The 49,140-nt window shown below is 36.5% G+C and carries 42 protein-coding genes, 14 tRNA genes, 1 rRNA gene and 1 pseudogene (1 of these 58 only partly in view); 41 read left to right on the top strand and 17 right to left on the bottom strand.

Annotation, left to right across the window (positions count from 1 at the left end; genetic code table 11):
- Nucleotides 1–9: 9 nt before the first annotated feature.
- From rrf to CBF30_RS05950, 13 genes are all read left to right on the top strand, one after another.
- A 5S ribosomal RNA gene (gene rrf, locus CBF30_RS06010) occupies nt 10–125 on the top strand.
- 10 nt (nt 126–135) lie between these two features.
- Nucleotides 136–209, top strand: a tRNA-Asn gene (locus CBF30_RS06005).
- A 44-nt stretch (nt 210–253) separates the two neighbouring features.
- A tRNA-Ser gene (locus CBF30_RS06000) sits at nt 254–341 on the top strand.
- 26 nt (nt 342–367) lie between these two features.
- A tRNA-Glu gene (locus tag CBF30_RS05995) sits at nt 368–439 on the top strand.
- Between the two features lie 19 nt (nt 440–458).
- Nucleotides 459–531 (top strand) — tRNA-Val (locus CBF30_RS05990).
- A gap of 11 nt (nt 532–542) precedes the next feature.
- A tRNA-Asp gene (locus tag CBF30_RS05985) sits at nt 543–618 on the top strand.
- 28 nt (nt 619–646) lie between these two features.
- Nucleotides 647–722: transfer RNA gene (locus tag CBF30_RS05980), tRNA-Phe, on the top strand.
- Nucleotides 723–728: 6 nt separating this feature from the next.
- Nucleotides 729–809, top strand: a tRNA-Tyr gene (locus tag CBF30_RS05975).
- 3 nt (nt 810–812) lie between these two features.
- Nucleotides 813–886: transfer RNA gene (locus tag CBF30_RS05970), tRNA-Trp, on the top strand.
- 12 nt (nt 887–898) lie between these two features.
- Nucleotides 899–971: transfer RNA gene (locus CBF30_RS05965), tRNA-His, on the top strand.
- A 17-nt stretch (nt 972–988) separates the two neighbouring features.
- Nucleotides 989–1,060: transfer RNA gene (locus CBF30_RS05960), tRNA-Gln, on the top strand.
- 17 nt (nt 1,061–1,077) lie between these two features.
- Nucleotides 1,078–1,148: transfer RNA gene (locus CBF30_RS05955), tRNA-Cys, on the top strand.
- A gap of 30 nt (nt 1,149–1,178) precedes the next feature.
- A tRNA-Leu gene (locus CBF30_RS05950) sits at nt 1,179–1,262 on the top strand.
- 418 nt (nt 1,263–1,680) lie between these two features.
- Here the strand turns inward: CBF30_RS05950 and CBF30_RS05945 are convergent.
- Nucleotides 1,681–2,127, bottom strand: coding sequence for a GyrI-like domain-containing protein (locus tag CBF30_RS05945; RefSeq protein ID WP_126823688.1), 447 nt, complete (start codon nt 2,125–2,127; stop codon nt 1,681–1,683).
- A 108-nt stretch (nt 2,128–2,235) separates the two neighbouring features.
- Between CBF30_RS05945 and CBF30_RS05940 the strand changes: the two genes are divergently transcribed.
- The 11 genes from CBF30_RS05940 (at nt 2,236) to CBF30_RS05890 (ending at nt 9,384) form a co-directional block, all read left to right on the top strand.
- Nucleotides 2,236–3,678 (top strand): MucBP domain-containing protein, encoded by a 1,443-nt coding sequence (locus tag CBF30_RS05940; RefSeq protein ID WP_126823686.1) that lies wholly within the window; start codon nt 2,236–2,238, stop codon nt 3,676–3,678.
- A gap of 301 nt (nt 3,679–3,979) precedes the next feature.
- A complete protein-coding gene (locus CBF30_RS05935) occupies nt 3,980–4,264 on the top strand; it encodes a DUF1049 domain-containing protein (RefSeq protein ID WP_245975018.1) in 285 nt (94 codons plus the stop codon).
- A gap of 721 nt (nt 4,265–4,985) precedes the next feature.
- A complete protein-coding gene (locus CBF30_RS05930; protein ID WP_126823682.1) occupies nt 4,986–5,495 on the top strand; it encodes a P-loop NTPase family protein in 510 nt (169 codons plus the stop codon).
- Complete coding sequence (locus CBF30_RS05925; RefSeq protein WP_126823680.1) at nt 5,495–5,881, top strand: hypothetical protein; 387 nt, start codon at nt 5,495–5,497, stop codon at nt 5,879–5,881. Before CBF30_RS05930 ends, CBF30_RS05925 begins: the two co-directional genes overlap by 1 nt.
- 219 nt (nt 5,882–6,100) lie before the next feature.
- Nucleotides 6,101–6,592, top strand: a complete 492-nt coding sequence (locus CBF30_RS05920; protein ID WP_126823678.1) for an NUDIX hydrolase — start codon at nt 6,101–6,103, stop codon at nt 6,590–6,592.
- A gap of 266 nt (nt 6,593–6,858) precedes the next feature.
- Complete coding sequence (locus CBF30_RS05915; protein ID WP_126823676.1) at nt 6,859–7,323, top strand: LytTR family DNA-binding domain-containing protein; 465 nt, start codon at nt 6,859–6,861, stop codon at nt 7,321–7,323.
- An 86-nt stretch (nt 7,324–7,409) separates the two neighbouring features.
- Nucleotides 7,410–7,919, top strand: a complete 510-nt coding sequence (locus CBF30_RS05910) for a DUF6622 family protein (RefSeq protein WP_126823674.1) — start codon at nt 7,410–7,412, stop codon at nt 7,917–7,919.
- A 22-nt stretch (nt 7,920–7,941) separates the two neighbouring features.
- Nucleotides 7,942–8,328, top strand: a complete 387-nt coding sequence (locus CBF30_RS05905) for a DUF3021 family protein (protein WP_126823672.1) — start codon at nt 7,942–7,944, stop codon at nt 8,326–8,328.
- Between the two features lie 163 nt (nt 8,329–8,491).
- Entirely contained in the window at nt 8,492–8,950 is a 459-nt protein-coding gene (locus tag CBF30_RS05900; RefSeq protein WP_126823670.1) for an HIT family protein, read from the top strand.
- A 267-nt stretch (nt 8,951–9,217) separates the two neighbouring features.
- Nucleotides 9,218–9,290: transfer RNA gene (locus CBF30_RS05895), tRNA-His, on the top strand.
- Between the two features lie 22 nt (nt 9,291–9,312).
- Nucleotides 9,313–9,384: transfer RNA gene (locus tag CBF30_RS05890), tRNA-Gln, on the top strand.
- Between the two features lie 166 nt (nt 9,385–9,550).
- Here CBF30_RS05890 and CBF30_RS05885 read toward each other — a convergent pair.
- Nucleotides 9,551–9,835: a hypothetical protein gene (locus CBF30_RS05885; RefSeq protein WP_126823668.1), complete on the bottom strand. Its 285-nt coding sequence runs from the start codon at nt 9,833–9,835 to the stop codon at nt 9,551–9,553.
- 121 nt (nt 9,836–9,956) lie between these two features.
- On the opposite strand from CBF30_RS05885, the gene CBF30_RS05880 reads away from it, so the two are divergent.
- Both CBF30_RS05880 and nagE read left to right on the top strand, forming a co-directional pair.
- Nucleotides 9,957–11,006 (top strand): YdcF family protein, encoded by a 1,050-nt coding sequence (locus CBF30_RS05880; protein WP_211340473.1) that lies wholly within the window; start codon nt 9,957–9,959, stop codon nt 11,004–11,006.
- A gap of 122 nt (nt 11,007–11,128) precedes the next feature.
- Nucleotides 11,129–12,556 (top strand): annotated as a pseudogene (nagE, locus tag CBF30_RS05875) (N-acetylglucosamine-specific PTS transporter subunit IIBC); the annotation flags it as partial.
- A gap of 182 nt (nt 12,557–12,738) precedes the next feature.
- Here the strand turns inward: nagE and CBF30_RS05870 are convergent.
- A complete protein-coding gene (locus CBF30_RS05870; RefSeq protein WP_126823664.1) occupies nt 12,739–14,037 on the bottom strand; it encodes a PTS sugar transporter subunit IIC in 1,299 nt (432 codons plus the stop codon).
- Nucleotides 14,038–14,538: 501 nt separating this feature from the next.
- Between CBF30_RS05870 and CBF30_RS05865 the strand changes: the two genes are divergently transcribed.
- The 4 genes from CBF30_RS05865 (at nt 14,539) to CBF30_RS05850 (ending at nt 23,253) form a co-directional block, all read left to right on the top strand.
- Complete coding sequence (locus CBF30_RS05865) at nt 14,539–15,420, top strand: helix-turn-helix domain-containing protein (RefSeq protein ID WP_126823662.1); 882 nt, start codon at nt 14,539–14,541, stop codon at nt 15,418–15,420.
- A gap of 263 nt (nt 15,421–15,683) precedes the next feature.
- Nucleotides 15,684–21,143, top strand: a complete 5,460-nt coding sequence (locus CBF30_RS05860) for a S8 family serine peptidase (RefSeq protein WP_126823659.1) — start codon at nt 15,684–15,686, stop codon at nt 21,141–21,143.
- Nucleotides 21,144–21,265: 122 nt separating this feature from the next.
- Nucleotides 21,266–22,453, top strand: a complete 1,188-nt coding sequence (locus tag CBF30_RS05855) for a MalY/PatB family protein (protein ID WP_126823657.1) — start codon at nt 21,266–21,268, stop codon at nt 22,451–22,453.
- A gap of 284 nt (nt 22,454–22,737) precedes the next feature.
- The gene (locus tag CBF30_RS05850) at nt 22,738–23,253 is read left to right on the top strand and encodes a hypothetical protein (protein ID WP_126823655.1); all 516 of its coding nucleotides are present in this window, start codon (nt 22,738–22,740) and stop codon (nt 23,251–23,253) included.
- A gap of 263 nt (nt 23,254–23,516) precedes the next feature.
- Here CBF30_RS05850 and fni read toward each other — a convergent pair whose 3' ends face one another.
- The 6 genes from fni to CBF30_RS05820 all read right to left on the bottom strand — a co-directional run bounded on the left by fni (nt 23,517) and on the right by CBF30_RS05820 (nt 29,968).
- Nucleotides 23,517–24,572 carry a type 2 isopentenyl-diphosphate Delta-isomerase gene (gene fni / locus CBF30_RS05845; protein WP_126823653.1) on the bottom strand — a complete coding sequence of 352 codons (1,056 nt, stop codon included), beginning with the start codon at nt 24,570–24,572 and terminating at the stop codon, nt 23,517–23,519.
- Between the two features lie 26 nt (nt 24,573–24,598).
- Complete coding sequence (locus tag CBF30_RS05840; RefSeq protein WP_126823651.1) at nt 24,599–25,669, bottom strand: phosphomevalonate kinase; 1,071 nt, start codon at nt 25,667–25,669, stop codon at nt 24,599–24,601.
- Entirely contained in the window at nt 25,666–26,682 is a 1,017-nt protein-coding gene (gene mvaD / locus CBF30_RS05835) for a diphosphomevalonate decarboxylase (RefSeq protein ID WP_126823649.1), read from the bottom strand. Before mvaD ends, CBF30_RS05840 begins: the two co-directional genes overlap by 4 nt.
- Nucleotides 26,679–27,623, bottom strand: coding sequence for a mevalonate kinase (gene mvk, locus CBF30_RS05830; protein ID WP_245975017.1), 945 nt, complete (start codon nt 27,621–27,623; stop codon nt 26,679–26,681). The genes mvaD and mvk overlap by 4 nt, the downstream gene beginning before the upstream one ends.
- Before the next feature lie 169 nt (nt 27,624–27,792).
- On the bottom strand, nt 27,793–28,530 hold the full coding sequence (locus CBF30_RS05825; RefSeq protein WP_126823645.1) for an amino acid ABC transporter ATP-binding protein: 738 nt from the start codon (nt 28,528–28,530) through the stop codon (nt 27,793–27,795).
- Complete coding sequence (locus CBF30_RS05820; protein ID WP_126823643.1) at nt 28,523–29,968, bottom strand: amino acid ABC transporter substrate-binding protein/permease; 1,446 nt, start codon at nt 29,966–29,968, stop codon at nt 28,523–28,525. The genes CBF30_RS05825 and CBF30_RS05820 overlap by 8 nt, the downstream gene beginning before the upstream one ends.
- Before the next feature lie 251 nt (nt 29,969–30,219).
- Between CBF30_RS05820 and uvrB the strand changes: the two genes are divergently transcribed.
- The 6 genes from uvrB to CBF30_RS05790 all read left to right on the top strand — a co-directional run bounded on the left by uvrB (nt 30,220) and on the right by CBF30_RS05790 (nt 38,984).
- The gene (uvrB, locus tag CBF30_RS05815) at nt 30,220–32,214 is read left to right on the top strand and encodes an excinuclease ABC subunit UvrB (protein WP_126823641.1); all 1,995 of its coding nucleotides are present in this window, start codon (nt 30,220–30,222) and stop codon (nt 32,212–32,214) included.
- Nucleotides 32,215–32,234: 20 nt separating this feature from the next.
- On the top strand, nt 32,235–35,060 hold the full coding sequence (gene uvrA / locus CBF30_RS05810; protein WP_126823639.1) for an excinuclease ABC subunit UvrA: 2,826 nt from the start codon (nt 32,235–32,237) through the stop codon (nt 35,058–35,060).
- A 135-nt stretch (nt 35,061–35,195) separates the two neighbouring features.
- Entirely contained in the window at nt 35,196–36,083 is an 888-nt protein-coding gene (gene rapZ / locus CBF30_RS05805) for an RNase adapter RapZ (RefSeq protein WP_126823637.1), read from the top strand.
- Nucleotides 36,080–37,072 carry a gluconeogenesis factor YvcK family protein gene (locus CBF30_RS05800; RefSeq protein WP_126823635.1) on the top strand — a complete coding sequence of 331 codons (993 nt, stop codon included), beginning with the start codon at nt 36,080–36,082 and terminating at the stop codon, nt 37,070–37,072. The genes rapZ and CBF30_RS05800 overlap by 4 nt, the downstream gene beginning before the upstream one ends.
- Before the next feature lie 21 nt (nt 37,073–37,093).
- Complete coding sequence (gene whiA, locus CBF30_RS05795; RefSeq protein ID WP_126823633.1) at nt 37,094–38,026, top strand: DNA-binding protein WhiA; 933 nt, start codon at nt 37,094–37,096, stop codon at nt 38,024–38,026.
- Nucleotides 38,027–38,234: 208 nt separating this feature from the next.
- Nucleotides 38,235–38,984 (top strand): MurR/RpiR family transcriptional regulator, encoded by a 750-nt coding sequence (locus CBF30_RS05790; protein ID WP_281273581.1) that lies wholly within the window; start codon nt 38,235–38,237, stop codon nt 38,982–38,984.
- A gap of 68 nt (nt 38,985–39,052) precedes the next feature.
- On the opposite strand, the gene CBF30_RS05785 is transcribed toward CBF30_RS05790, so the two are convergent.
- Complete coding sequence (locus CBF30_RS05785) at nt 39,053–39,571, bottom strand: thioredoxin domain-containing protein (protein WP_126823629.1); 519 nt, start codon at nt 39,569–39,571, stop codon at nt 39,053–39,055.
- 18 nt (nt 39,572–39,589) lie between these two features.
- Complete coding sequence (clpP, locus tag CBF30_RS05780; protein ID WP_126823627.1) at nt 39,590–40,186, bottom strand: ATP-dependent Clp endopeptidase proteolytic subunit ClpP; 597 nt, start codon at nt 40,184–40,186, stop codon at nt 39,590–39,592.
- A 167-nt stretch (nt 40,187–40,353) separates the two neighbouring features.
- Here clpP and CBF30_RS05775 point away from each other — a divergent pair, with 167 nt between their 5' ends.
- Nucleotides 40,354–40,857, top strand: coding sequence for a hypothetical protein (locus CBF30_RS05775; protein WP_126823625.1), 504 nt, complete (start codon nt 40,354–40,356; stop codon nt 40,855–40,857).
- 30 nt (nt 40,858–40,887) lie between these two features.
- Here the strand turns inward: CBF30_RS05775 and CBF30_RS05770 are convergent, their stop codons facing one another.
- Nucleotides 40,888–42,219 (bottom strand): hemolysin family protein, encoded by a 1,332-nt coding sequence (locus CBF30_RS05770; RefSeq protein ID WP_211340484.1) that lies wholly within the window; start codon nt 42,217–42,219, stop codon nt 40,888–40,890.
- Between the two features lie 154 nt (nt 42,220–42,373).
- Complete coding sequence (locus CBF30_RS05765) at nt 42,374–42,994, bottom strand: YczE/YyaS/YitT family protein (protein ID WP_126823621.1); 621 nt, start codon at nt 42,992–42,994, stop codon at nt 42,374–42,376.
- A 194-nt stretch (nt 42,995–43,188) separates the two neighbouring features.
- On the opposite strand from CBF30_RS05765, the gene CBF30_RS05760 reads away from it, so the two are divergent.
- Nucleotides 43,189–43,866 (top strand): VIT1/CCC1 transporter family protein, encoded by a 678-nt coding sequence (locus tag CBF30_RS05760; RefSeq protein WP_126823619.1) that lies wholly within the window; start codon nt 43,189–43,191, stop codon nt 43,864–43,866.
- Nucleotides 43,867–43,969: 103 nt separating this feature from the next.
- On the opposite strand, the gene CBF30_RS05755 is transcribed toward CBF30_RS05760, so the two are convergent.
- Nucleotides 43,970–44,749 (bottom strand): Cof-type HAD-IIB family hydrolase, encoded by a 780-nt coding sequence (locus CBF30_RS05755; protein ID WP_126823616.1) that lies wholly within the window; start codon nt 44,747–44,749, stop codon nt 43,970–43,972.
- Between the two features lie 138 nt (nt 44,750–44,887).
- Between CBF30_RS05755 and CBF30_RS05750 the strand changes: the two genes are divergently transcribed.
- The 3 genes from CBF30_RS05750 to CBF30_RS05740 are packed head-to-tail and all read left to right on the top strand — an operon-like array spanning nt 44,888 to nt 47,444.
- Nucleotides 44,888–45,262 carry an SdpI family protein gene (locus CBF30_RS05750; protein ID WP_126823614.1) on the top strand — a complete coding sequence of 125 codons (375 nt, stop codon included), beginning with the start codon at nt 44,888–44,890 and terminating at the stop codon, nt 45,260–45,262.
- Nucleotides 45,259–45,984 (top strand): response regulator transcription factor, encoded by a 726-nt coding sequence (locus CBF30_RS05745; RefSeq protein WP_126823612.1) that lies wholly within the window; start codon nt 45,259–45,261, stop codon nt 45,982–45,984. The genes CBF30_RS05750 and CBF30_RS05745 overlap by 4 nt, the downstream gene beginning before the upstream one ends.
- Nucleotides 45,981–47,444 (top strand): sensor histidine kinase, encoded by a 1,464-nt coding sequence (locus CBF30_RS05740; protein WP_126823610.1) that lies wholly within the window; start codon nt 45,981–45,983, stop codon nt 47,442–47,444. The genes CBF30_RS05745 and CBF30_RS05740 overlap by 4 nt, the downstream gene beginning before the upstream one ends.
- 64 nt (nt 47,445–47,508) lie before the next feature.
- On the opposite strand, the gene CBF30_RS05735 is transcribed toward CBF30_RS05740, so the two are convergent.
- The 3 genes from CBF30_RS05735 to CBF30_RS05725 form a co-directional block, all read right to left on the bottom strand.
- Nucleotides 47,509–48,072 (bottom strand): hypothetical protein, encoded by a 564-nt coding sequence (locus CBF30_RS05735; protein ID WP_126823608.1) that lies wholly within the window; start codon nt 48,070–48,072, stop codon nt 47,509–47,511.
- A 13-nt stretch (nt 48,073–48,085) separates the two neighbouring features.
- Nucleotides 48,086–48,832, bottom strand: a complete 747-nt coding sequence (locus CBF30_RS05730; RefSeq protein WP_170168954.1) for an FtsX-like permease family protein — start codon at nt 48,830–48,832, stop codon at nt 48,086–48,088.
- 143 nt (nt 48,833–48,975) lie between these two features.
- Nucleotides 48,976–49,140 carry the 3' portion of an LTA synthase family protein gene (locus tag CBF30_RS05725; protein ID WP_390221006.1) on the bottom strand. 1,956 nt of this gene lie beyond the right edge of the window, so 165 of the gene's 2,121 nt are visible here — the last part of the coding sequence; the start codon falls outside the window, past its right edge; it ends in the stop codon at nt 48,976–48,978.

Below are 49,140 nucleotides of genomic sequence, written 5' to 3'. Positions count from 1 at the left end.
GACACGAAGTGTGGTGGCGATGGCGAGAAGGATACACCTGTTCCCATGTCGAACACAGAAGTTAAGCTTCTTAGCGCCGATGGTAGTGAAGGGTTTCCCTTTGTGAGAGTAGGACGTTGCCACGCTTTGAAACATTCCGCCATAGCTCAGTTGGTAGTAGCGCATGACTGTTAATCATGATGTCGTAGGTTCGAGTCCTACTGGCGGAGTTATTGATAAAAGTTAAAGAGTTTCATGATTGGTTTCGTACTCTGGAGAGTTGTCCGAGTGGCCGAAGGAGCATGATTGGAAATCATGTAGGCGGTATTACTGTCTCAAGGGTTCGAATCCCTTACTCTCCGTTTTATCTTATTTTGTTTTATAATTTGGCCCGTTGGTCAAGCGGTTAAGACACCGCCCTTTCACGGCGGTATCACGGGTTCGATTCCCGTACGGGTCATATAATTAAATTTTATTATGGAGGTTTAGCTCAGCTGGGAGAGCACCTGCCTTACAAGCAGGGGGTCAGCGGTTCGATCCCGTTAACCTCCATAACTATGAGTGGTTCCGTGGTGTAGGGGTTAACATGCCTGCCTGTCACGCAGGAGATCGCGGGTTCGATTCCCGTCGGAACCGCCATTGAAGATTTAATTTGGTTTATATTTATGGCGTGGTAGCTCAGTTGGTAGAGCAACGGATTGAAGCTCCGTGTGTCGGCAGTTCGATTCTGTCTCACGCCACCATTTATTGGAGGAATAGCGAAGTGGCTAAACGCGGCGGACTGTAAATCCGCTCCTTAGGGTTCAGTGGTTCGAATCCACTTTCCTCCATTTAGGGGCATAGTTTAAAGGTAGAACAGCGGTCTCCAAAACCGTTAGTGTGGGTTCAATTCCTGCTGCCCCTGCCATTTATAATTTCGGCGGTTGTGGCGAAGGGGTTAACGCACCGGATTGTGGCTCCGGCATTCGTGGGTTCGATTCCCATCAGTCGCCTTTAGTTATTTTATTTTTGGGCTATAGCCAAGCGGTAAGGCAAGGGACTTTGACTCCCTCATGCGTTGGTTCGAATCCAGCTAGCCCAGTTTCGATAATATGATACGGCGGTATAGCCAAGTGGTAAGGCAGAGGTCTGCAAAACCTTCATCACCGGTTCAAATCCGGTTACCGCCTTTCTTTCATCATTATTATCATAATACTTTTGCCGGCGTGGCGGAATTGGCAGACGCGCTGGACTCAAAATCCAGTGACCGCGAGGTCGTGCCGGTTCGACCCCGGCCGCCGGTATACGTTTATATGTCAACGTTTCTAAACGATTCGTTGGTATATTTTTTTGTGCTTTTTTTGAGTAAGTGAGTCTTTCGGATGAAATAGTGTTGGTGAGAATCAAAAATAAGGATTAAGCCAAGAATCTACTCAAGTAATTGGCTTGAGCAGGTCCTTTCTTATATGTGTCGAATTTTTAAAGAGAGGTGGACATAGGAAAAAAGCTATCTGATTTGACAAGAAATATCACCAAGAAGCAAACGTACCTTAAGTGTTTCCTGATGATAAAAGGCGGGATTTTAAGTTTGTAGAATAAAAAGAACAAGGTGGAGCTACTAACTAACGTAGCAAGCAGAGTGATTAGGAGTAACCTCTGCACAATCACTTTAAGGGCATCAAATACAAAGAGAACCTATAAAAGGCTCTCCGCATGATATTGCTAAATTTTTATTGGAACTAGCATTTCGCATCGCCCCTTATTAATCAAATTAACGTTGTATCTTTCTAAAATAGGTCTGGATAAATCTATTATATAAGAGCCTTTATTTAATAAAGAAGGAAAGGTACTCCAGAAGGCTGAAATAGCATCCATTGTATGGTCAATTTGGAAAATGGCATATTCTCCTGAATCCAAGTTTCTCGTTTTCATATTTGGTAAAGAAATATCCGATTCCACTGCAACATCATAACGATAATGATCTGGAGAGATTTTTTTTGGATTATCTAATGCAATACCGTAAATAACTATGTTTTCTGAGAATAACTCTTCTCTTTTTAAACTAGCTTTTAAAGCTTCCATTAATGTATAGTTTTCAATTCCATAAGAGCCAACTCGACGTTTGTAAAATACTTTTGTAGATGGTAGTACTTCAATTGAGTAATTCATATCTGTTCCTCCAAATATATTTTTGGAATATTGGCCAATCATCCCTTGAATTCATTCTATATCTATTTTAAATTTTTTTCACTAACTTTTTTAAAGGATGAGAAAGGTATGAAAAAGAAATTTTTAGTTTTATGGGTGTTAAGCATCATTGGTAGTCTTAGTTTTTTTGGAATAAATGTTCATGCTGAAGAAAGTAGTTCAAAAGTAGTTACTCAACACGTTATGTATGATGATTTAAGCTCTGCAGAGAAGAATGTGGTGATTCAGGGTCAGCCTAATATAAAAATTTTACATGATCAAGAAAAGATTAAATTGGTTTACAAACAGGGGATAGGTGAACCAAAGATACCCGATTCAAATAATAAAGAAAAGCTTAGTGTGAATTATCCCACTACTTCTAATTCTCAAGGCAGTTTACCAAAAACAGGAGAAAATGACCATACTATTTATTGGATAATGGGTATTTCGCTCACTGTACTAACTATTAGCTTATTTATTTGGAAACGAAAAAGCTTAAAGACAATGCTTGTACTATTCATATTTGCCACAGGATTTAGTTATTCCACAATCGCAAATGCTGCTGCAAATAGCTTACCAAAAGAAACTGTACAAACTTTAGCTAAAAATGGTACAGTCTATTCACCTATTGTAACAGTAGATAATTATGAATATGTAGGCTATATCTACACCTATTCAGATAATGAGGTGAATAAGCAAACAGGGAATGTTACTGTTAAGTATCAAGATGCAGATGGCAAATCATTAGCAGATGATGTCACTTTGACAGGTGCTGTAGGGGATGCTTATTCTACAGAGCAGAAAACGATCGAGGGTTATGCTTTTAAAGAAGTTCAAGGAAACCCAATGGGTACATATAAAAAAGAAGACCAAATAATTACCTTTATCTATGAGAAAGTTATGCAAACAGGGAATGTTACTGTTAAGTATCAAGATGCGGATGGCAAATCATTAGCAGATGATGTCACTTTGACAGGTGCTGTAGGGGATGCTTATTCTACAGAGCAGAAAACGTTTGAGGGTTATGCTTTTAAAGAAGTTCAAGGAAACCCAATGGGTACATACAAGAAAGAAGACCAAACGATTGTCTATGTGTATAACTTAATAGAAAAAGATGGATCGGTTCAATTCATTTTAAATGATCAAATAGATGATAAAGAAATAATAGTTTGGAAAAATGGAAACAGCACTCTTTTTCCTATCCTTTATTATGTATGGGATCAGAATGATCTGAACTCCAAGGTAACGGATTTAACATTGAATGGTAAAGTTGGAACTTCAGTTGAAATTCCTTCATCTTATAGGAATCTTTTTGATCCACAAAATTCGGACTTAACAGATGCTGATGGGGATCCTCTCTATAAAGGAACACCAGTATATGCTGTTTATAAAGATGCCTCAGGAGAATTACAGTTAGCACCCGATTATTATCACTTTTATGCTAGATTAGATAATTATGACAATAAGCCATCTTTATACTTAGATGAAACACAAGTAATTAACTTCTATATTAATGTGCTTGTAGAACCCTAAGATTTTTCTGATATGAAGTTGAAAATGAGTAGTTTTTTGCACGCCTAAAGCCTAAAAATATAGTTATTTTGTGGTTCCGTTAAATAAAGAACAACTAGATTAAATAAGTTTATTCAAGAGAGGGTTATCGCCTCTCTTTTTTTGCAATTTATTTTATAACTTTTAAAAGGCCAACAGTATACGAATTAGAACATCATATAACTAAATAAAGTAATATAGGAAGTTAATTAAAAATATATACTCAAGTCTTTTTATTGTGCTACCGAATTTCATTTGCTAAAATAACATAAGGAGGTGTATTATGGATAAGTTTAAAAAAGTTGTCACACCGAAACGTGTTCTGGCTCTTATAATTTTAGTATTAGTTCTTGTTTTTGGATTTCAAAATTTGAATCCAGTTGAACTGACACTCATATTCTTTTCGGTGAAAGTTCCATTATTAGTTCTCATTTTAGTACTCTACGTTTTGGGAATCATATCAGGGTGGGTGTACAAGAAAAATGACATTAAAAAAATTGTTTCAGACGTACAGAAAGAAACAAAAGCAGAGCTAGCAGATCTGAAAAAACAAGTAAAATCAGAATAAAAAATAAAACGATTCGGTAGTAGTAAGAGCGGTAAAATTCAACGTTCAGTGATTGCACAATCGTGCCGGTTCGACCCCCGCCGCCGGTATCCTGATGAACCTCTAGTGTAAGTGTATCTTACATTAGGGGGTTTCTTTTTGTCTTAATAGTGTCCATAATATAGCATATACTGTCATATGTTAGAAGAAAGTCTAGGGAAAATTAATCATTCAGCTGTCGTTGCAAGCTTCTATGGCGGCGAGAAAACTACTGTCTTCCATTTTATTGAATAGCATAATTATCCAATTCATGTTCATTATGAAAGAATAGATATGCTTATCATTTTGCTTTGGTACAATGAATCAATTCAATCCATGCTCATTCTTTATCTGTAAAATACTGTAACTGCGTGAATCGTGTAATGGATGTTTGACGAGGCTGAAACTAGTACAGTCTTAGCTATGAAACAAAGAAAGAGAATTACGATTACTTTATTGTTGAGGCAAGAGGATCCTGTGAATCAATTTAGAATTCATATTCCAAGAATGTTGAACATAGGACTATCACAGGATGAAGTGATAGAACGTTTTTTCATAGCCTACCATATGCGGGATTCCCGATAGTTTTAAATGCGGTTGCTATAGAGAAAAAGTCTTTGTGAAGAAATAGTTTGAAAAATATCACCTATTAGCATGTTATAATGTGTGAAATACATACTTTGAGTAAAGGGAGAAAGATTCGATGAGTAAGTTAATTATTTTACGAGGGAATTCTGGTTCTGGTAAGTCCACCACGGCGTTGGCTATTCAAAAGTATTTTCCAGGTGGGAAAGTAATGAGGATTTCTCAAGACGAAATTCGTTTAGGCATGCTAAATGTTAAAGATCGGATAGAAAATCCAACTGCAGAGGCCATTCAACTACTGGCTAAATTTGGGTATGGTAGATTTGAAATTGTCATTATTGAGGGGATTTTAGGCACGCATATTTATAAGGAAATGTTTCAAAGTCTTTATCATATTTTTAAGGGAAAAGTCTATACTTATTATTATGCCATTCCTTTTGAGGAGACACTCGCACGCCATAGCCAAAGAGAAAAAGCACAAGAATTTGGTGCGGATGTCATGAGAAAATGGTGGGTAGAAAAAGATTACCTAAACTTTCCAAATGAAACATTGATTACTGCTGAGTTGGATCAAAAACAAGTAATAAAAAAGATTATATCTGATGTAACGAGAAAAGAGAGAATGTAATGTTATTATTGGTAGTGGAAGAAAAAAACGGCTGGTTATCTTCTAGGTGGCAGCTGACTTATCATCAGGGGTGGACAGCATTGCGTAAAGCAGTCTATCTGATGTATGATTTTTACATGCAAGCGGAAGTTCTAATTAACAATGAAAGCTTTTCTTTAAACCGTAAAGAAGAGATATTGATGATTGAAGAGCATGAAACTATCACCATTCGCGGAATTTCAACGATTATTAAAACACCAATGACGATTGGATTTGTTAATCAAACGAATAGGGTCAATGTGAGTGTGGCAATGGCAACAGATGAATTTCGAGTAGCTGATTATGAAAAATTTAATCGCTCTTTATGCCAGTATATGGATAGTGTTGAAATTTCAATGTATCGCTAAACTTTTGGCATTATTAATTGTCTATGTGGATTTAATTTTTTTTATTTTGTAAAATTGTCAATTTTTTTCTTTTTAAATTAATATTTGAAACGAATTTAGAAGATGCATGTAAGTGATATAAAGTTAGCCTCTAGAGCAAAATTATTTTTAAGAATGGGACTATTTTTTTTGTGTTAGTAGACGATAAGCAATAATAAAATAGTTAGGGAAGGGAAATAAATGGAGATAAAGAATCATTTTGGTGTTTATGGAGTATGCTTTAAAGAAAACGAATTATTATGTATTAAAAAGAATGCGGGACCCTATAGAGGACGATTTGATCTCCCAGGTGGAAGTCAAGAAATTGGGGAAGGATTAACAGAGACTTTGGTAAGAGAAGTTTTAGAAGAAACGGGCTTTACCATATCCTCCTATTCCAATCCTAGGGTGTACGATGTTTTTGTTAGAGAAGAAAAAATGACCGATACGGTTCACCATATTATGGTATTTTATGATTTTGAAATAGACCCCCGTTTTAAACAAAAAAAACTCCTCTCTATCGTAGCGGATGGAGCAAATGATTCCGATTCAGAAGTATGGATTAACTTAGACCTGATTGATTCAGAAAATTCTTCTCCGCTTGTCTTAAAAATAAAAGAAGAATGGTTAGGAAAAGCAGAATTAGAAAAAACTAGTTATAACAATTGGAAAGTAAGGGGAACATCAGATTGATAATTTAGAGCCAAGGGTTGTTCCAAAAGTAAATTTTGCTGATAGTTATAATTCTTTGTATAAGGTCCTGAGAGGAGATTATCTAAAGAATTCAAAAGCAAAGATGCTTTTAACTTAAACCTAACATTTTACGTTAACTCATAGGATCGAATGTTGAAGCAGGTAAGGACAGTCAGATTAGTGGAAATCTATCCATAATGGCACAAGGTTGCTGTTGATTATCAGCCGAGCAAAAGATATAATGATAGAAAAACTTAGGGGTCACTATGAAAGTTAGAATTGAGAAAATTAGGGATAATCAAGAGGAAGAGTCAGCTCTAATTCGTGTTGTAAAAGTAAATGAGACAATTAATCGAGCTGTGGAGCTGCTTAAAAACCCTCAAAATACAGTAATCGTTCAAAATATTAACTCAGGAGCAAATGAAAAAGTATATCTTGATGAGGTCATGTACGTTGAGTATTTAGAACGTAATATATTTTTGTATACAAAATCAGAATCTTACTGTCTCAGAACGTCCTTAACTAAGTTTATGGAAACATATGCGAGTGTCTTTATCCAAATCAAAAAGAATTTGGCCCTAAATTGCTATTTTGTGCATTCTTTTGCTACAAATAGGAGTGGAAGTTTAGTGGTCATTTTAGCTACTGGTGAAAAACTAGTGGTGAGCCGTCGTTATGTTAAAAAGCTAAAAGAGTCCTTATCCAAGCTTGCTGATACCGGATATGAATGAAATGGTACCGGATATGTATGAGGGGGTTTTATTGCTTAATTCTATTCATTATACTCTATAGCATAAAGAGATTAGGAGGAGTTATAATGATAGTAACAACATTTTTTACTGAAATGATTAAGCAGACCCCGTTTTGGGTATGGGTGGTATTGGCAATTTTGATCAAGAGAGGGCTAGCGTTAAACACTGATGGAGAGGCTTCATTAGGAAAATCTGTTATAGTGCCAGTAATCTTTATTATTTGGGGGATAGAGAAAATCTTCAATGGATTTGAGTACATACTATGTTCTTTCATCACCTATGGGCTATTATTAGGGATTGGGTCATTTGTCGGATACCTATTGTACTCTTCTACGCAAAAGTATTATCTACGTGATGGTGTCATGATGAGAAAAGGGAGTCTCGTTCCCCTTTTTGTCATTTTAAGTAATTTTGTGATTAAGTATGGATTAAACGTTGCGATGAGCGTAAATACGAGTTTACTCAACAATCTAGCTTTTAATGTGGGGTATTCTATTGTGGCAGGATTTACTGTAGGGCTGTTTGCTGGGGGTTTTATCAATACCTTAATGAACCAAAAGAAATTATTGAAATAAAAAAATTTAAGTGGAGGATACTATGAACGTATACAATAGAATTGCAGTTGGATTAGGGATAGGATCATTTGTGTATCTAGCGAGTTTGCTTTTTAAAGACTCTGTTAGTATTACACGAGAGTCGATTCTCTTTGTTTTCTTAATTTCGATTTTTATTGGCGTAACATCTGTTCTCTTTGATTATGAGCAGTTTAGCTTTAATTTGGCTTTAGTTCTTCACTTTGTCGCGGTGAGTGCATTTACTTGGATACTTAGTTATGCGTTCTTTGGTATTAAAAATGCGCTTGATTTTTCCATTAGTTTACTTGTTTTCTATACAATTTCGTATTGCGTAACTCGTGTGAATTTATTGTTTACTTCTAGAGAGTTAAATCAGTATCTAGCAAAAATAAAAGCTAAAAAAGAATAAAAAGAAATAGATAAAATAGTTGGGATAGATTATTGAATGAGATGGAAAGCTTCAGCCATTCAAAATCTATCCTAATTTAAAATAAGAAACAGCAGGGCAAACGTAGCTCTAGCTGATAAAAGGAATTCCTTGTTTTATTCACCAAAAGAAAGAGAGTGATCGAATGAAATGGTATGAAAATAGAATTTTGTCTGCGAATCAAGGAAAAAATCCAATGGTGATGAAAGAACTAAATGGTGGGTATGCTGCATTTGGAGATGTTCAATTTTTGCCAGGCTACTGCGTATTACTGCCCAAAAGAGAAGTTGGCTCGTTAAATGAGCTCACTAATCTAGAAAGAAAAGCTTACTTGCTGGATATGGCCTATTTAGGAGATGCGATCCTTGCTAGCGCTCAGGCATCCCGTGTGAATTATGATATACTGGGCAATACGGATCAGTATCTTCATGCACATGTGTTTCCACGTTATCATTGGGAGCCGGAGGAGAGGCGAAAAATGCCGGTATGGTTGTACGATAAAGAGAGTTGGATCAATCAAGAAAATCTTTACAGTGAAGAAAAACATGGTGAATTAAGAAAAAAAATCACCCATTATCTGCATGAAAATTTCCAATCAATATGAACAACCATTTGGAAGTAAAATAACATTAAGTCGGAATGGAATTTTTTTGACTTTGTTGTAGACATCGTCTAAAGAAGATGATACAATACCTTAGGAGTTAAGAAATTGGGTAGTAACAACAAGTTGAAAGACTCTTTCTCTCTTTTATTTTTTTGCTTGAGGAGACGAAAGAATTCGTGAATAACATAAGTGTCTAGCAGTTTTTGAGAAGTTAGCATATATGAAGACCTAGATTCTAGCTCTAGATAGTAACAATTTTTTATTTTGGCGGTTGTGGCGAAGGGGTTAACGCACCGGATTGTGGCTCCGGCATTCGTGGGTTCGATTCCCATCAGTCGCCTTTAGTTCTTTTATTTTAATAGTGGGCTATAGCCAAGCGGTAAGGCAAGGGACTTTGACTCCCTCATGCGTTGGTTCGAATCCAGCTAGCCCAGTTGAGTAGTTGAAGAAAAAGATTTCTATAAGTATGAATGACAATAAAAAAAACTGATAAGTAGCGTACTTATCAGTTTTTTATTTTTTATAAATACAAATTATGGCTACCTTACATAAACGTGATATGTTTCTACTGAATTCATAGATAATAGTTTTATTGATCAGTTAAAAAATATGGTGGTTAATAATTTCCCAATTTTCGCCTTTAAGATAACCAAAATAATTTTCAGATATTTCGGTAATTAAAAGATAGTCATGATCATCTAATGCAAATGTTTTTAAGGCACTAAACATCTCTTCAGGTGTTAGTGCAGTTTTGACAATCCATGAAGTCTCGAGTGGCTGGACACAAAGTCCCTGAAATTGATGAATAACTTTTGTAATGAGTTCTAATTTTTCTTTTCGGTTTTCGTGAATTTCATAAGCAATTAAAAAATTAGATCCTTGCATAATCCATTCCTCCTTTATACAATAATTATACTCCTTTTTAATTAAAAAAACATGAAAAAACTTTACAGAAAAGAAAAATAGGGTATACTTTAATTTAAAATAAATTTTAAGGAGTATCAAAATGGCTTGGTTTTTTTTGATTTTGATGATGGGTAGTTTTTTGATTTTTATAATTTCATATTTAAGAGAGCGAAGAAAATTAATCAATGGATTCTTTTTTAATGTATTTCTTATTTTTTTCTTTTTTGAAATAATAGGAATCCTCGTTCAATTTGAACAACATTCCATTTTTTCTTTAATGTTACTTTTTATAGCAGTTCTTTTATTGTTTGTTTTATTGTTTGGTGTTTTTGGACTAATTTTCTTTTTGTTTTGGAATTCAAGAGTGGTAAGAAAAAAAGAAAGTGTCTCGCTTGCTAATTTGTTGACCTTTATTTTAGCAAGTGGATTATCAGTTTGGTGGATTTTTGTGATTGTGGTCCCTTCAAATGCATTGCCTAAACCGATTGAACTGATTCTGGGTATTATCCCAATTATAACTTTTTACTTTCTTTGTGGTTTTTTTAATTATTTAAGTGCTGCTTTTGTTTACCAGTTTCCTAAGCCAAAGTATAATCAAGATTTTTTGGTGGTATTAGGTAGTGGGCTAATTGATGGGGATCGAGTTTCACCATTACTTGCAAGTAGAATTGACAAAGCAATTGAGTTTTATAAGAAACAAGTGTCGGCAACTGAAAAAAAGGCAAAACTTATTTTTTCTGGTGGTCAGGGATCGGATGAAAAAATATCAGAAGGGTTGGCTATGGCTAATTATGCAAGGAGCAAAGGGATTTCAGAGGATCAGTTTTGGATAGAAGATCAGTCAAAAACCACTTATGAAAATATGCTATTTTCAAAAAAATTGCTGAGTGCTGCTGGGATGCAGGACAGTCAAGGATTGTTTTTCACGAACAACTATCATGTGTTTAGAGCAAGTTTATTTGCAAAAGCTGCAGGATTATGTGCACAGGGAGTGGGAGCAAAAACTGCTTTCTATTTTTTACCGAATGCCTTGATTAGAGAGTATATCGCAATTGTCATGTTGCGCAAGAAAAGGCATCTATTTATTGTAGGCTTGTTAGCAGTCGCTATTATTGCTCGCATTGTGCTTTACTATATTAGTAAAAATTAAAAAATCTCTTTCTCTTTTGGAAAAGGAGAAATGGAGTGCTTGGTGGAGTAAGTAATTTACTTAGCCGTCACTTTGACTAGTGATGATTAGGATAGGATTGAATGTTAGAGGGGGAAAGAGGAATGAAAACATACTTACAAAAAATAGGTAAATCGTTGATGCTGCCAATTGCGGTGTTGCCTGTTGCAGGATTAACAATTGGAATTGGCTACTGGTTGCAGTCATACGCGCTTGTTCCTGTTATTGCGACGTTTCTAAACGCAGCGGGATCAGCAATTATTAATCATTTACCGGTCTTATTTGCCGTAGGGATTGCACTTGGCATGTCAAAAGAAAAAGATGGTGCTGCGGCACTTAGTGGTTTGACTGCGTTTTTAGTGGTCACAACTGTCTTATCTGATACCTCGGTTGCAGGATATCAAGGAATCAAGGTAGCAGCGGTCAATCCCGCTTTTGTGAAAATTGACAATGCATTTATAGGAATTTTATCTGGAATTATTGCTTCTGAAATGTACAATCGTTTCAGTAAAGTTCAGTTGCCACAGGTGTTTGCCTTTTTTAGTGGCAAACGCTTGGCGCCTATCATGTCTGCTGTTGCGATGCTTTTAGCGTCAGTAGTTCTTTTCTTTATTTGGCCGGTAGTGTATACGGCTTTGGTTGATTTTGGAGAGGTTATTGCAAAACTAGGGCCACTAGGAGCGGGTATCTATGGCATGTGTAATCGCTTGTTAATTCCAACGGGCTTACATCATGCGCTCAACTCGGTATTTTGGTTTGATGTTGCGGGCATCAATGATATTGGAAACTTTTGGGCAAGTAAAGGTACCAAAGGAATTACCGGCATGTATCAGGCTGGTATGTTTCCTATGATGATGTTTGGCTTGCCAGCAGGAGCCTTAGCAATTTATCAACAGGCAAGACCTGAAAAGAAGAAAATGGTAGGGTCGTTAATGCTTGCTACGGCTTTTACTGCATTTTTTACAGGAATTACGGAACCACTTGAATTTTCATTTATGTTTGTGGCGCCTGCTCTGTTTATTGTGCATGCTTTTCTTACAGGTGTGTCAATGTTTATTGCAGCAGCTTTTCACTGGACTGCAGGCTTCAACTTTAGTGCTGGGCTGATTGATTATCTGTTGAGCTTGAAAGTACCAATTGCGAATAAGCCGTATATGCTACTTGTGTTGGGACTTGTCATGGCAGTGGTTTATTATGTAGTCTTTACCTTTATGATTCGGACCTTTAATCTTATGACACCTGGTCGAGAAGTTGAAGAAGAGATACTTCCAGAAACTGATTCAGACCCAGAAAATAAATTTGCCCAAAAAGCAGAGATTATATTACAAGGATTAAATGGGTGGGATAATATTATTTCTTTGGATTATTGTGCGACGAGATTACGCTTAGAAATAAAAGAGATGGATCAAGTTGATGAAAAGAAACTAAAAACAGCTGGGATTGCTGGAATCAACAAAATTGATTCGAAAAATATTCAGGTGATTGTAGGGACCCAGGTTCAATTTGTTGCTGATGAGATGAATAAATTAAAATAAAATTGAATTTTTTCTATTATGTAGTCAGAAAAAAGGAGCCAAAGATATAACTTTTGAGTTATATTCCGGCTCTTTTTTTCTAATTAATCGGTGGAAGCAAAAGTAAACTTTTTTGGAAATAATCAAAAGAAGGCTGATACAACCGTTTCGTTTGGTAGGTTTTTAATGTTTATTTTCTTCTATTGACTCATTTCGGATTCTGTTTTGAGTGATTGAGCGTCCGCCATTTTGAAAAATGGATAATACCAAGCAATTGACAGCAAAATTTCAACGACTTGCCATACGGCACCGCGCCATCCCCCAATAAATAATCCCGCTAAGATGGGAGGCATTGTCCAGGGAATGTTGATCCCATTGGCAATCGGGACTAGTCCAATGTTGACTACGAAATAGGTCAAGGATGCAAAAATGATTGGAGAGAGAATAAAGGGAATCATCATGATTGGATTAAGTACGATTGGAAAACCAAAAATCAAAGGTTCATTAATATTAAAGATACTTGGTGCAAAAGAAAGCTTACCGAGTGCTTTAAACTGTTTCGATTTGGCAAAAAATAATAATAAAATTGCTAAACCAATTGTAGTCCCACAGCCACCAAGCTTGACGTAATTTGCATCAAACTGAGCATTAATAATATTAGGTAAGGCGGTTCCTGCTTTGAATGCTTGTGAGTTTTCAACGGTCAGTGCAGTCCAGATTGGTGTCATGACAGAACCAACAATGTTGGGTCCATGTAGGCCAAAGGAAAATAACAAAGTAGCCAAAACTTGCACAATCAGGGTAGCAGGAAGTGTTGAACCTAAGGAAGTCAGTGGAGTTTGTAAAATCTTAAAGATAAAATTGTGTGCGGTACCATAAGGAGTAGCACGAAAGCCAAAGAAGATAAAGAGATAAATAACAATAACAAAAACGGCAGGAATTAGTGCTTCAAAAGATTTCGATACGTTTTCTGGAACAGAATCAGGCATTTTGATTTTCCATCCTCGTTGTAAAACTAGACGAACAATCTCACAGGCTAAAATAGTTGAAATGATTCCTAGGAATAATCCTGCAGCACCAAAATTGGCCATTGGAAGACCCAGTGATGCTTTGTCAGCAGAGTCTGTTATAGTAGGTGTTAGAATAAAAAAGGCAGTTAGTGAAGAGATCACAGCAGAGATGCTGTCTACTTTATAAAACTTGGCTAGACTCCTAGAAATCCCGATAATAACGAAAATTGTCATAATATTAACGGACATATCGTAAGCACGATTACAAAATAAAATCCAAGTATCACCAAAGATTGAATTCATAAAATCAATAAAACCCTGATAAGGAAAATTTGGGAAAATTAAGAACATGGAACCGATGATAATGATTGACATACAGGCAAAAAATCCATCACGAATTGCAGCTAGGTAACGATTTTGGTTCAGTTTTTCAGCGATTGGCATCAGTTTATTAGAAAACTTGTCCAAAAATGTATCAGTTTGGCCCATTGAAACCCCTCCGTTTTTTTATTTATTTGTAAGCGCTTACTTATGATTATAAATTGTTTTCAAAAGAAACGCAAGTAGATAAAAAAAGAAATCCTCTCTTTTAAAATGGGACAAGTTCATCCTAGGGTATCTCTGACTTGTACTCCGAGGATCAGTATGGTTTTTGCTTCTTTGAGAAGTGGTAAAATGTTGCAGATAAAATCGGACCAAACATGATAAGCGACTAAAAAATGCATTAAGAGAAAAAATAAGAGTATTTTTTTTAATAAGTTCATAGATGCAGCGTTCAGTAAAATTGATTCTGTCAATTAATAATAGCTTAAAAAACTACCAGAAATTTAATAAAAAGTAAACTTCAGGGGGAATTACTAAATGAAAGTGACTTCAAAAAAGGAATTTTGTTTGACAAGGTTTTTAAATGAATGTATGTTAAAAAGATAGAATACGTAAGTGTGAAAAAGTTAGATTTAAAAGGTTGATAAGGGAATTTGGAGGGGTAATATGGAAGTCGGCAAAGCATTAAAAATGATTCGAACATCAAAAAATTTGACACAAAAATCAGTAGCAGAGGGTATTATGACACGAGCGCACTATGCGAACGTTGAAGCAGGAAAAATCTTTCCAGCAATTGATAAAGTCTTGGATATTTTGAAGAAGTTTAACGTATCAGCACCAGAGTTTTTCTTTATTGTAGAGGGGTACAAAATGTCAGAGGAGCAAAACCTGTTTTCAGAAGTATCTATTGCTTGGAATCTAAATAACATTGAAAAGCTTAAAGAAATTCAGCAAAGTCTTAGAATGGTAAGTAAGGCTGAGCAGAGAAATCAACATTATCGACTGATTTTGAATTTAGTCGATGGATTAATCTACCAAAGAGAGCCTAATTATAATGAAGAAAAGTTAAATGAAATATTACAGCCAATTAAAGACTATTTGACTTCATTGGATACATGGTATGTTTTTGATTTACACATGTTTAACAACATCTTATACATATTTCAAAAAGAAGACATTAGAAAACTATCACAAATTTTGTTAGAGATGATTAAAAAATATGAAAATTATCCCAATATGTACCAGTTGAATTTAGCGATTCTGTCAAATTTAGGTTCTTTATTTTTGGATGCTGAGGAATATGAGGAAGCAAGTTTTTATATGAAAGAGGCCATAAAGTTCTCAGAGAAAAAAATGTATCTTTATGAGCGATTGATTAATGAGATCAATTTAATTATTTGCAATTTTTATTTAAAGAAACATACTCAAGTAGAAACAACTCAAGCATTAGACAAAAAATTGTGGGTTTTGAAAGAATTAGGCTATGAATCTTTAGTAAATCAAATAAAAATAGAAATAAATCAAAAATATTCTGAAATATGTGTATAACATAATATACAAAACAACTTATCTCCTCTTTTTAGATTAAAATTAGATTAATATTTTGTGGGAGGTGTCAAATTATGTTGGAAGGGATTAAATTATTTCTTTGGATAATTACCAGTCCTTAACCAAGGGAAACGAGTGAATACGTATCGTACAATGAATAATTGGCTTTAACCGATTTGAACGTGATAGGGGTCACGTCTTTTTTTTCTAGTGTATAAAAAAGTAACAGAGGAGTTAAGCTAAAATTAAGAAGGAGTTTTGGTATGGGGAAAAAGAGAAATAAGCGTGTTTTGCAATGGTATGCAAAAGCAATGCTTGCAGTTTTAACTTTTAGCACATTAGGCCAGGGATTACCGGCTGTAACAAGTGCCACTACTTTGTCTGAGTCTACAAAAACAAGTAGTTCGTATAAAACGTTAAAAAAAGAGAATGAAGAAAATAAAAAGAAGATTGAAAAGGAAGAAAAACAAAAGCTTGATGCTAATTTAAAAGCTCAACTTGAAGCAAAAGGATTTGATACTAGCACTTTAAAAGAAAACGGCAGTGAGAACGAACAAGAAGTTAGAATGATTGTGGAACTTTCAGGGAATTCTGCTTCAGCAAAATTAGGAGAAGCAACTGGATCTGCTAAATCTGTACAAGCAATTGATTCAGCTTCTGATAAAGTGATTAAAAGTCAAAGTTCTGTTCAAAAAGAAGTTGAAAAATTAACTGGGAATAAAGTTCGCCAATCTTTTGGTTATTTAGTCAATGGATTCTCAGTAGATGCAAAATATAGTGATTTAGAGAAAATTAAGGCGCTTGATGGGGTTAAAAATGTTACTGTTGCAACAGTTTACTATCCAACATCCGTTGATTCTAACCAATTAGCAAATGTCCAACAAGTTTGGGAAAAACATAAGCTTAAAGGGGAAGGGATGGTTGTATCAATCATCGACTCTGGGATTGACCCATCACACAAAGATTTGCGTTTGTCTGACACCACTAAGGAAAAAATTTCTTTAGAAAAAAGTGCAGCATCAGTTAGCACGTTAGGTTACGGAAAAACATTTACAGATAAAGTGCCTTATGGTCACAACTATGCTGATAATAACAACACTATTGTTGACAATAACCCTGGAACAGATATGCACGGAATGCACGTGGCAGGGATTGTAGCAGCAAATGGTGAGGGAGATGATCCCACAAAAGCTGTGTTAGGGGTCGCACCAGAAGCACAATTACTTGCAATGAAGGTCTTTCCAAATAATACGAGAATTGCAACAGCATTAAATGATGATATCATTGCAGCAATTGAAGATTCAGTAAAATTAGGAGCAGATGTCTTAAATATGAGTCTTGGTTCTGTATCAGGAACTGTTGATGCCAATGATCCTGAACAAACAGCGATTCGTAATGCGGCTGAAAAAGGAGTTCTTTCAGTAATTTCTGCCGGAAATAGTGCCACAAGTACCTCTAATTCAACTTCTGGAAATCCTAAAAACTTATTCGGAACGGTTGATACAAGCACAGTTGGTTCACCAGGAGTGGCAACGGAAGCTTTAACGGTTGCTTCAAGTGAAAATACTTTACTAACAAGTAAAGGATTAACTGTTTATTCAGTAGATGATGCGAATAACAAAACATTAGAAAAAATTGATTCTTCTACTTCTCCAACAGGCGCGATTCCATTTTCTAATCCAACATCAGCTGATTTAAGTGTGCTAACTACTGCACATGAATTAGTCGTTGCAGGTGTAGGGAAAGAAAGTGACTATGATAACTTAGATGTAAAAGGAAAAATCGTTCTTGTCAAACGTGGAGAATTAACCTTCTCTGATAAACAAAAATATGCAAAAGCTCGTGGAGCAGTTGGAATCATGGTCTACAACAATGCAGCGAATAGTGCTCCTGTAGGCATGTCCATTGATGATTTAGATTTCTTAACAATCGGTTTGACACAAGAAGATGGTGAAAATATTGTCAAATTGGCTCAAGAGAAAAAAGGAAAATTCAGTTTCGAAACTGGAACTTACCAATTTAAGAACCCAGACTATGGAAAAATGTCTGACTTTAGTTCTTGGGGTCCAACACCAGATTTAGAATTGAAACCAGAAATTTCAGCTCCTGGGGGAGAAATTTATTCCTTAGCCAACAATAACAATTACCAAACAATGAGTGGAACTTCGATGTCATCACCATTTGTTGCTGGTTCAGAAGCCTTAATTTATCAAGCATTAAAACAAAGCAATACGGCATTATCTGGAATTAATCTAATTAATTTTGCCAAAGTTTCAACGATGAATACTGCAACACCAATGTATGATGTTAACCACAGTGGCAGCATCATATCTCCAAGAAGACAAGGAGCAGGTCAAATTAAGGTGGATCAAGCAATTGAAAACCGTACGAGTTTGACAGATGCTGCTGATGGTGATGGAGCATTGGCACTTAAAAATATCGATACGCAAAAAGAGTTTTCTGTTACATTAACTAATAATGATACAAAAGAAGCAACTTACAAGTTTAGTAATTTTGGTGGGGCCTATACAGAGTCAAGTACAGCGAGTGGTGAAGTCTATGATAGCTTGATTGACGGTGCTACAGTTAGTGCAGACCAAGATACAGTAAAACTTGCTGCTGGTGAAAGTAAAACAGTTACAATCAAATTAGCACTTCCAAGCTCTTTTGCAAAAAATCAATTTGTTGAAGGGTATATTCAATTTACAAGTGATGAAAACCCAACATTGACTATGCCTTACTTAGGCTTTTATGGAAACTACGGAGATGCAGCTGTTCTTGATACACCAAGTTATGATAGCTCATCAATCTTAGGCAAAGGCTACTTTATTGATGGAAGTAGTTACTACTTAGGACTACAAGATGGTCAATTCAATCCAGATAAAAATGCAATTTCTCCTGATGGCGATGGCTACCATGATGAAGCTTATCCAGCACTTTATTTCTTAAGAAATGCTGAATCTGCTACTTATGAAGTTGTCGATGCAAACGGAAAAGTTATCCGTAAGTTAGATGAAGAAAAGAAAATTAGAAAAGATTATTTCAATCCGAGTGCGGGTCGTTTTACCACACATTATGCAACAGGTGCTACATGGGATGGAACTGTCTATAATACCAAAACTGGTAAAGCAGAAGTTGTAAAAGATGGCCAGTATCAAATGAAGATTACGACTAAAGCAACAGTTGAGGGAGCCAATGCTCAAACGACTTATCTGCCAATCAAAGTAGATACGCAAGCGCCAGAAATTTCTGATATGACGTTTGAAACTGTTAATGGACAACAAGTCCTAAAACTAAAAGTAACAGATAATTTATCAGGTGCTTACTTGAAAAATATTGCTCTTTTAGTGAATGGTGTCGTAAAATCATACGATGTTAGCAAACAAACTGGTGAAACAATTGAAATTCCTTTAGATGCTTCTCAATTACCAAAAGATGGTAGCAATAAAGTTGCCCTCCTAGTAGAAGACTTTGCTGGAAATCAAGGATTTAAAGAACAAACAATTAAACAAGGAACTGCCAATAATTTGTTACTCTTTAATTTAAAAGAAGGTCAAGTAATCACAAGTGCAACAGCAGATTACTCTGATACAACTAAATCATTTACAGCTTCTGGTTCTTATCCTAAAGAAGCTGGGACACTTTATGCTAATGGTGTAGAAGTAAATCATGATGCTGATACGTTTGATGTTGACATTCCAGTTGATGAAACGACTAAAACAATTGTCTTTTCAACAGATAAAGAACAAAAACAAGTACTTAAAACAATCAATGTTGAAGTACACACGACACTTCCTGACTTAGCTATCACAGAACCTAGCACAGAGAATGTTAGTGTGAATGCAACAAGTTACAAATTAAGCGGGAAAGCTGGACAAACTGTTAAAAAATTAATGATTACAAATGTAGCCACTGGAGAAGCAAAAGACATTACCTCTGCGATTCAAACAGATGGAACCTTTACAGCAGAAGTAGGACTTGTTTCAGGTAATAACATTCTTGTTGTTTATGCAACTGACCAATATGGTAATGATGAAGCAAAAGCTGTTACGGTAACCAACACACAGCCAGCGACATCAACGGATAAAGTGGTCTTTGACAACATTCAAACGAATAATATAACCGCTATCGGTGTAGGAAACAAAGACTACAACGAAAAAGAATCTACTTATACTGTAACTGGACATTTGAGTCAAAAAGTTACACACTTTACAATTAATGGGCAAGAAGTTTCATATGATCCAGATACACTAAAATTCACGTATAAATTACCTGTAAAACAAGGGAAACAAAGCGTGGCGGTTTACCTTCAGGATGATGCATTAAACAATGGAAAACCATTAGTGGATGAAGGATACTACGTTTATGTTGATACGGTGTTACCATCTCTAGACTTGGATAATTTACAAGTAGGGGATAATGGTGATTACTATGTAAATACAAATCAAAATCCGTTCCACGTAACAGGTCATATTTCTGATAACTTCTCAGGTTACAAATTATCAATAAACAATGAAAATGTTTATACAGATACAGACTATGACTACTTTAACGAAGACTTCTTTAAAGGAAAAGCTGCTGCTAATTTCGATCATGCGATCCAATTGCAAGATGGGAAAAATATTTTAACCGCAACATTAACAGATAGCATGGGAAATCAACAACAAAAACACATTATTGTTGACTACAAAAAAGCAGAGCTAGCTGTACCAACCGTAACACCTGATACAAAAGAAGTAACGAATAAAGAAGTCGTACTCACTGCAACTGCAGAACAAGATGCAACGATTCTTTATAGCTTAGACGGTACAAACTATGCGAAATATACAGAACCACTTCACGTATCAAGTAATCAACATGTTTTATTTAAGGCAGTTGACAAATACGGAAATGAATCTGCTGTCAATAATTATGAAGTGACAAATATTGTCAAAGAAATTGCAGCAAATCCTGTAGTCTCTGTACAATATCCAAAAGCTTCAAAAACAACAGATACAAACAAAAATAGCAAAGTTAAAAATGTAGCCTCAGCAAAAGCGGCAGTAACAGATGACAAAACAAAAGAATATCCAGTTGTTACAATTGGCTATGATAAAGAATTGTCTGATGCACAAAAAGCTTACACATTCTTGCAATATAGTCTTGATGGTGGCAATACCTTTAACGACTATACCGTACCATTCGCTGTAAATAAAACCACAACCGTGGTCGCTAAAGCGAAAGATAAAGCAGGAAATGAAAGTAAAGCGGTACAAGTTTTAGTTACAGTTGAAAGTGAAACACCTACTCCAACTGACCCAGGTACAGCTGAAACAACACTTGAACCAACATCTGAACCAACATCTGAAACAACATCTGAAACAACATCTGAATCCACAGATACAACTAGTAGCCAAACAGAAACAACTTCTGGCTCAACAGATACAACAAGTGGACAAACAGCAACAACATCAGAAGATAAAACTTCAACAACAAGTGATAGTAGTGCAACGAATTCTTCTACGCAAGAAGGAAGCAGTTCAACTTCAACTTCTACGCACTCAGTGGCAGGGAATACTACGACTAGCTCCGCTGGGAAAACAAGTACAAAATCAGGGGCAAGAGGTCAAACAACTAGTTCGCTTCCGCAAACTGGTGAATCAAAAGCAAAACCAATCTTAATCATTTGTGGGCTTGTATTAATTGGGCTTGCAGGATACTTCTTTGTGAAAAAGAAAAAATAATGAGTTAGATTGACAACTGACATACTTATGGCTAAAGGAAATTTTTTAGCCGTAAGTGTGTTCTTTTATTTTGATCAGGAACATGCTAAAATGGAAGCAATAAACTTTAGGGGGACAAAAAAATGAATAGTCGAAAAATTCAATCATTTTGTGAAGAATATGGAATCGATCGTAAGCAAACAAATTGTCTAAAATGGGATTGTTTGCAAGAGCGGTTTGGCAATAAAGATTTACTTCCAATGTGGATTGCGGACATGGAATTTAAAGCTCCTAAAGCAACACGAGAAGCGATGATTGAACGAATTGAACACGGAGTATTTGGTTATACTTGTATTCCAGATTCTTATTATGATGCTTACTTTGAATGGCAAAACTCACGTTATGGTGTGGGTTTAAAAAAAGAATGGATTCGATTTTCACAAGGAGTTGTACAAGCGTTTTATGCAATGATTGATTTGTTTACCGAGCAAGGCGATAGTGTATTATTTTTAACGCCAGTGTATTATCCTTTTTTCAATGCAGTAAAAGATCAAAAGCGTCATCTTGTTACTTTGGAGCTGGATTCTGAAAAAGGCAATTATACCTTAGATTTCGAGGAGTTTGAGCGGAAAATTGTCGAAGAAAAGGTGAAGCTGTTTATCCAATGTTCGCCACACAATCCAGTCGGAAAAGTTTGGACAAAAGAAGAACTGACTGAAATTGCACGTATTTGTAAAAAACATGATGTCTTCATTGTATCAGATGAAATCCATCAAGATATTTTGAAAAAAGGGGTCCAATTCACGAGTGCATTAAATTTGGATGCTAGCTATTTTAATAAGTTAATAGTGTTAAATGCACCATCAAAAACCTTTAATCTCGCCTGTTTACTTCATGCGCATATTGTTATTCCTAATAAGCAATTAAGAGCTCAATTTGATGCCTATGCGAACATTCACTTAAAATCAGAACCGAGTTTGATGGGGGTTATTGCAACCGAAGCAAGCTATCGTGGTGGGAAAGAATGGTTGGATGGATTGCTCGAAGTCATAGATGCGAACTTTGATTATTTAGAAGAGACACTAGCTCTGAAAGCCCCACAGATTGTGCTGAGCAATCGTCAAGGAACTTATCTGGCCTGGCTTGATTTAAGCGCGTATGTTGAGCCTAAGCAACTAAAAGAGTTTATTCAGGATAAATGTGGATTGGCAGTTGACTTTGGCAGTTGGTTTAGTCCTAATACAAAAGGATTTGTTCGTTTAAATCTAGCGACAAAACCAGAATATGTGCAGCAAGCGGTGAATAAAATAGTGGAGAACCTTCAAAAGTAACAAAGAGGAACAGCTAATGGATATGGCTCATGAGTAGTTGTCATTTGAGCCAGAAATAAGTTTTGATCAACGAAAAAAAGATGTAATTGCCTAATATTTTAGTGCAATTACATCTTTTTTATTGAAACATATCCTGTTCTGTTACAAAAAGATTTTTACTTTCAAAATTGCATTTACTATTGCTTAACCAATCAATAATTTAACAAAAAAAGAAATGAAGATTTTTGGATACTAGAAAAATAAGATATAGTGGACAAAGCATAGGAAAATTGGAGGAAAAAGATATGATAAAAAAATGGTTGCATCAATTATTTAAAACGACAACGTACAAAAAAAATGTAATAAAAAAAATTCATGATTTAAGAGCAAAGTATGAAGGGTTATGGGATCAAAAAAATCAAGCTACTCCTATTGAACAAGAAAAGATTATGAAAAAAATGAAAAAGATAAACAAAAAGTTAAATAAATCTATCAAGGTGTATGATTCGCTAAACGTCTCTTATAAAGTTCCAGTTGCGACAAATACTAGTAAAAATAAAGTTAGACCAAAACCACCTATCGCACCGAAACCTACAAGAGAAAGGTTGCAACAAAAAATGATAAAAAATTATCAAAATAAGGGGAAAGAATTGATTTATGCCAAGTTAGTTTTTGATAGGAGTAAAGAGAATCATGGATTAAAACCAACTTTTAGTGATAAAACAATCTATGCTACACTCATCCACAATCAAGCGAAGAAACAAAAAGAAAATCTTTCTATGCATAGAAAAAAAGAGCAAGTTTCAGGGATTGTGCTTTAGAAATTAACGGAAAAATGTGTGTGTGCGAAATCTCATGGAAGGTTGCATAGTAAAATCAGTCCTTCCTTTTCTTTCTTCTTGCTGTTATCCCTTAAGATAGGTTGCTTTGAATCATTTGATACGATGACAGTGCTCTTGGCGATAGTCCAACTAATGTAATTTTTTAGTAATAGAGAACAACAAAAAACTGACCTTCATCAATTGATGAGGATCAGTTTTTGTTGTTATAGGATAAAGGACTCAAAACCAACGGAAAGCATGGATCACTCACTTCTTTGAGCAAGGGCGGTCCAATCAATCCCTCGTGCTTGGCACCATTCTATTAAGTGTCCACTAAGCATGATATCTGTTTTTCTAAGTTGAGCAATTGACTCTGCTCCTAATAAAGTCATGAGCGTTTGTATTTGTTCTTGCCACTCTTGAACATGGAGAATGGTTTTGTCTACACCGTCTTTGAGTATCCAGTGTAAAAACTGACCAGAAACGCCTACAGCACTGGCACCTAATGCCAATGCTTTCACAATATCTAGAGCAGAACGAATTCCTCCTGAAGCGATGATATCAAGCTTTGCTTGTTGTGATAGGGACTCTAGCAATGAAATTGCGGTAGACTGACCCCAGTTTTCCAGAAAATTGTATTCTTTTTCTTTTCGTCGACTATTTTCAATAGAGGCAAAATTTGTTCCACCTGTGCCACTAATATCCACCGTCTTAACACCAACTACTTCTAATTGACGGAGTGTTTTGCTGTCCATTCCAAATCCTACTTCTTTGACAATTATAGGAACATCTAAAGAGCGGACCATTTTTTCAATATTAGTTAACCATCCAGAAAAATCGCGTCCTCCCTCAGGCATCACAAGCTCTTGAGGGACGTTTACGTGCACTTGAAGCGCATCCGCCTCCAATAAGTCTACCACTCTTTTAGCGTTCTCTACCGGATGTTCTGCGCCAATATTTGCAAAAATGAGCCCATGTGGATTTGTCTTACGGATAATTTTGAAACTATCCATCGTAGTAGCATCGCGCAGAGTGATGCTGGCAGAACCAGAAGCCATGGCTAAATTGGTTTCTCTTGCGACAATGGCGAGCTGTTCATTTATCTTTGCTGTTGTATCTGACCCACCTGTCATACCATTAATGAAAAAAGGACTAGTAAGAGTGGTATTCACAAGTTGTGTTGTCAGACTTACATTTTTTTTATTCGTTTCAGAAAAAGAGTGATGAATAAAGCGTACCCTTTCAAAATCAGATGCTGCCGCTGCATCATAAAATTTTTCAGCAAAGGCGACATGTTGATCTTTGCGGTTTTCTGTCATTTAAAAAGTCCTTTCTAAATCGCAGTTTATAGTTTGCTAAAGACATGAAGGGGGAGATTCTTAATGCCATTTTTTTCCCAAGACTGAATCATCGGTTGAATTTGGCAATTTTGATGCATTACTACGATGCCACAATCGCCACCCCCAGCACCAGAAGACTTAGCAGTACCGCCAAAAGACTCGGCAATTTCGCAAAGCTTGTTGAGTAAGCTTGTTTCAATTTGAACCCCGCTTTTTTGTGCAAGCTGTTGCAAGAGCAATCGATTTTTACGAATGCCTTTTTCAATTTCTTTCAAGTCGTGTTTTCCAAAAGCACTAATGATTCCTTCTACGCAGGATTTGCTCTGAGCTAAAAATTGGTGATAAAAGTCACGCATATCATTTTTTTCAGCTTTCATCAGGTCCACTAATTGTGTAGTGGAAGCAGGTGTCCCTGTCCATCCAATAAAAAGATTCAAATCCTCAGGCGGAAGTAGTGGTTGAATTCTAAGTTGGGGCCAGTCTTCTTTAAGTAAAACTTGCAAAGAAACTTTTTCAATTTCTTCACTCAACCATTTTTTATCAAAACACGAATAGGCAATCCAACCACCAAAAGTACTAGCCGCCAAATCTCCAAAAGAGCCATTACTTTTAATCGACAAATGGGCAAGCGCAGCTAATTTATAAAGAATAGTTGATGTAAATGGAATTTTATAAAAAAGGAGCAAAGCTTTGATTGTCGCAACTGTTACAGCACCGCTCGAGCCAAGACCATATTTTTTTCCATCCGTATTGTCTAATTCACTTTCGACTTCTAAATCGAAAAAGCGCAAAGAAATGCCTAATTCTTTTACGTATTCTTCTGTAATTAAGACAGCTTCAGTAATATAAGCAAAAGGATTTTCTCTTTGATCAATTAGTAGCTGTCCATTTTTTCTAGTCCAAGGAATGGATAACCCTCCGTATTGACCAGAACGGATAGAGCCTTGATGTTTGCTCTCTTTAAGATGAACGGTAATAAATTGATCTAATGCCACAATAATGGCAGGGTGTCCAGGTTCAATTACAGCATATTCGCCTGCAATATATAGTTTTCCGGGCGCACTTGCATGAATCATGATTTCAGTCCTTTCTTACTAAGTAGCCACTCGTTTTCTGATAATGAATGAATACCAGAACCAACACCTGATAAAATCATTTGATCTTGTGAAAATTCAGTTGAGAGCTCTTGCTTTAGTTTGTCCATATCTGTTAAACGACAAAGAATTTTTACGTTAGGGCCAGCATCCATCGTGAGATAACATTCCAACCCTTTTTTTCGTAGTTCTTGGACACGTTGGATGACACGAATGCTATCAGGTTCAAAATAAGTAAAAGGAGGTTGGGCACTAAGCATCGTTGCATGCATCTTCAACGCGCTACTTTCTGCCAGTTCTCCAATTTTTGAAAAATCTTTCGTCACGATGGCTTTTTTCATCTCAACCAAATCTTTCTCACTGCTTTTAACCCAAGCAGGATAAAAGGGGGAGGTTTCGACGGTTCGCTTCATTCCTTGTCTACTTGAAATTATTTTTTCACGGTGATTTACAACGACGATTAGCATGCCAATGTCCCAAGCGGCATCGTCAAGCGGAATGGCAAAACTGTCCGTAGAGCATGTTCCTTTTTGCCATTCAACAAACCCACCAAAAATACTACGAGTAGCACTACCACTGCCTCGTCTGGCAAAAGTTGAAAGTTCTTGTAACCCGATGTTTAAGCGAGCGGCCTCATTTATTGCACCAGCTAAGGCAGCAAATGCAGAAGCAGAAGAAGCAAGCCCTGCGGCCGTTGGGACGTGGTTAATACTTTCTACACATATTTTAGCGGAAATGGAATACTTATGTCTGAATAAATCCAAAAAATTAGAAATTTTTAGAGTTTGTTCCGCGGATTGTTTTTGGTGATTAAGCAAAAAAACATCTTGCTTTAGAGCTTGATCAAGCGTTACTTTTGTATCTGTATAAAAAGCATTTAACGTCAGGGAAAGACTGCTGTTCATAGGTAAAAATAGTTGTTCGTCTTGTTTTCCCCAATATTTGATTAAGGCAATATTAGTGTGTGCTCGGCAGCGTCCGGTACCTTGTGTCAATTATATTCACTCATTTCATAAGTCCAAGTTTTAATGGCGCCTTTTTCTTTTAAGGCCTGTGTAATAGTTTCAGCAGTGGACAGATCTTTGGCAAGTGCAATCATACAACCGCCACGACCGCCACCTGTTAATTTAGCACCTAAAGCACCATTTTGTAAAGATGTTGTAACAAAGTCATCTAATGAATCATTGGAAACGCCTAATTTTCTAAGGATTGTATGTGCTTTGGTGAGGGTATTTCCTAATTGTTTGGGTTGATTACTTAGTAAAAAATTTTTCCCATTAGCAGCAAGTAGACCTAACTCTTTAATCATTGGCTGATACGTGGTCTGGTCTTTTCCTGAAATCTTTTGCGCGACACTTTTAACAGCAGCTCTTGTCTGACCTGTAATCCCCGTATCAGCTACAATTAGCGTTCCTGAACAATTGATTGGAAGTGGGGTACAGGTTTTATTTTTTATGAAATAATAGGGGACGTGACTACTTGTCATGAGTGCATCTAGACCGCTAGGATTGCCATGGGTAATTTTTTCAGCAGCTTCTACGAGCACTAGCAACTGTCTTTTTTTCAGCTCTTGACCAAAAAATTTATAAATGGATCTAACCGTTGCTACAGAAACAGCAGCACTTGACCCCATGCCACGCTCGGCTGGGATTGAACTTTGAATCTCTAAACGAAAAGGGACAGCATGTCTAGGATCTAATTCTTGGAGACACAAATGAATCAAGGTTTGCAGGCTATCCAAAAGCTCAGGCATTTCAGCTACTAATCCTTGGTAAAAATCACAATGAATCAGATACTCTTTTTCAGTAGCACTCAAGTGAACTTGAAGATTAGTGGCAGGGAACGGAATGGCAATCGAAGGTTCCCCGTACACAACAGAATGTTCTCCAAGTAAAATGATTTTTCCGTGTGCTTCTCCTGTAATAATTCTTGTCAAAGTGTATCCATCTCTTTCTGTTTTCCATTTTTTATAACGGGGTATTTTTTTTATATGCAAAGCCACCTTTATAGTTTAATAGATAAGAAGAAAAAAATCTCGCTATTTGCCTAATTTTTAGAAAAAAAAGAAAAAAAGACCACATTTTCATGTGGTCTTTAAGAAATTCTTAAATATTCAGAACTTTTTGTAGAAAGCTCTTGGTTCGTTCATTTTGAGGATTTTCAAAAATATCTTTTGGCGAGCCCTCTTCGATAAAGTTGCCCCCATCTGTAAAAATAACTCGGTGAGCTACTTCTTTAGCAAAGCCCATTTCATGCGTAACGATGACCATGGTCATTCCTTGATGAGCAAGCTTTTTCATGACTTCAAGTACATCGCCCACCATTTCAGGGTCAAGCGCTGAGGTTGGTTCATCGAACAGCATGATATCAGGTTTCATTGCAAGGGCTCTCGCAATCGCAACCCGCTGTTGTTGTCCTCCTGAAAGAGAAGCAGGGTAGACATCTTTTTTATCACTTAATCCTACCATTTCGAGTAATTCTAAGGCAGTTTTTTCCGCTTCTTCTTTGGATTCTTTATTTAAATCTATTGGTGCTAAGGTAATATTATCTAGAACGCTTAAGTGCGGAAATAAATTAAAATGTTGGAAAACCATACCAATATTTTGACGAACTAGGTTGATATCGGTTTTCTTATCTGTTAGATCAAAATCATCAACCAAAATTGTCCCACTTGTTGGCTCTTCTAAGCGATTTAAGCAACGCAAGAAGGTACTTTTACCAGAACCAGAAGGCCCGATGACACAGACAACTTCACCATCATCAATGGACGTATTGATGCCACGAAGAACGGTATTATCGCCATATTTTTTAATCAAGTTTTCAACTATTACTTTTTTAGCCATTTTTTTGGACTCTCCTTTCAAGAATATTGGATAATTTGGTTAAGATTGTGATCACTACGATGTAAATGACTGAAATAATTAAGTAAACTTTAAAACTCTGCAAGTTTCGAGCGATAATAATTTTACCAGTTTGGAGCAGTTCAACTAATCCGATTGCAGATAAAATTGTTGTATCTTTTAACGAAATAACAAATTGGTTAATAAATGATGGAATCATAATCTTAATTGCTTGTGGTAAAATGATTTTCTGCATGGTTTTGCCATAAGAAAGTCCAAGTGAACGAGCGGCTTCATTTTGGCCATTTGGGACAGCTTTGATTCCTCCACGAACAATCTCTGCGATGTATGCACCCGCATTTAAACTAAGGGTCACAACACCTGCAACCATTTCATTGATTTTAATACCTGTTAAGTTTGGCAAACCAATAAAGATGAACATTGCTAATACAAGTAGTGGAATGCCTCGAATGATATCAATGTAAAAAGTTGCGATAAAACGTAAAATTTTACTATCAGAAACATTGAACAGCCCTAGGAGGACTCCGATTATCGTTGCAATAATAAAGGAAACAAAGGTTAGACCCAAAGTTTTACCTAAACCAGACAACAATGACTTGTAATTATTTTTTATAAGACCAGCATAAGTTGTCTCATCAACCGTTTTTGAAGAACTTGCATTGGAGTCCACATATTTATTGACAATTTTTTGGTATTCGCCATTTGTTTTAAGCTTTTTCAAACCAGCATTAAACTTTTCTAACAACTCTTGGTTTTGCCCTTTTTTCACAGCAAATCCATAGCTACCACCTTTTTCTTTTTGTGTGACCATTTTCAGTGGTTGTCCTTGCTTAATCGCATATCCAATAACAGGATAGTCATCAAATACTGCATCTAAGTTCCCGCTTTGCACCATTTGGTAAAGGGTATCACTCGTATCGATTAATTTAACTTTATATCCGTATTTATCTTTGTTCTTTTGAATAAAATCGGCACTTTCACTTCCAACTTTCGCACCAACTGTTTTTCCTTTTAAATCAGAATATTCTTTAACCGATTTATTGGTCTTAGAAACAGCCATGACAATCCCACTGTCAAAATACGGTGTTGAAAAATCAAATGCTTTTTTTCGATCTTCCGTAATAGTCATTCCGGCAATCATCCCATCGAGTTGCCCTGCTTGAACCTGTTGTACAGCTGCATCAAAGCCAACTGCTTTGATTTTTACAGAAAAACCTTGATCTTTTGCAATGGCATTAAGCAGGTCGATGTCAATACCGACATACTCATTACTGGAATTTTGAAATTCAAATGGGGCAAAGGTTATGTCAGTCCCGATAACATATGTTTCAGCAGCATTACTGACTTTTGCTCCAAATAAAAAGCAAAACATACAGGCAAAGAATGCTAGGAAATATCCCTTCATATTTTTCTTCTTCATAATGTTCCTCCTAATTTAATTCCGAATATCGTCTAATTATAAAATAAATATGAGGGAAATTTCAAGTTTTTAATGAATTTCTCATTAAAAACTTGTTTATAATGAGATAAAAGCTGACATCAAAGCTTGTTTTGACGCGAAAAAGTTATTTCTAGCGAAAATATGTTCGGTGTGATAAAATTAAAAACGAATTGAAAGATGAGTAGTGTGGCTATTTTTATTTCAAAAATAAAAATTTAGGAGGGAATAAGTTGATTCAACATAAAACTGAGCATCAATTTGATTTAGTATCCAAGTATCAACCAGAAGGAGATCAGCCCGAGGCAATAAAAAAATTAGTAAACAATCTAAAAAATCATTGTAAAGAGCAGATTCTACTTGGTGCAACAGGAACGGGAAAGACCTTTACAATCTCCAACGTAATTAAAGAGGTCAACAAGCCTACATTAGTCCTTGCACACAATAAAACATTGGCCGGTCAATTGTATACCGAGCTAAAAGAGTTCTTCCCTAATAATGCTGTTGAATATTTTGTCAGCTATTATGATTATTATCAACCAGAGGCTTATGTCCCTTCTAGCGACACCTATATAGAAAAAGATGCCAGTGTCAATGACGAAATTGACAAGTTACGACACTCTGCAACAAGCTCCTTACTTGAAAGAGAAGACGTGATTGTAGTCGCTTCTGTTTCGTGTATCTATGGTTTGGGAGATCCAAAAGAGTATCGGGATCAAGTCCTTTCGCTCCGTGTTGGCATGGAAAAAGAACGCGGTCAATTACTAGAAGAGCTTGTGAAAATTCAATTTGAGCGCAATGATATTGATTTCCAACGTGGTCGTTTTCGAGTTCGTGGAGATGTAGTAGAAATTTTTCCAGCATCAAGAGATGAAAAAGCACTGCGTGTTGAGTTTTTTGGTGATGAAATCGAAAAAATTAGAGAAGTAGATGCCTTAACGGGAGAAATCGTTGGCGAAAGAGAGCATGTTGCTATTTTTCCGGCTACTCACTTTTTGACCAATGAAGCGCATATGGAACATGCGATTGCAGAGATACAAGCAGAGCTAAAAGAACAGTTAAACACATTACGAGCAGAAGAGAAATTACTCGAAGCACAGCGCTTAGAGCAACGGACCAATTACGATATTGAGATGATGCGTGAGATGGGGTATTGCTCTGGAATTGAAAATTATTCAAGACATATGGATGGTAGACAAAAAGGCGAAGCGCCATACACACTTTTGGATTTCTTTCCAAAGGATTTTTTAATTGTCGCAGATGAGTCGCATGTTTCTTTGCCACAAATTAGAGGCATGTTTAACGGCGATCAGGCGCGCAAACAAATGTTGATTGATCATGGATTTCGTTTGCCAAGTGCACTAGACAATCGTCCACTAAAATTAAGTGAATTTGAAGAGCATGTCAATCAAATTATCTATGTTTCGGCAACTCCAGGACCTTATGAAATGGAACGTACGGATCAAGTGATTCAGCAAATTATTCGTCCGACAGGATTATTAGATCCATTGATTGAGGTGCGTCCTATTATGGGGCAAATAGACGATTTGGTTGGGGAAATCAATCAGCGGATTGAAAAAAATGAACGCGTCTTTATCACGACATTGACGAAGAAAATGTCAGAGGATTTGACGGATTATTTGAAAGAACTTGGAATCAAAGTAAACTATTTGCATAGCGATATTAAAACTTTAGAGCGAACAGAAATTATTCGGGAATTACGTTTGGGAGAATTTGATGTCTTAATTGGCATCAACTTATTAAGAGAAGGACTAGATGTCCCAGAAGTTTCGCTGGTAGCCATTCTGGATGCTGATAAAGAGGGCTTTTTACGTAGTGAGCGCTCCCTTGTCCAAACGATTGGTCGAGCTGCAAGAAATGCTGATGGTCGAGTGATTATGTATGCAGATCGCATAACAGAATCGATGCAAAAAGCAATGGATGAAACGTCGAGAAGACGCTCTATTCAAGAGGCGTATAATGAGAAACACGGAATCGTGCCTACAACGATTATTAAAGCAATTCGTGACAAGATTCAGATATCTAAAGCAGTTGAAGAGTTAGATATTGAAGAGGAAGACTTGGATTACAGCAACCTTTCAGCAGATGAAAAAGAAGTGTTGATTCATAAATTAGAAGAAGAAATGCGCGCAGCAGCAAAAGCACTTGATTTTGAAGAAGCTGCTTCACTGAGAGATGTTGTACTAGATTTGAAATCAAGTAAATAAGAAGAAAGTGGTGATGTGTAGTGGCAAATGATAAAATTCAAATTCATGGTGCTCGAGCGCATAATTTAAAAAATATTGATGTGACAATTCCAAGAGATAAATTAGTTGTAGTGACGGGGCTTTCCGGTTCTGGGAAAAGCTCCTTAGCTTTTGATACGCTCTATGCTGAGGGACAAAGACGGTATGTAGAGAGTTTATCTGCCTATGCTAGACAATTTTTAGGTCAAATGGACAAGCCCGATGTGGATAGTATTGATGGGTTGAGTCCAGCGATTTCGATTGATCAAAAGACTACCAGTCGAAATCCCCGTTCAACAGTTGGAACAGCTACAGAAATCAACGATTATTTGCGCTTACTTTACGCGCGAGTGGGGCATCCAATTTGTCCTAATGATGGGATGGAGATCAGCAGCCAGTCTGTAGATCAAATGGTTGAAAGAATTTTGAGTTTACCAGAAAAATCTAAATTGCAAATTTTAGCGCCAATTATTTCTGCAAAAAAAGGCCAACATAAAAAAATAATCGAAAAAGTAAAGCGTGAGGGATTTGTGCGTGTTCGTGTGGATAAGGTGATTTATGATATCACAGAAGTGCCAGAGCTTGAGAAAAATAAAAAACACACAATCGAAATTGTCATTGACCGGATTATCGTTAAAGACGGGGTTCGCTCACGCTTATTCGAATCTTTAGAAAGCGCCCTCCATCTCGCAGAAGGACGTGTTGTTGTTGATGTCATAGGTCAGGAGGAACTAGTCTTTAGCGAGCACTATTCTTGTCCTTTATGTGGCTTTACTGTCGGAGAACTCGAACCTCGATTGTTTTCGTTTAATGCGCCATTTGGTGCCTGTAGTGAATGTGATGGTTTGGGGATGAAACTAGAAGTAGATGTAGACTTGGTTGTTCCAGATCCAAGCAAAACATTAAACGAAGGGGCCATTCTTCCATGGAATCCAATTAGTTCCAACTATTACCCACAAATGCTGACGCAAGCCTGTAAAACTTTTTCTATCGATATGGACGTTCCTTTTGAAAAGTTATCCGAAACAGATCAAGCTCTCGTGTTGAATGGTTCCAATGGGCAAATCTTTAAGTTTCACTATGAAAATGATTTCGGTGGAATTCGTGATGTAGAAGTGCCTTTTGAAGGGGTTCTGCCAAATATCACGCGAAGATACCACGAAACAAATAGTGATTTTACCAGAGATCAAATGAAACAATATATGACAGAATTACCCTGTCAAACGTGTCATGGTTATCGCCTGAATCCGCAAGCATTGTGTGTGAAAATTAACCAAAAGCATTTGGGGGAAGTCAGCAATCTCTCAATTTCTGATGCAGCGGACTTTTTCAAAGATTTGCAGCTAAAAGAGCATGAATTGGCGATTGCACGTCCAATACTAAAAGAAGTGTTAGACCGCCTGTCATTTTTACAAAATGTGGGCCTAGATTATTTAACGCTAAGCAGAACGGCTGGAACTTTATCAGGAGGAGAAGCCCAACGTATTAGGCTAGCTACGCAAATTGGATCCAATCTATCAGGTGTCCTTTATATTCTGGATGAGCCTTCGATTGGCCTGCATCAGCGAGACAATGATCGTCTGATTGCTTCTCTTAAGAAAATGAGAGACTTAGGCAATACACTAATTGTTGTTGAGCATGATGAAGACACAATGCGCGAAGCAGATTACCTCATTGATATTGGTCCTGGTGCAGGGGCTAAGGGTGGCGAAGTAATAGCCGCGGGCACCCCGCTTGAAGTTGAAAAAAATCCTCATTCTTTGACGGGACAATATTTATCAGGAAAAAAAGCGATAGGAATTCCTCAAGAAAGGCGAAAAGGCAACGGAAAGGCGATTCAAATTTCAGGCGCTAGTGAAAACAACCTAAAAAATATTACGGTGAAGTTTCCGCTAGGAGAGCTAGTAGCGGTGACTGGGGTTTCCGGTTCTGGGAAAAGTACTCTAGTCAATCAAATTTTAAAAAAAGTACTAGCCCAAAAAATCAATCGGAATTCGGCCAAGCCAGGCAAATATAAAAAAATAACTGGGTACGAGGAAATTGAGAAGATTATTGACATTGACCAGAGTCCTATTGGTCGGACTCCTCGTAGTAATCCGGCAACCTATACAAGTGTTTTTGACGATATTCGCGATTTGTTTGCTAAAACAAACGAGGCAAAGATCAGAGGTTATAAAAAGGGCCGCTTTAGTTTCAATGTAAAAGGTGGACGCTGTGAAGCATGTCGTGGAGATGGAATCTTAAAAATTGAAATGCACTTTCTACCAGATGTATATGTTCCATGCGAAGTTTGCCATGGGAAACGTTATAATTCTGAAACCTTAGAAGTTCATTATAAAGGAAAAAACATTGCAGAAATTTTGGATATGACAGTTGAAAAAGCGGTTGTCTTTTTCGAGCACATTCCTAAGATTCAACGAAAATTACAAACAATTGTTGACGTTGGCCTAGGGTATGTTACGTTAGGACAGCCAGCCACTACTTTATCAGGTGGTGAAGCGCAGCGGATGAAATTAGCAAGTGAACTGCATAAAAAATCTTCTGGGAAAAGTTTCTATATTCTAGATGAGCCGACAACTGGACTACATACAGATGATATTGCAAGACTACTAGTTGTCTTAAATCGATTGGTAGATGCAGGAAATACAGTTTTAGTAATTGAACATAATCTGGATGTTATCAAAACTGCGGATCATATTATTGATTTAGGGCCAGAAGGAGGCGCTGGCGGGGGGACAATCGTCGCTACAGGAACGCCTGAAGAAATAATTAAAGTAAAAGAAAGCTATACTGGAAGCTATTTGAAAAAAATTTTAAAAGCCAAATAAAAAGGAGGCGCTTGGAGCAAGAAAGACTTGTTTCAAGCGCTTTTTTTAGTAGTAAGTTTCTTCCAAGTAAATTCACACACAATGATACGCCCGGGTGTGTTATAATGAGTAGGAATAAAGAAGGAGGGCGAGTATATGACGACAGATCACTTAGAATTAGTCATTATTACAGGAATGAGTGGAGCAGGCAAAACCGTTGCCATGCAGAGTTTTGAAGATATGGGTTTTTTTTGTATCGACAATATGCCTCCAAGCCTTGTTCCCAAATTTTGGGAATTAATCAAAGAATCAGGCAAAGTTAGCAAAATTGCGCTTGTTATTGATCTTCGTTCCCGAGCATTTTTCCAAGAAATCCAAGCGATGTTAATTGAGTTAGAAAATACTAGTTTTATCAATACGCGAGTTTTATTTTTAGATGCGACGGATGAAGAACTCGTTTCAAGATACAAAGAAACAAGAAGAACACACCCGCTAGCCATGGACGGGCTTGTAACAGAAGGTATCCGAAAAGAAAGAGCGCTTCTTGAAGAAACGAAAGTGTATGCACAGACAATCATTAATACGACTTCCTTAGCTCCAAGAGAACTACGTGAGCGGATTATGAAAGAGTTTAAAACCACAGATACCCATACTTTTAGAGTAGAGATGCTCTCTTTTGGGTTTAAATACGGTCTTCCTATTGATGCAGATATTGTCATGGATGTTCGTTTCTTACCGAATCCTCATTATGTGGATGCGCTACGACCTTTAAACGGGCAAGATGCACCCGTGTATGACTATGTTATGAGTTTTGCTGAAACACAAGAGTTTTATCATAAATTTAAAGCACTGATTGATAGCATTCTACCTGGATATAAAAAAGAAGGAAAAAATAACGTGACCATTGCTATTGGCTGTACTGGCGGGCAACATCGCTCTGTCGCACTTGCTGAACGAATGGGGAAAGAACTGGGCAATGAGTATCACGTCAATATTACCCACCGAGATAAAGCGAAGCGAAAAGAGACGGTGAATCGTTCATGAAAACATATAGAATCCGAAAACCCAAGATTGTCATCATCGGTGGTGGGACAGGATTACCCGTAATACTAAAAAGTTTGAGAGATCAAAGTGCAGATATCACGGCGATTGTGACGGTAGCCGACGATGGGGGAAGCAGTGGCAAGCTGAGAGAGAGTATCAATATAGCACCTCCGGGTGACTTAAGAAATGTATTGGTTGCTCTTTCGGATATGCCACAAATCTATGAAGATATTTTTCAATATCGCTTTAAGCAAGAGGATCAATTTTTGGCGGATCATACAATTGGTAATTTGATTATTGCAGCACTTTCTGAAATGAGAAATAGCACTTATGAAGCCATTCAGTTACTCTCTAAAATTATGCATGTGGATGGGCATATCTATCCAGCCTCTGAAAATTCTTTGACCTTACATGCGAAATATAAAGATGGAACTGAAGAATCAGGAGAATCTAAAATCGCTTTAGAACGTAAGCAGATTGATTACGTATATGTAACCAATACCTATAATGCTGAAAAACCAATTGCCTCAAGAAAAGTCGTAACTGCAATTGAAGAAGCAGATATGATTGTACTTGGTCCAGGAAGTCTGTACACGAGTATTTTGCCCAATTTAGTCATCGAAGAAATTGCGGAATCAATCAAAAAAACTAAGGCAGAAGTAGTCTATATTTGTAATATAATGACACAAAAAGGCGAAACGGAATACTTTTCTGATGCAGATCATATCCGGGTCTTAAATCATCATTTGAAAACTCCTTTTATCAATACGGTTTTAGTAAATACCGAAAAAGTACCTCAAGGCTATATGAATGCAGAAAAATATGATGAATACTTAGTTCAAGTCGCACATGATTTTAATGGACTTAGGGAACAGGGGTGTCGTGTCATATCGGCGGATTTTCTCGAGCTTAAAAATGGCGGTGTATTTCATGATGGCCAAAAAGTAGTGGAGGAGCTCTTTCGTTTAGTATTTGGGACATCGTATTAGTGATAGAAAGGAGATAGACCAGTGTCGTATGCCTCTGATGTAAAAAAGGAGCTAACCACTCTTGAAGTTCATAAAGAACACGCCAAGGCGGAACTAGCTGCTTTGATCAAGATGAATGGTGCAGTCTCACTTGCAAATCGCCAAATGATTTTAAACGTTCAAACTGAAAATGCAGCGATTGCTAGAAGATTGTATAGTTTATTAAAAGATCATTATCAAGTCAGAAGTGAGTTGCTAGTGCGCCGAAAAATGAAACTCAAAAAAAATAATATATATATTGTTCGTCTAAAACAAGATACACAAAATATTTTGATGGATTTGGATATCATGGATGGCATGATGTTTGTCACCCATGTTTCTTCTTCGATTATGGGAAATGCCCAAAAAATGCGCTCGTACTTAAGAGGAGCTTTTTTGGCGGGGGGATCCGTTAATAATCCAGAAACAAGCCGCTATCATTTAGAAATCTACTCATTATACGAAGAACACAATCAAGATATTTGTGATATGTTGAATTATTATGGGTTAAATGCCCGAACGTTAGAAAGAAGAAATGGTTATATTTCCTACTTAAAAGAAGCAGAAAAGATTGCGGATTTTTTAACTCTAATTGGTGCAACCAATTCAATGTTAAAATTCGAAGATGTTCGAATTGTAAGAGACATGAGAAATTCTGTTAATCGCCTTGTTAATTGTGAAACCGCAAATTTAAATAAAACGATTGATGCGGCTTCTAAACAAGTTGAAAATATTCAATTTATCGCACAGTCAGTTGGTTTGGAAGCCTTACCTGAAAAACTTAAAGAGATTGCAGAGTTAAGACTAGCATACCCAGATTTAAGTCTGAAAGAGTTGGGCGAGGCTGCACCGAGTGGGCCTATATCAAAGTCAGGCATCAATCATCGAATTCGAAAACTAAATGAGTATGCAGAAAAGTTAAAAAAAGAAGAATAAAAAGTATTGTCCATAAAGCACATTGCTTGAAACCTACTAGATTCTTTACATAAAAAGGAATCTATTAAGTCATTGACTGCATGTAATAATACTGAAAGTGAAAATGTATAAAAAAGTGATTCTACTTTTTTGTACATTTTTTTTACCCATTAGGAAGACTTCACTTGGGAATTCGCCCTATGATTTGAAGTCTAGCCCAAAGTGTCTAGTGGCTGACCAAGTAAAGCTAAATTTTGATTTACTAACTGATAATGAAAAAGAAATGTCTTTTTATATCAAAGAACATAAGCACGAGGTAATAAACATGTCTGCAGTGGAATTTGCCGAACAAACATTGTCATCCAAAAGCTCCGTCTCTCGCTTGGCTCAAAAATTAGGGTTTCGCGGCTTTGCTGAAATGAAGTATGCGATTGCGCAAGAGATGAAGCAAGTAGCGACAGAGCCAACAGATTTAATCAGCGGACTTAAAGACGTCATCAATGAGACCTTTCTTTACTCTGAGCAAGTCAATTTTTATCCTTTATTAGATAAAATAAAAAATGCAAGAGGGCTATTTATTTATGCAACCGGTTTTACGCAAAATAATTATTCTAAGGAGTTCGCCAATAGCCTTTTTTTATCTGGACGAACCAACTTTTTGATTTCTGGTGAAACCAATTTCGAAATCATCAGCCAAACCTTAAATTCTGAGGATATGGTAATCATTACTTCTTTAAGCGGAAATACACCCGCAATAAAAAATACAATCAAGTATCTAAACATGAGTAAGGTACCTATTTGCTCCGTTACCGCTTTTGGTAAGAGCTTTTTGAGTACACATTCCAAGTTTCAGTTATACTACGAAGTAAGTGATGTCCCAGCACAAGGAGGCAGTCATAGAATATCGATGATTGGACTTAATATTATCCTATCCATTTTTGCTTACAAGTACCGAGAGTTTATCTTATTTGATGAATAAGTTAAAAGAAACATAAAAAGAAAGAGCCTGAAAGATAACTTTTTAGTTATCTTTCAGGCTCTTTCTTTTTATTGCTCGATGAGTTGGACTAGTTCTTCAAGAGAGAGGGATTCATCAAAAATCGTCTCTCCAATGATTAAGGTTGGAACAAATTGAATCGTTGCCTGCTCAGCTTCTTTACGAATGCTAGTACTTAAAACTTGGTCTTCACAAAAGGGTAAGCCCAGTTTATTTTCTGCATAGTCTGCAACGTCTGTCAGAGACTGCTCTGCCCATTCATCTTGGACCGCAAAAATCTTTTCAATTGCCACATAGGCTAAGTCAGGCGCTTGAGCTGGAACATGATGATGCATCACATTTCCCCGTTGTAAGGATTCTTTATCCTTATCTAAAAGTTTGATTACACGTTGGACTTTGCCTTTTTTTAGAGCATCATCAAGTATTTCTTTTGATTCTGTGAACCATTTTTTACAAAAAGGGCAACGTAAATTGATAAATTCAATCAACTTTATGGGTGCATTAGATTGTCCAATCTTAATGCCAACAGTATCTGTTACAAATTTGGGTTGAATGACACTTGTATCCATGACTATCGCTCCTTTTGATTAGGCATTAAGCCCAGAACTATTGATCATTACTTCATCAATCAAACCGTATTCTTTTGCTTGTTCAGGCGTCATAAAGTTGTCACGGTCTGTATCGCGTTCAATGACTTCTAAAGGTTGTCCAGTACGTTCAGCCAAAATTTTATTTAAACGTTCTCGTGTGTTTAGAATATGTTTTGCAGCAATTTCGATTTCAGCTGCTTGTCCTTGAGCACCACCAAGCGGTTGATGAATCATGATTTCTGCATTAGGTAATGCGAAACGTTTGCCTTTTGTACCAGCAGTAAGTAAGAAACTTCCCATAGAAGCAGCCATCCCTAGTACGATGGTTTGAACGTCTGCTTTGACAAAATTCATGGTATCGTAAATGGCAAGTCCAGCAGAAACACTTCCTCCTGGAGAGTTGATATAAATAAAAATGTCTTTTTCTGAATCTTGTGCATCTAAAAATAGAAGCTGAGCAATAACGGAATTTGCAACGTTATCGTCAATCGCTCCACTTAACATAATGATACGATCTTTTAATAGTCTTGAATAAATATCATAAGCGCGTTCGCCTCGAGCGGACTGCTCAATTACTGTAGGAATTAAATTCATTGTAGGATCCTCCTTAAGATAAGAAATCTTCCTCATTTTAACATAAAAAAAGAAGGAAGTCATAAGAAAAGTGTACACAATTGGTCAATAAAGGTCAATTGATTTGTTTGAAGAAAAAACGAGTAAAAAATGGTATAATGAAAAAAAAGTAGTGAGGGAAGAGTCTAATGCTTGAAATTATATCAGTTTGTATAGGAGCGCTCATTGTTTTTATCAGCATGAGTGTAAATCAATCGTACCACAATAAGAAATATCAACGTTATATCGAACTTCAAGAAAAAAAGAAAGAGATGGAGACGTTGATGCTCTTAAATCGTAAAATTAATGAAATTACTCAAAAGAGATCTTTGTACATGGAAGAGTATGTCAGTTTTGATAGCTTTGATGATTGCTATATTACGATTGATGATTATGTTTATTTGCAGTCTTTTTGTGCCCAAAACTATTTTTATCTACCAAACTATCTAGTAGAAGAATTTTTCAAAAATATCGCGCATAGGCAGGTAATTCTAGCACCCGAAGAAACGCATGAAATGGGAGGATTTGCTTACAAAGGTGGACGTCTAGTATTAGAAAATTTTTCAGAAGAGTTGATTCATTGTGCGGAGGATAGAAAAACAGAAATTAGTAAATTAAGTCAACATAAGATTCCTTATTTTGATTGGAAATAGGAAATTTTACTAGAAAAAGCAGGCAGAGCATTATTTGCTCTCCCTGCTTTTTTCTGTGTCTTCAGTTTCTTCTGGCAATTTTTCGATTCGTAGTTGCTGAATCACATGATTTTCGTAATCTGTTACAGTAAAACGAAGGTGATGCAGTGTGACGGAAAAACCTTCACAGATTTCAGTATGGTATAAATTGCTAATATACCCACCAATACTAATAATACCGTTTGTTTCTTTTAAAACCGTATCAAAGAGTTTTTCAATATCTTCAATTTCAACCCGTCCATCTACTAAATAACTATCTTGTGCAATCTTCTTCATTTTAATCGGCTCTTTATCCGCCTCATCTTGAATGTCACCGACAATTTCCTCTAATATATTTTCAATTGTAACTAATCCACTAGTGCCACCGTATTCATCAATTAAAATAGCGAGATGCTTGTGTGATTTTTGCATTTCTTTAAGCAATTGTTTGATAGGGATGGTCTCAATCATGATAATCGGCTCTTTTGCAATGTCTGCTACAGTCAAAGGAACTTTAACCTTGGCAAAAGAGCTTTTGACTAATTGTTGTAAGGTGACATAGCCCATGATTTCGTCTTTTGATTCACCAATAACAGGATAGCGAGAGTGCGTTTTGTTAATGGCAAAATGCAGGGCAGGCTCAATCAAAGTATCGGCTTCAAGTACTTCCATTTCAGTACGATTGGTCATCACTTCTTTTGCCATCCGCTCATCAAATTCGAAAATATTATTCAAATAAACATATTCATCGCGATTAATTTCTCCTTTACGATAACTATTTGTAGCAATGTACAGCAATTCTTCTTCGGTATGTGTTTCATCTCCTTCAGCGACCATCTGAATACCAAAGAGCTTTCCAGTTGCATTAGCCGCGTGGTTTAATAACCAAATAAAAGGGTAGGTAATCTTGTAGAAGAGATGCAGGGGGTGCACAACTGCTAAAACGACGGTCTCTGTTTTGCTAATGCTGTAGGATTTCGGCACTAACTCCCCGATAACAACGTGCACGAAAGTCACAACTAAAAAGGCTAGGACAAGTGAAATAAGCGATAACACAGAAGCAGGTATAGGCAGATAAGAAAGGAAAGGATGCAATAAGCTTTCGATAGTACTTTCTCCCAACCAACCAATAGCCAACGAAGTCAATGTTATTCCAAGCTGACAAGCACTTAAATATTCATCTAAATGGTGGGTAACATGGAGTGCCAAATTTGCTTTTTTGTTGCCCTCATCTTTTAATCGCTCAAGCTGACTCGTTCTAATTTTAACGAGAGCGAATTCAGACGCTACAAATAGAGCGGTAAAAAAAATCATTGTAGCGATGATGATCAAACGAATCAATATCATGAAGTAATCTCCTTTAGTTCAACGAATAACTTGCAGAAAGAGCGCATTTAAACGCTCAACCTGTCTATTTTATTTTAATGATACCATAAATTAACCTAGAAAAAATAAAAAAGTACAAGACACATAAAAGAGTTGTCTTGTACTAATAAAATTATTCACCAATTAAAGGATGGCTAACTTTTTTATTCCAAAAATCAATCAACGGACCCGTGAAAAAGGCATTAATAACTGTTCCCACGCCAATTGGACCACTGAAACAAAAAGCAATAATCACGACAATCACATCTTGACAAACCCGAACTTTGCGGTATTCAAAATTTGTTTTCTCCACAATAATTGGAGCAATTGCATCGTACGGAGCATTGCCTAAATTCGCTGACATATACAAAGAGGCACCTAATGTAAAGAGGAGTACACCAACGATGAGATAGATTACTTGATAGGTAAATGTCATTTGAAAGGAAAATAACTTGTAATAAAGTGAAGAGAAGCCATCAATTAAGAATCCCGCTAATACCATATTGATGACGGTTCCAATTCCGATCAACTTTCGTCCAAAAATAAAAACAAATAATAGGATAACCGCATTAGCGCATAATTGAAAAATTCCTAATGAAGTTCCCAATTTACTACTAATCCCGCTGTTCATAGCTGTATTAGGATCTAAACCTACGCCAGCAACATTTAAAATAGAAGCGCCTAGTGCGAGAATGGCGACTCCAAGAAAAGCAAATAAGACTTTTCTTAATTTTATTTTTTTGAAAATTTCCATAAAATAGACATCGTCCTTTTCATTATTCTTATTCTCTTAGCATGTCAAACTATGGAGAATGTGTCAAGTGATAAATGGTATTATAAAATGATATTTATGTAAGGATCAAATATTCATCTGATTTTTTGCGGGAAATAATGGGGGAAATCAATAGTTGAAAAATGGTATACTATTATTTGGAAAGAGGGTTGAAAATGAAAAAAGAAAACTTGGGTCAGAAGCTAAACGTACTTAGAGCAGGTGTTTTGGGAGCAAACGATGGGATTGTTTCTGTTGCGGGGACCGTACTTGGGGTTGCAGGTGCGACCAATCATCTACCTACAATTATGATTTCGGGTGTTGCATCGTTGGTTGCAGGAGCATTTTCTATGGCTGGTGGTGAATATGTATCAGTTAGTACACAAAGGGACACTGAAAAAGCCATTATTGTGCAAGAGAAACAAGAGTTAAAAACAAATTTTCTGAAAGAAGAGCAAGAGCTAGCGGCAGATTATGTCGAGAAAGGTCTGTCCAATGAATTGGCACAGCAAGTAGCAAAAGAACTTATGCAAAAAGCACCACTAGAGATCCATGCAAAAGAGACGTACGGCATTGATCCAAAAGAATATGTAAATCCTTGGCGTGCGGCACTGTCTTCTCTAGTCTCTTTTTCGTTGGGAGCATTACTGCCACTTATTGCCATTTTACTCCTACCGAGTGCTTTTAAAATTGGTGGTACCTTTTTTATTGTGGGCATCGCATTAGCGATTACTGGCTATATCAGCAGCTATTTAGGTGAGGCCCCCATTTTACCCGCGGTCATCCGGAATTGCTTTGTTGGAATGCTTACGATGATTGTGACTTACTGCGTTGGAGGGTGGATTGGGTTTTAAAGTGAAATTGCTTTATGATTCTTTCATAAAAATTTCATATATTTCAAGTAAAATAAAAGAAGCTAAGTCCGTCAGCGGATTTCTTAGCTTCTTTTTCTATGGCTTATAATAAGTGAAAATGGTTCAAAGCATTGACAATTCCGTGATCGGTATTTTTGGTTGTAATGTGAGTTGCAATTTCTTTTAACTGAGGAATGGCATTTCCCATTGCGATACGATTTTCGCATGCTAGGAATAAGTCAATATCATTGCTACCATCACCAAAAGCATATGTCGGAACATCTTCAAGGCCTAAGTTTTCGATCAGTTTTCGGACGCCGTTTCCTTTTGAACCATCACCAGCAATTGTATCAATTGAGTAGGGCCCATTACGGAAGAAAGTTAAATCTGGAAAGGCCTCAAAATAAATCGGGTCAGTTGTTTGATCTTCTGATAGGACTAATAACATATTTACGGGTTCTTTTTCATAAAAATCTGGCTGAATTTCAGGTAAATCGGAATGAATTAAGTTGTACGTTTTTTTCACCAAAGAATTATGCTGAGTAACCGCAATTTTATTAGCATTATAAAAGCCTAAGTCATGACCATTTGCCTGGGTAAGTTTTAACATTTTGGCACAAGTTTCAGGTGATAATTGACTACTGTAAATTTCTTTTCCGTCAAAAAGCACGTATTGTCCATTCATTGAGATAACTGAATTAATACCAGTCTTATCAAGCGTATCTTGAATTTCACAATTTGTTCGGCCAGTCGCAATAATCGGCATGACTCCATTTTTACGCAATTGAACCATGGCCTCTGCAATCTCAGGTGTGATTTTTGAATGCTCGTCAAGTAATGTGCCATCTAAGTCAAAAAAAGTTAACGCTTTAATAGTTTGCATAGTAGCTAGGACTCCTTTATTTTCCGATAGTTTCATCTTAGCAAAAAAAAGAGCAGACTTCCATAAAAAAGCAGAGAAATATTTGCCGATGAATGTTTGAATAGAGTATACTGAAAGAAAGATTAGGGGGACGTAGAGATGATTTTTTTATTTGTAGGATGTATTTTAGTTGTGGTGGGACTTCTCTTTAGGATTTTACCCGCACCATATGACATCAAATTATACGGCTACGGCTCACCGTTGGCAAGACAGGATGAACGTCTGTGGAAATATGCTCAAAAGGTAAGTAGCTCAATGCTGTTATTTATTGGGGTGGTGATGGCAATTATTGGTTGCATACTAAAGTACTTTGGCTGGACCAATTTTTTTATCATTGAAATGTTGCTCCTCGTTTTTCCAATTATGCCTATTTTTATTGTAACGGAAAAGAAGCTTACCGAGTATGCCTATGAACTACAGGCTATTGATGAACAACAAATGAAATCATTTTCTGGAAATGAGGGAGAAAAATGAATGTATTAATGATTGAAGATAATGAATCTGTTGCTGAAATGATGCAAATGTTCTTTTTAAATGAAGGATGGGAAGCAACATTTAAATATGATGGCAAAGAAGGATTAGATGCCTTTTTAGGACAACCTTCCAAGTGGGATATGGTGACGCTTGATTTAAATTTGCCAACACTGGATGGTGTGACGGTATGTCGTGAGATTCGCAAGATTTCTAAAAGCGTTCCAATTATCATGCTTACAGCAAGAGACTCTGAAAGCGATCAAGTGATTGGTCTGGAGATGGGAGCGGATGATTATGTGACCAAGCCTTTTAGTCCGTTGACTCTGATTGCCAGAATCAAGGCGCTTCATCGTCGAGTAGAGAATGCGGAAAAGCCAACTGGGGAAGATACGACTGCTAATCAACCATTTGATGTGGTGACGGATCATTTTAAGATGAATACGAAGACACGTGAAGCCTATTTGGATGGGAACATTGTTTCAGGACTAACACCAAAAGAGTTCGATTTGCTCTTTACATTAGCCAAAAAACCAAGACAAGTTTTTTCAAGAGATCAATTGCTGGAACTGGTCTGGGACTACCAATACTTTGGGGATGAACGAACCGTTGATGCACATATCAAGAAATTGCGTCAAAAAATTGAGAAGGTAGGTCCACAAATTATTCAAACGGTCTGGGGAGTAGGCTATAAGTTTGATGATTCTGGAGTCGGAAATCAATGAGATACTTATTTCAACAAATGATTGCTTTTTTGGCTATTATTTTAACAATACTAATCGTCGTTGCAATCTCTTTTACACAGTTCACTAAAAAAACAATGGTAGAAAATAGTTATCAACAGCTCATTAATTATGCAGAAACTGCCAAAAAAAATGCACAATACAGTGATGGCTCGCTTTACAGTGAGCGTTTGATTAGCTCATTGCGGATGTCTAGTTTAGTTCTTAATGGGGACAATGTTGATTTTTATTATATTAATAGTAATCGTACGGTTAGTTATCCCAACGCAGGCACGCTAAAAAAAGAATACGTTTCAACGAGCGATTGGAATGCAGTCAAGTCCGGCAAGTCGGTTAAAATGATTGGGAAATTAAAAGACATTCGCTTGGCGATGGTGATTACCCCGCTGTTTGAATGGTCTGTGGTCAATGGGGAAGCCGTCCCAAGTTTTAGTGGCGCGGTCATGGTGACACAACCTGTTAGCAGTGTAGAGGGAAGTCTTAAAAACTTAACCGGAAACATGCTCAAGGGCTTCTTTCTTTCCATTATTATTGCGCTAATTGTTAGTTATATCTTGGCAAAATTCCAAGTGAATCGAATCAATCGGATGCGAAAGGCGACCCATCAAATCGCACATGGAAATTTTGATATTCATTTGGAAACGAAAGAGAATGACGAGTTAGATGAGTTGGCAGAGGACTTTAATAAGATGGCAGTGGCACTGCAAGACTCACATGAAGAAATAGAGCATCAAGAGGAGCTAAGACGGCAATTTATGGCAGATGCGGCGCATGAGATGCGAACACCATTGACGACAATCAACGGCTTACTAGAAGGCTTGGAGTACAACGCAATTCCTGAAAATCAAAAGAAAAAATGTATTGAACTCATGCAAAATGAAACCAATCGCTTAATCCGATTGGTTAATGAAAATTTAGACTACGAAAAAATACGTACGAACCAGATTAGTATGGTCATTCAAAAATTCAGCGCCACAGAAACGCTTAAAAGTTTGGTTGATCAACTAAGTGGCAAGGCAGAAGCTTCTTCAGATCAGTTAGTGCTGATAGCAGATGAAGAGATTGAGGTATATGCTGATTATGATCGTTTTGTGCAGATTATGGTGAATATCATTCAAAATGCGATTCAGTTTACCCAAAATGGAACTATTACCATTTTGGTTGAAAAAGGGTATTTGGAAACGGTTATCAGTATATCAGATACAGGCATTGGCATGACGCCAGACGAAGTACAAAATATTTGGGATCGATATTATAAAGCAGATCCTTCAAGGAAAAATACGAAGTACGGAGAATCTGGATTAGGTCTTTCCATTGTGCATCAGTTAGTGAAATTGCATCATGGAAAAATTGAAGTTGACAGTCAAAAAGAGGTTGGTACAACCTTTAAAATTGCATTTCCTGATGTCGAACCAATAAAAAATGAAAAGCCTGAGACATAACTCAAAAGTTATGTTTCAGGCTTTTAGTATCTGAATAAAGGGTATAAACAGAAGAAACTTCGGTTTATTTATCAGAAGGGCATGTTTTTGTCCCAACTTTTTCTACATTGCTTTTGTTACTAGGCTCATGAATACAGCAATCACAAAAAGAAGTTTTGGCAATTTGAGGATTTTGTGTAAATAAAACGAGATGAATACCTGCTTGTTGACTAAGGTTATGAAGTGTAGGAAGAATTTGTTGGATTTCGTATACAGACAAGCAATCAAGCGATTGATTTAAAAAAATTTTTGTTTTTTTTGTTAATAACGCTCGAATTAACTGTAATTTCAGTAAATCTAGCTCCTTTATCTGGTCAGAGGACTTTTGTAAGGTTTGCATATCAAGTTGGAAGAAAGAGAGCCAGTTTTTCAACTGAGACTTGGCCTCTTTTTTGAGTCCAATAAGCAAATTGTCATGAAGGGTTAGGAAAGGCAAAAAGGAAGTTTCTTTTTGAATTAATACGATTTGCTCAGGACAACTTAAACTTTCTTTTCTAAGTTGGTTAAAATAAAAATGAATACGATCAATCGATGCAACGACAATCGTAAATCCAGATGTATTAGAGGAACAAAGTGGTTTGATATTCATAATAAACTCCTTTCTAGATTTTTTTGCGTAAGTAATGAATATAGGTGAAAGAACTAATGAATGAAACAAGGATCGAGCTGAAGCTAATGATTAAAAAACTCCCTATCAGGGCTAGATAGAGTTGTAATTCAGCCAAACTAGTTTGATGATTTTCAACGTTTAGAAATGAATACTGATTAAAAGACAAAAAAGCTTGTTGGCTCTGATTGGCACTATGGACTTCTAATGCAACTTTATTCATAGAGGCATCATGCTGATTCAAAATATAATCGTTACTCTGGTTGATAGTGGAAACGAAAAAATTTGAAAACAGTAAAGCGAATGTAATAAGGGTAAAAAAGCTATATAGTAAAGGTAAAAATAGTTCTAAAATAAATTGTAGCGTCATTTGATAAGGCTTTAGTCCTAAGAATTCTAGGGATTCAATTTCCCTTTTTCGTTGTGATTGTATTTTAAAATTAACTAGTAAGAATACAATTAAAAAAAATAGGATAGAAAAAAGTCCGATAAAAATATAATTCTTAAGTACTTCCTTATTCCATAATTGTACTTGGTTAAAAATACTAGTTTTGGCAGAAGGAAAAGACTGAAGAAAGACATTCCAACGATCTTTTACGGCAGCAATGACATTGAGTTGTCTTTGAATGAGGCTCAAGCAAAAAGTTGAAAGTGTTAGGATCAAACAGTAAAATAAAAATAGCAGATAGCCACTTTTTTTATGATATCTAACGCTAGCAAAAGCATATCGAAGTCTCGTCATTTTCCCACCACCTTTGATTAGTTTCATTATAAAAGGTAGTTGTGAATAAAATATGAAAAAAGAACTAAACTTATAAAAAGGCTAAGAGACACGACAAAAAAACATCACACAAAGTTATTTCTTTGCATGATGCTTTTTTATTTTTATTTATTTTGTGTGGCTGTACTTGGACCAAAATATTGTTCGTAGGTTTTGGTTTTATAAAGATCAACGGTTGAAGTATTGTGGTTCTCAGAATAGATGCTGGTTGATTTAGCACCTTTTTGTTTTTCAATTTTTGTTAACTGCTCTAATTGATTTTTATAATT

The sequence above is a fragment of the Vagococcus entomophilus genome (genome assembly GCF_003987595.1).
GTDB lineage: Bacteria > Bacillota > Bacilli > Lactobacillales > Vagococcaceae > Vagococcus_E > Vagococcus_E entomophilus.
The sequence above is the reverse complement of the archived record's forward strand: the minus strand, read 5'-3'. Positions and strand labels throughout refer to the sequence as shown.

What these genes read in the sequence shown, in the direction of transcription:
- CBF30_RS05945 (WP_126823688.1), bottom strand. Translation starts at nt 2,127, where the DNA reads ATGAATTACTCAATTGAAGTACTACCATCTACAAAAGTATTTTACAAA.
- CBF30_RS05940 (WP_126823686.1), top strand. Translation starts at nt 2,236, where the DNA reads ATGAAAAAGAAATTTTTAGTTTTATGGGTGTTAAGCATCATTGGTAGT.
- CBF30_RS05935 (WP_245975018.1), top strand. Translation starts at nt 3,980, where the DNA reads ATGGATAAGTTTAAAAAAGTTGTCACACCGAAACGTGTTCTGGCTCTT.
- CBF30_RS05930 (WP_126823682.1), top strand. Translation starts at nt 4,986, where the DNA reads ATGAGTAAGTTAATTATTTTACGAGGGAATTCTGGTTCTGGTAAGTCC.
- CBF30_RS05925 (WP_126823680.1), top strand. Translation starts at nt 5,495, where the DNA reads ATGTTATTATTGGTAGTGGAAGAAAAAAACGGCTGGTTATCTTCTAGG.
- CBF30_RS05920 (WP_126823678.1), top strand. Translation starts at nt 6,101, where the DNA reads ATGGAGATAAAGAATCATTTTGGTGTTTATGGAGTATGCTTTAAAGAA.
- CBF30_RS05915 (WP_126823676.1), top strand. Translation starts at nt 6,859, where the DNA reads ATGAAAGTTAGAATTGAGAAAATTAGGGATAATCAAGAGGAAGAGTCA.
- CBF30_RS05910 (WP_126823674.1), top strand. Translation starts at nt 7,410, where the DNA reads ATGATAGTAACAACATTTTTTACTGAAATGATTAAGCAGACCCCGTTT.
- CBF30_RS05905 (WP_126823672.1), top strand. Translation starts at nt 7,942, where the DNA reads ATGAACGTATACAATAGAATTGCAGTTGGATTAGGGATAGGATCATTT.
- CBF30_RS05900 (WP_126823670.1), top strand. Translation starts at nt 8,492, where the DNA reads ATGAAATGGTATGAAAATAGAATTTTGTCTGCGAATCAAGGAAAAAAT.
- CBF30_RS05885 (WP_126823668.1), bottom strand. Translation starts at nt 9,835, where the DNA reads ATGCAAGGATCTAATTTTTTAATTGCTTATGAAATTCACGAAAACCGA.
- CBF30_RS05880 (WP_211340473.1), top strand. Translation starts at nt 9,957, where the DNA reads ATGGCTTGGTTTTTTTTGATTTTGATGATGGGTAGTTTTTTGATTTTT.
- CBF30_RS05870 (WP_126823664.1), bottom strand. Translation starts at nt 14,037, where the DNA reads ATGGGCCAAACTGATACATTTTTGGACAAGTTTTCTAATAAACTGATG.
- CBF30_RS05865 (WP_126823662.1), top strand. Translation starts at nt 14,539, where the DNA reads ATGGAAGTCGGCAAAGCATTAAAAATGATTCGAACATCAAAAAATTTG.
- CBF30_RS05860 (WP_126823659.1), top strand. Translation starts at nt 15,684, where the DNA reads ATGGGGAAAAAGAGAAATAAGCGTGTTTTGCAATGGTATGCAAAAGCA.
- CBF30_RS05855 (WP_126823657.1), top strand. Translation starts at nt 21,266, where the DNA reads ATGAATAGTCGAAAAATTCAATCATTTTGTGAAGAATATGGAATCGAT.
- CBF30_RS05850 (WP_126823655.1), top strand. Translation starts at nt 22,738, where the DNA reads ATGATAAAAAAATGGTTGCATCAATTATTTAAAACGACAACGTACAAA.
- fni (WP_126823653.1), bottom strand. Translation starts at nt 24,572, where the DNA reads ATGACAGAAAACCGCAAAGATCAACATGTCGCCTTTGCTGAAAAATTT.
- CBF30_RS05840 (WP_126823651.1), bottom strand. Translation starts at nt 25,669, where the DNA reads ATGATTCATGCAAGTGCGCCCGGAAAACTATATATTGCAGGCGAATAT.
- CBF30_RS05825 (WP_126823645.1), bottom strand. Translation starts at nt 28,530, where the DNA reads ATGGCTAAAAAAGTAATAGTTGAAAACTTGATTAAAAAATATGGCGAT.
- CBF30_RS05820 (WP_126823643.1), bottom strand. Translation starts at nt 29,968, where the DNA reads ATGAAGAAGAAAAATATGAAGGGATATTTCCTAGCATTCTTTGCCTGT.
- rapZ (WP_126823637.1), top strand. Translation starts at nt 35,196, where the DNA reads ATGACGACAGATCACTTAGAATTAGTCATTATTACAGGAATGAGTGGA.
- CBF30_RS05800 (WP_126823635.1), top strand. Translation starts at nt 36,080, where the DNA reads ATGAAAACATATAGAATCCGAAAACCCAAGATTGTCATCATCGGTGGT.
- CBF30_RS05785 (WP_126823629.1), bottom strand. Translation starts at nt 39,571, where the DNA reads ATGGATACAAGTGTCATTCAACCCAAATTTGTAACAGATACTGTTGGC.
- clpP (WP_126823627.1), bottom strand. Translation starts at nt 40,186, where the DNA reads ATGAATTTAATTCCTACAGTAATTGAGCAGTCCGCTCGAGGCGAACGC.
- CBF30_RS05775 (WP_126823625.1), top strand. Translation starts at nt 40,354, where the DNA reads ATGCTTGAAATTATATCAGTTTGTATAGGAGCGCTCATTGTTTTTATC.
- CBF30_RS05765 (WP_126823621.1), bottom strand. Translation starts at nt 42,994, where the DNA reads ATGGAAATTTTCAAAAAAATAAAATTAAGAAAAGTCTTATTTGCTTTT.
- CBF30_RS05760 (WP_126823619.1), top strand. Translation starts at nt 43,189, where the DNA reads ATGAAAAAAGAAAACTTGGGTCAGAAGCTAAACGTACTTAGAGCAGGT.
- CBF30_RS05755 (WP_126823616.1), bottom strand. Translation starts at nt 44,749, where the DNA reads ATGCAAACTATTAAAGCGTTAACTTTTTTTGACTTAGATGGCACATTA.
- CBF30_RS05750 (WP_126823614.1), top strand. Translation starts at nt 44,888, where the DNA reads ATGATTTTTTTATTTGTAGGATGTATTTTAGTTGTGGTGGGACTTCTC.
- CBF30_RS05745 (WP_126823612.1), top strand. Translation starts at nt 45,259, where the DNA reads ATGAATGTATTAATGATTGAAGATAATGAATCTGTTGCTGAAATGATG.
- CBF30_RS05740 (WP_126823610.1), top strand. Translation starts at nt 45,981, where the DNA reads ATGAGATACTTATTTCAACAAATGATTGCTTTTTTGGCTATTATTTTA.
- CBF30_RS05735 (WP_126823608.1), bottom strand. Translation starts at nt 48,072, where the DNA reads ATGAATATCAAACCACTTTGTTCCTCTAATACATCTGGATTTACGATT.
- CBF30_RS05730 (WP_170168954.1), bottom strand. Translation starts at nt 48,832, where the DNA reads ATGACGAGACTTCGATATGCTTTTGCTAGCGTTAGATATCATAAAAAA.